The sequence below is a fragment of the Paenibacillus sp. FSL H8-0282 genome (assembly GCF_037963825.1).
Lineage (GTDB): Bacteria > Bacillota > Bacilli > Paenibacillales > Paenibacillaceae > Paenibacillus_AQ > Paenibacillus_AQ odorifer.
Genome location: NZ_CP150146.1, coordinates 5,882,486 through 5,940,156, shown reverse-complemented (window position 1 = coordinate 5,940,156; position 57,671 = coordinate 5,882,486). Strand labels below are relative to the sequence as shown.

The window sequence follows — 57,671 nt, the reverse complement described above, 5'->3', positions numbered from 1 at the left end:
TTGAAAAAAGTAATTTTTCTTATATAATAATAAATATAATGTATAGACTTCGTTGACAATATTGAAAAATCGGTCTTACAATCTTAAGAATTATTTCTTTTATTTTTAAATTCAAAAGGCGGTGACAGTAATGGGGAGTGGAGTACAACATGCACTGGAACAATTAAAGACAACAGGTGTCCGTATAACGCCCCAGCGTCATGCGATTCTTACGTATTTGATGGAAGCAATGAATCATCCTACAGCTGACGATATATACCGGGCGCTAGAGCCGAAATTTCCGAGCATGAGCGTAGCAACTGTATATAATAATCTCAAGATGTTTATGGAAGCCGGCATGGTTCGCGAGTTGACCTACGGGGATAGTTCCAGTCGTTTTGATGCCAATGTATCTGATCATTATCATGTCATCTGTCAGCTATGCGGTAAGATTGAAGATTTTAGTTATCCTTCGCTTCATGATGTAGAGATACATGCAGAGCAGGAAACGGGCTTCAAAATTACGGGTTTGCGTATGGAATTGCATGGAGTTTGCAAATGTTGCAGAGAGAAGCAACAATAAGACAGAATACTACTGTACTTAAGGGCGTATAGCCAAGCTACACAATAAACGTGTGAAATCCGAAAGCGGAGGACTCACGTTTTTATTTTTTTCAAAATAACAAAATATAGTGAAAATGACTAACTTATACTGGTTATCCGGAACCAAGTGGATGTTATAATCGTATTGTTAGACTTAACTTAAAATCATCTAATATTTGGAGGATATATTTTGGACAGAAGATATAGACAGAAACGCGTTAAAAAGCGCGGAGGTCTTTTCCGACGCTTTTTTGGACTTTTGCTCATTGCGGCAGCAGCTTATTGGGTTGTGTTTTTTGTATTGCCAAATCGCCAGCACATCGATCCAGACTGGAAAGGCCTAGAACATCCTATCTTCGTAAAAGGAGAGCTAACAGGATATTCCGCCTCAGGGACCGGTGATAGCATGCTTTTACCTCTACCATTACTGCAGGAACATGTGGACTCATCTATTCGTTATGAAGAAAAGACTAAATCGGTCATCCTATCAACGGAAAGTGAACTTCTATATATGCAAGAGGATAAAACCGATGCTAGTCTGAACAATCGTCCGCTGCAGCTGCGGCTGGCACCTGAAGTTAAGGAAAAGATAACTTATCTTCCTGCGGATGTTTTAGAAGACCTGTATGGGTTTGAGATTCAAGAGGATACGACTACCGGGGCTGTGCTGTTAATGACAGCAGGGGAGACTGTACCGCTGGGGAAAGTGAAAGGTGAAGCAGGTGATAAGACAGTCGCTCTTCGCAGCGAAGCGTCGATTCACGCACCCATCGTGGCCGATATGTCCCCAGGTGCCATCGTGAGTATTTGGAATAAGGAAAATGAGGACTGGCTGTATGTGCAGTTAAGCAGCGGTTATGCGGGTTATACCAAGGCCAGTGATATTATCTCAGACGGTCAAAAGACAGTGGAACCCAAAAGCACCACTCCCTCACGGGCAGAACGAAGCTGGAAAGGGAAGTCAGTGAATTTGTATTGGGAAGCTGTTTATCAACGCAAACCTGACCCAAGTACATTCGGTGAGCTTCCGGGCGTTAACGTGGCTAGCCCGACTTGGTTCAGTATCATAGATGGTGATGGGAATGTGCGCAGTCAGGCTGATAGTGCGTATGTGCAGTGGGCCCATGAGCGCGGTTTGGAAGTATGGGGGCTGCTCAGCAATAGCTTTGAACCAGACATAACCACTGAGGCATTGTCGAGCTATGAGAAGCGGATGAACGCGATCGTACAGATCCTCGAGTATTCAGATTTATACAAGCTGGATGGAATTAATATTGACTTTGAGAATGTATATACGAAAGACGGGGAGAATGTTACACAATTTATGCGAGAGCTAAAACCTATGGCTCAAGCCAAAAACTTAATCGTCTCCATAGACGTAACCCCTAAATCTAACAGTGAGATGTGGTCAGCATTCCTTGATCGTAGAGCTCTTAATTCAGTAGTTGATTATCTTATTGTTATGGCTTATGACGAGCATTGGGCTGCTAGTCCTGTAGCAGGCTCTGTTGCGTCTCTGCCGTGGGTAGAAAGCTCGTTAAGCCGGATCATAGAGGAAGACGATGTGCCGCCTGAGAAGCTGATTCTAGGGATTCCACTGTACACTAGAATCTGGACTGAGGCCCAGGTGGATGGCAAGACCAAAGTAAGCTCTAAATCGGTTAGTATGAATGCCGTTGAAAAAATTATTAAAGAGAAGAAGCTGACCCCAACCTTTGATAAGGCAGCAGGGCAGAATTACGTTGAGTATAAGGAGGATGGCGCTCTTAAAAAAATATGGATCGAAGACAAAGTTTCTTTAGAAGCTAGAGTTGAGCTTGCTAAGTCTTTAGGGCTTGGTGGCATTGGTTCATGGAATCGCAGCTTTAGTAATCCGTCTGCGTGGGAGGCATTACAAGGGATTCATAAGTAATTATTATTTCATTTATAATGAACAAAGGGGCTCCCAATACGGGGGCCCCTTTGTTGTATTAAGCAAATGTTTGATCGCATTATAAATCGCTAGTAATAAGCTTCTGTAAGATGTGTTTTATTGATTAAGCTGCTGACTCTTAAGTTGTTCCGCAGTAATATTGGCCTCAGCTGGATCCATAGTAAGGATGGTATGGCAGAACATACAGCGGTCTGTTTTGCCCAGCATTTTGGTCAGCTTGTGACATTCAGGGCATTCCAGTTGGACTGCGCTAGTTGACAGCATCCCAGCCCAGAAATAGATTGCAAGACTTGCCATCATTGAGATTAAACCGATTACAAGACCGATTCCAGCGAATACTTTTCCAGTTGAGCCCCAAAACACGATGCCCGCTGTACCCAAAACCATAAGTCCCATTCCGAGCATTGTGAGCAGTAATCCCCATGTGCGAAAAGCGTTGATCTTAGCCGTTTTAAACTTCATGAGTGTTTGCTCCTAACTAAATATAGTTGGGTTGTCCAGAAGGAACTGTCTTTCATATGTAGAATAATAATTATAACTGAATTATAACTGACTGGACGCAAAATCGCCAAATTTAATGGAGGGAAGCATGGAACTGTCCAATGTAACTTTGTTGAGTGGAGAAACGTTTGATGAGAATGTTTTAGGAGCGGTCGTTTTGCGGCAGAATGGGGATATTCCGTTTCAAAGCGCACTTCTTCAAGATTTTGATATGGTAGTGTTAGTTTTGCATGAAGAACAGGATAGAGAGCATATTGTTCGCCATACCATTGCCGGTGACCAACGGACCCAGTCAGTCCATATTGGCCTTTTTGCTTTGGAGCAGGCTGTTATGGCAGGGGATAATAACGAACTTCTTATCAGTTTGATGAGGGGGGAAGTGATCTGGGACCCCAAGGGAATACTAGAGGAAATGCGACGTGAGATACTGCAATTTGAAGGACCGATCAAGGAACGGGTCGCATTTATGGAGTTTGCTCGCTTTTTGCATATGTATGTGAAATCCAAGCGCTATATAGAGGCTGGCTTTATTATGGATGCTTACAACTGTGTATTGATAGCCTTATACCATTGGGCAAGAATAGAAGTGAGTGAAGTGGGTGCTTTCCCCGAGCCAGCTATTTGGGAGCAGGTTAAAAGCATGAATACCTCTGTTCATAAACTTTATGAGGAGTTAACGATCAGTACTGAGACCTTAGAGCAACGTGTGGAGCTTGTGCTTCTTGCATGTGAATTTGGGATTATGTCCAAAATGACGGACTGTTGTCTATTGCTCTTTAATATTTTGAATAGCCGTAAGGAAGCATGGAGCATTAAAGAATTACTGCAGCATTCAGGTCTGAGTCAATTAGAGTCTGAACTACCCCTTGTTTTACGAAAGCTGGTTTCTCGTTCGCTAATCCGAGAGATTACATCTTGGGCTGATGTTCACGAGGGAGAAGGGCATGCGATCCGCTATACATTATAGAGATGAATTAGATACAGCAGAAGATGTTTAATTATAGAGAGATGAGCAAGGATAGGGAGAGGCTGAGCACTCTCTTTTTGTTTGTTTACTAATATGAAACGCTCATATTTATTCAGAAAAATTAATGGTTGACTCTTTCCTTGTTCATGTGTTAAATTATAACTCGTCCCTCTGACACAGAGATGTGCTTTCGAAAACATTCGAAAGACAACCAAAAAAAGAAATTAAAAAAAAGGTTGACTAAAACGAGGACGCTGTGATATATTATAAAGGTCGCTGCTGAACAACGCATCGACGAAATAAACAGCTTGATCTTTGAAAACTGAACAACGAGTGAGTAGGAAATCACGCAAGTGAAATCCAAAATTAGAGAATTAATTTTCTCGTCAGATGTTTCAAAATGAGCATATCGCTCTTTTCAATACTAATTGGAGAGTTTGATCCTGGCTCAGGACGAACGCTGGCGGCGTGCCTAATACATGCAAGTCGAGCGGAGTTACTTTGAAAGCTTGCTTTCAAAGTAACTTAGCGGCGGACGGGTGAGTAACACGTAGGCAACCTGCCCTTCAGACTGGGATAACTACCGGAAACGGTAGCTAATACCGGATAATTTCTTTTTTCTCCTGAGAGAAGAATGAAAGACGGAGCAATCTGTCACTGAGGGATGGGCCTGCGGCGCATTAGCTAGTTGGTGGGGTAACGGCCCACCAAGGCGACGATGCGTAGCCGACCTGAGAGGGTGAACGGCCACACTGGGACTGAGACACGGCCCAGACTCCTACGGGAGGCAGCAGTAGGGAATCTTCCGCAATGGGCGAAAGCCTGACGGAGCAACGCCGCGTGAGTGATGAAGGTTTTCGGATCGTAAAGCTCTGTTGCCAGGGAAGAACGTCCGGTAGAGTAACTGCTACCGGAGTGACGGTACCTGAGAAGAAAGCCCCGGCTAACTACGTGCCAGCAGCCGCGGTAATACGTAGGGGGCAAGCGTTGTCCGGAATTATTGGGCGTAAAGCGCGCGCAGGCGGCTATTTAAGTCTGGTGTTTAAACCTTGGGCTCAACCTGAGGTCGCACTGGAAACTGGGTGGCTTGAGTACAGAAGAGGAAAGTGGAATTCCACGTGTAGCGGTGAAATGCGTAGATATGTGGAGGAACACCAGTGGCGAAGGCGACTTTCTGGGCTGTAACTGACGCTGAGGCGCGAAAGCGTGGGGAGCAAACAGGATTAGATACCCTGGTAGTCCACGCCGTAAACGATGAGTGCTAGGTGTTAGGGGTTTCGATACCCTTGGTGCCGAAGTTAACACAGTAAGCACTCCGCCTGGGGAGTACGGTCGCAAGACTGAAACTCAAAGGAATTGACGGGGACCCGCACAAGCAGTGGAGTATGTGGTTTAATTCGAAGCAACGCGAAGAACCTTACCAGGTCTTGACATCCCTCTGAATCTGCTAGAGATAGCAGCGGCCTTCGGGACAGAGGAGACAGGTGGTGCATGGTTGTCGTCAGCTCGTGTCGTGAGATGTTGGGTTAAGTCCCGCAACGAGCGCAACCCTTAACTTTAGTTGCCAGCAAGTAATGTTGGGCACTCTAGAGTGACTGCCGGTGACAAACCGGAGGAAGGTGGGGATGACGTCAAATCATCATGCCCCTTATGACCTGGGCTACACACGTACTACAATGGCCGGTACAACGGGAAGCGAAGCCGCGAGGTGGAGCCAATCCCATCAAAGCCGGTCTCAGTTCGGATTGCAGGCTGCAACTCGCCTGCATGAAGTCGGAATTGCTAGTAATCGCGGATCAGCATGCCGCGGTGAATACGTTCCCGGGTCTTGTACACACCGCCCGTCACACCACGAGAGTTTACAACACCCGAAGTCGGTGGGGTAACCCGCAAGGGAGCCAGCCGCCGAAGGTGGGGTAGATGATTGGGGTGAAGTCGTAACAAGGTAGCCGTATCGGAAGGTGCGGCTGGATCACCTCCTTTCTATGGAGAATCGTTCTCTGCAATGAGGACATTCAAATCGGAAGCTAAGCTTCCAAACTCAGGTTTAGGCCTGTTACTCACTCGTTGCTCAGTTTTGAGAGTTTAAGCTCTCAAGTAAGACTTGATCCTTGAAAACTGGATACCGAAACGAATTTGCGTTTTAGAACATCTTTTAGCAACTTGTGCAAACAAGTAAATGTTATTAGTGAGATGATTCCAAAGAGAATGTCATCGTATGATATTTTCCTGCGGAAGAATCAAGGTTAAGCTAATAAGAGCACACGGAGGATGCCTAGGCGCCAGGAGCCGACGAAGGACGTGGCGAACAACGAAACTGCCTCGGGGAGCTGTAAGCAAGCTTTGATCCGGGGGTGTCCGAATGGGGAAACCCAGCTGTGGTAATTCGCAGTTACTCATACCTGAATACATAGGGTGTGTAGAGGCAGACCAGGGGAACTGAAACATCTAAGTACCCTGAGGAAGAGAAAACAATAGTGATTCCGTCAGTAGCGGCGAGCGAACGCGGAACAGCCTAAACCTAAGAGCTTGCTCTTAGGGGTTGTGGGACGTCTCACATGGAGTTACAAAGGAATATGGTAGGTGAAGAGGTCTGGAAAGGCCCGCGATAGAGGTAAAAGCCCTGTAGCCTAAACTGTGTTCTCTCCGAGACGGATCCCGAGTAGTGCGGGGCACGTGAAACCCCGTATGAATCCAGCAGGACCATCTGCTAAGGCTAAATACTACCTGGCGACCGATAGTGAAACAGTACCGTGAGGGAAAGGTGAAAAGCACCCCGGAAGGGGAGTGAAATAGAACCTGAAACCGTGTGCTTACAAAAAGTCAGAGCCCGATCTATGGGTGATGGCGTGCCTTTTGTAGAATGAACCGGCGAGTTACGTTTAACATGCAAGGTTAAGCCGAGAAGGTGGAGCCGCAGCGAAAGCGAGTCTGAATAGGGCGACTTAGTATGTGGACGTAGACCCGAAACCGTGTGATCTACCCCTGTCCAGGGTGAAGGTGCGGTAACACGCACTGGAGGCCCGAACCCACGTACGTTGAAAAGTGCGGGGATGAGGTGGGGGTAGCGGAGAAATTCCAATCGAACTCGGAGATAGCTGGTTCTCCCCGAAATAGCTTTAGGGCTAGCCTCGGTATAAGAGTAGTGGAGGTAGAGCACTGATTGGGTGCGGGGTCCGCAAGGATTACCAAGCTCAGTCAAACTCCGAATGCCATATACTTATTGCCGGGAGTCAGACAGTGAGTGCTAAGATCCATTGTCAAAAGGGAAACAGCCCAGACCATCAGCTAAGGTCCCCAAGTGTGTGTTAAGTGGGAAAGGATGTGGAGTTGCACAGACAACCAGGATGTTGGCTTAGAAGCAGCCACCATTGAAAGAGTGCGTAATAGCTCACTGGTCGAGTGACTCTGCGCCGAAAATGTAACGGGGCTAAACACACCACCGAAGCTATGGCTAGATGCTTTGCATCTGGGGTAGGGGAGCGTTGTGTAGGGGTTGAAGGTGTACTGAAAAGAGCGCTGGACACTACACAAGTGAGAATGCCGGTATGAGTAACGAAAAGATCAGTGAGAATCTGATCCGCCGAAAGCCCAAGGTTTCCTGAGGAAGGCTCGTCCGCTCAGGGTAAGTCGGGACCTAAGGCGAGGCCGAAAGGCGTAGTCGAAGGACAACAGTTTGAAATTACTGTACCACCGTAATCCGCTATGAGCGATGGGGTGACGCAGGAGGGTAGTGACGCGGACTGATGGATGTCCGTCTAAGCAGTGAGGCTGATGTGTAGGCAAATCCGCACATCGATAAGGCTGGGCTGTGATGGGGAGCGAAAATTGTAGTAGCGAAGGTCATGATCTCACACTGCCAAGAAAAGCCTCTAGCCAGGAGAAGGTGCCCGTACCGCAAACCGACACAGGTAGGCGAGAAGAGAATTCTAAGGCGCGCGGAAGAACTCTCGTTAAGGAACTCGGCAAAATGACCCCGTAACTTCGGGAGAAGGGGTGCCCCGGTAGTGTGAATAGCACGAGGGGGCCGCAGTGAAAAGGCCCAAGCGACTGTTTAGCAAAAACACAGGTCTGTGCGAAGCCGCAAGGCGAAGTATACGGGCTGACGCCTGCCCGGTGCTGGAAGGTTAAGGGGAGTGGTTAGGGGTAACCCGAAGCTATGAACCGAAGCCCCAGTAAACGGCGGCCGTAACTATAACGGTCCTAAGGTAGCGAAATTCCTTGTCAGGTAAATTCTGACCCGCACGAATGGCGTAACGACTTGGGCGCTGTCTCAACGAGAGATCCGGTGAAATTTTAATACCTGTGAAGATGCAGGTTACCCGCGACAAGACGGAAAGACCCCATGGAGCTTTACTGCAGCTTGATATTGAATTTGGGTACGATCTGTACAGGATAGGTGGGAGCCGTAGAAATCGGAGCGCAAGCTTCGGTGGAGGCGCCGTTGGGATACCACCCTGATCGTATCTAGGTTCTAACCTAGTACCCTTACCGGGTACGGGGACCGTGTCAGGCGGGCAGTTTGACTGGGGCGGTCGCCTCCTAAAGAGTAACGGAGGCGTTCCAAGGTTCCCTCAGAATGGTTGGAAATCATTCGCAGAGTGCAAAGGCATAAGGGAGCTTGACTGCGAGACCTACAAGTCGAGCAGGGACGAAAGTCGGACTTAGTGATCCGGTGGTACCGCATGGAAGGGCCATCGCTCAACGGATAAAAGCTACCCTGGGGATAACAGGCTTATCTCCCCCAAGAGTCCACATCGACGGGGAGGTTTGGCACCTCGATGTCGGCTCATCGCATCCTGGGGCTGAAGTAGGTCCCAAGGGTTGGGCTGTTCGCCCATTAAAGCGGTACGCGAGCTGGGTTCAGAACGTCGTGAGACAGTTCGGTCCCTATCTGTCGTGGGCGCAGGAAATTTGAGAGGAGCTGTCCTTAGTACGAGAGGACCGGGATGGACGTACCGCTGGTGCACCAGTTGTTCCGCCAGGAGCATGGCTGGGTAGCTACGTACGGACGGGATAAGCGCTGAAAGCATCTAAGCGTGAAGCCCCCCTCAAGATGAGATTTCCCAATTAGTAAGACCCCTTGAAGACGACGAGGTAGATAGGTTGGAGGTGGAAGTGCAGCAATGCATGGAGCTGACCAATACTAATCGGTCGAGGGCTTATCCTATACGTAGAATGCAGATTCGTTTCGGATTCAGTTTTCAGGCATCAAGCCTGGTATGAATATTCCCTGATAGCTCAGTTGGTAGAGCACTCGACTGTTAATCGAGTTGTCACAGGTTCGAGTCCTGTTCGGGGAGCCATATGGAGAGGTGTCCGAGTTTGGCCGAAGGAGCACGATTGGAAATCGTGTAGGCGCCACAAGCGTCTCGAGGGTTCGAATCCCTCTCTCTCCGCCACAAATTTTTAATTAGTATGGCCCGTTGGTCAAGGGGTTAAGACACCTCCCTTTCACGGAGGTAACATGGGTTCGAATCCCATACGGGTCACCAAATTTTCACTTGATTTATCCTAGTGGACTTTGGTACAATAACAATTGTTGTTTATGGAGGCTTAGCTCAGCTGGGAGAGCATCTGCCTTACAAGCAGAGGGTCGGGGGTTCGATCCCCTCAGCCTCCACCATAACACTTTCTTACTGACGCGGGGTGGAGCAGCCCGGTAGCTCGTCGGGCTCATAACCCGAAGGCCGCAGGTTCAAATCCTGCCCCCGCAACCAATTAACTTAAGCAATTATATCTTTTGGAACCGTGGTGTAGTTGGCCTAACATGCCTGCCTGTCACGCAGGAGATCGCGGGTTCGAATCCCGTCGGTTCCGCCATTTTCATCATGGCTCGGTAGCTCAGTCGGTAGAGCAGAGGACTGAAAATCCTCGTGTCGGCGGTTCGATTCCGTCCCGAGCCACCATTTATCATCACAAAAGAATGAGTGCCATGCCGGTGTAGCTCAATTGGTAGAGCAACTGACTTGTAATCAGTAGGTTGGGGGTTCAAGTCCTCTCGCCGGCACCATCCTTGGAGGATTAGCGAAGTGGCCAAACGCATCAGACTGTAAATCTGCTCACGTGAGTGTTCGGTGGTTCGAATCCATCATCCTCCACCAGTTTTTAGGGGCATAGTTTAAAGGTAGAACAACGGTCTCCAAAACCGTTGGTGTGGGTTCAATTCCTGCTGCCCCTGCCAAGTTCTTTCTAAAGTTTAATATGGCGGCCGTGGCGAAGGGGTTAACGCACCGGATTGTGGTTCCGGCATTCGTGGGTTCGAGACCCATCGGCCGCCCCATTTACTTTAAAATGAATGATGGCAACAATATTAACTTAATATGGCGACTGTGGCGAAGGGGTTAACGCACCGGATTGTGGTTCCGGCATTCGTGGGTTCGAGACCCATCAGTCGCCCCATTTTACTTTAAAATGTTATTGGGGATTAGCCAAGCGGTAAGGCAACGGACTTTGACTCCGTCACTCATAGGTTCGAATCCTATATCCCCAGCCATTTTATGCGGACGTGGCTCAGCGGTAGAGCATCGCCTTGCCAAGGCGAGGGTCGCGGGTTCGATTCCCGTCGTCCGCTCCAAGTTTTCATGGCGCCATAGCCAAGTGGTAAGGCAAAGCTCTGCAAAAGCTTTATCCCCAGTTCAAATCTGGGTGGCGCCTCCATTTAGTTCATATGTGCCGGCGTGGCGGAATGGCAGACGCGCTCGACTCAAAATCGAGTGGGAAACCGTGGAGGTTCGAGTCCTCTCGCCGGTATCTTAAAAAGGTTTGTAAGAATGCTTTTATAAGCATTCTTACAAACCTTTTTTCTTTATGTTCTTGGGTTTACAGCATTAAGCCGTTGAAATAGAGAAACTCTCTATTCAACGGCTTTTTTAATCTGATTAGTGATTAACCTGATTGATTATTAATGCGGAATGCTCGCGGAGTAAGACCTATTTCTCGTTTAAACATATTGCAGAATTGGGCATCGTTCACAAAACCTGCAGCAGCGGATACTTCAGAGATTTGCATCTGAGTATGACGTAATAGAGATTTTGCATAATCCAGGCGTTTTAACAGCAAATACCGCAGGGGTGAAGACCCGAAACGTTCTTTAAATAGATGGCGAAAACGATCGTAACTATATCCGGACATTTCTGATAGTGTTTCGACGGACAATTTATGGCGATAATGCTCATTCATATAATTAAGGACATATTGTACTCGATCTTCTGTTGGGGATTGATAGCCAGAGGCACTAAGAAGCCTCATAAGATGGACGGTAATCTCGCTCATTTGTAGGTTTAGAAGCTCAGAGAATCCGTCTTGCTTGCGTGAAAACTCTGCTTTCATTCGCAGTAGGATCTGAAGAACGGTCTGATCTTTATCATCTTCATATACGCCGTGCAGATTACTCATATTAGGGTGTTCCGAGTGGAAGCCTACAAATAATACATTTGCATCCTCACGGTGGTGCTCGTCATGTTTATGATTAGGTGGCACAAGCGCGAAAGAAGAAGAGCGAAAATGGTAACTTCGTGGGCCAACATTGGTTGTCCCTACCCCCTGTAAATAATAGACTAGTTCGTAGCATTCATGCTGGTGTGGAGGGATATAAGTATTTAGCTCATGTGTGGCACTTACAATATATAGAACACGATCCATGATGATCCTCCAATACTTATGTTTTAGCCGAATCGTACAAAACTATGACCGAAATCATATAATTATTTTTAATAATATTTGTTATGATCGTATCAATAAATCCGAAAGTTCGCAACCTGACTGGCCATCTCGTTCGGAAATAAAGCGGATTATTAATAATAATGGTATTTTTATTGCTATTTTTGAGCCTAAACGTTAAATTTATTACTTTCAATGATACTTTATTTGGAAAAAAGAGAATTTCCATTTGAACCGTGAATTATACAATGGGTGAAGATGGGATTCTGCGGATTACTAACCAACTAAAATTAGGGGTGGAATAGAGTAATGAATAAAAAAGTTCTTTCTTTGTTGTTATTAATGGTGATGGTTCTGGTCACAGCATGTGGAAATAACACGTCCAATAACGGTTCTTCTGCGAATACTGGATCAAACGCTGCTGAGGGTGGAGAAACAGGTGCAGGGGATAAACTCAAGGTTGTATTGCTGATTCCGGGGACACTTGGGGATAAATCATTTTTTGATTCCGCTAATAACGGCTTGCAAAAGGTTAAGGATGAACTTGGTGCAGAAACAAAGGTTGTTGAAATGGGCGTTGATAAAACGAAATGGGAGCCTACATTTAACGATATCGCTTCCGAGGATTGGGATGTAATTATTTCTGGCGGTTCTGAAATTACAGAGATGTTTAATGCAACGGCAGAATTGTATCCAGACAAAAAATTCATTAATTATGATACCGACATCGATGAAGCACCAGATAACATGTACAACATGTCTTATGCGACAAATGAAGTATCTTTCTTGGCAGGTGCCGTAGCAGCATTAGCTACACAATCGGATATGCCGAATGCTACCCCTGAGAATGTGATTGGGTTTGTCGGCGGTATGGATATTCCGGGGATTAATGCTTTCTTGGTCGGTTACATTCAAGGTGCTCAGTACGTTGATCCTGATGTAAAAGTGGCTGTGTCGTACGCTGGTGATTTTGTTAACCCGGCAAAAGGTAAGGAGCTGTCTTTAATTCAATATAACTCCGGTGTGGATGTTATTTTTAACGTGGCTGGGGGTACAGGTCTTGGGATCTTTGACGCAGCTAAAGAGAAGAAAAAATATGCAATCGGTGTAGACTCCGATCAGGCAATGTTGATTAACGATACGGATAGTGAAAAAGCAAATCTAATCGTTACTTCATCTATTAAAAAGATTGATACGGCTATTCTAGGTGCAGTGAAGAGATTGCAAGAGGGTACGCTAGACATGGGCAAACGTGATGTATTGAGCTTTGTAGATGATGGTGTAGGTATTGCTGAGAATGATATTTATAAAAATGTATTCCCGGCTGATCTTCAGGCCAAGGTTGAAGAAGTGAAGCAAAAGCTGATCAATAAAGAAGTTAAAGTGGATAATGCGATGGGGATGGAAACCGCAGAGGTAGAAGCTATTCGTAACGCAGTTAAGCCTTAAGCTTTAAATCTTAAGATCAGTTCTATAGAGATAAACCTACAGTTGGAGATTCTTCTAGTCAGGGGAATTCCAGCTGTATATTTTTGCAGACCTCCAAGTTGAAAGGCGTTGAGACCTATGTACACAGCTCTGCTGGAAATGCGGGGAATTACCAAGGTATATCCCAATGGCGTCGTTGCAAATAAAGACGTGCATTTTTCTTTACGTGAGGGAGAAATACATGCGATTGCAGGTGAGAACGGTGCAGGTAAATCGACTTTAATGAAGATTATGTTCGGCATGGAAGAGCCAAGTGAAGGCGAGATCTATATCAAGGGTGAAAAAGTAAAGCTGCAATCCGCTCAGGACGCCATTGATAGAGGCATCGGCATGGTCCACCAGCATTTCATGTTGGTACCTTCTTTTACGGTGGCAGAGAATATGGTGCTGGGTATGGAGCCGCGCAGAGGAGTTGGCATTAATTATGCCGAGGCTGTGCGCATGACGGAAGAGACCGCAAGGAAATACAATCTGGCCGTGGATCCAAAGGCAAAAGTAGAGGATCTTACAGTTGGGATGAAGCAAAAGGTTGAGATTCTTAAGGCGCTGCTGCGTGGTGCGAAGATTCTGGTGCTTGATGAGCCAACTGCGGTGTTGACTCCACAGGAAACAGAGGAATTGTTCCGCGAGCTTAAGCAATTAAGGGAACAGGGGCATACGATAGTTTTTATTTCGCACAAATTAAAGGAAGTCAAAGCGATTTGCGACAGAATTACGATTATGCGCAGCGGCCGTAGTGAAGGTGTTTTTCAAACACAGGATGTGACAGAACAGGAAATCTCGCGATTAATGGTCGGCAGAGATGTCGTGCTGAAATATGACAAAGAGATTCTGGCTGTTAGTGAGCCAGTACTAACGGTGCAGGGACTCGGTGTGAATGATGCAGATGGCAAAGCATTATTGTCGGATATCAATTTTGCGGTACGTGGTGGGCAGATCGTTGGGATTGCTGGTGTAGAAGGCAACGGGCAGACACAGCTCATTGAAGCTCTTACAGGTAGCTTGAGAGGTGTCTCAAGTCAGGGTTCTGTACTAGTGAAGGGAAAGGATATCCGTGAATCGGATATTTTGGATATTCGTAAGCTAGGCGTTTCCTATATACCGGAGGATCGGATGCGGCAAGGGATCGCTAGTGAGGCAAGCATAGCTGATAATCTGCTATCTACTCAGTATCGTACAAAAGCAATGAATAAAGGTCTTTTTTTGAATGGCTCACGAATTGCCAAGCTAGCAGTATCCCTTGTAGAGGAATTTAAAGTCCGCTGTTCAGGACCTTCTCAGCCCATAGGAATGTTGTCAGGTGGTAACATGCAGAAGGTAGTCGTAGCTAGAGAGTATTCGACTGAACCGCAGCTGCTTATTGCAGAACAGCCGACACGGGGTGTGGATATAGGCGCAGCCCAGTTCATACATCAAAAGTTGTTGGAATTACGTTCAGACGATTGCGCGATTTTGCTAGTGTCGGCAGATTTGAATGAGATCTTGGAGATCAGCGATAGTCTGTTAGTAATGTACGAGGGTAAGATTGTTGCCTTTTTCGAGGAGCCCTCTAAGGTTAGTGAGGAAGAATTAGGTCTTTATATGCTGGGGATTCATCGACAGGACGAGGAGCACATCGGGAGGGCCGTAAATCATGTTTAAAGTTAAATATTTTGAGTACATTCGGACATCGGCGGTAATCGTTATTGCACTCGCTATTGCCTTTCTGATCATCTCTTTGGTCAGTAATCAGCCTGTGAAGACGATTGGTATATTCCTATTAGAGCCGTTATCCAGTAAAGGTCATATTGGTAATGTGATTGAGATGGCGATTCCGCTCATGTTCACTGGGTTGGCAGTATCCTTGTTGTTTCGAGCCAATATGTTCAACCTGGGAGCTGAAGGGATTTTCTATTTCTCCGGTGTTGTAACTTCCGTATTGGCTATTCATTTAACGCTGGACGGCTGGCTGCATCCGATGGTAGCTATTGCTGCAGGTTCAATTGTAGGAGCGTTGCTCTCGGCAATACCTGGTATTCTGAAGGCAAAATGGAATGCTAATGAGTTGGTTACATCCTTAATGTTCAATAATATTTTGTTCGGAGTAGGGCTATACCTACTGAACTATCATCTGCGTGATGCTAAAGCTTTTGCCAATGTATCCTACAAATTCGAGAAAACGGCACTGCTGAGTAAAATGGTCTCGGGCACCCGTATTCATACCGGTCTTATTATCGTTATCGTGCTTATTATTGCAGCTCATCTATTCCTATACAAAACGAAATGGGGATATGAGCTGCGCATGACAGGCATCAACCGGGACTTTGCCCGTTATTCCGGTATGAAGACAGCCAAGGTTATTATTCTCGTCCACTTGATTGCAGGTTTTATCGCAGGTATGGGGGGCTCCGTAGAAGTGCTGGGGATGTATAACCGTTTCCAATGGACGTCCCTGCCTGGTTATGGTTTGGATGGTGCCCTTGTAGCGATGTTAGCCAAAAATAATCCGCTGTCCGTAATCGGCTCTGCATTATTCCTAGCGTACATTCGAATTGGGGCTGACATGATGGCGCGTTTGTCTGATGTACCTTCAGAGATGATCTCAATTATACAGGCAATTATCATTCTTCTGATTTCGGCTGAGCAATTTCTGAAGTTCTGGAAAAATCGGATGCTCTTGAAGGAGGCGAAGGAAGCGTGAACAGTTTGTTTGATGTGATTTTTACAACTGACTTTGCGTTCTCTGTCCTTCGCGTGACGACTCCGATTCTGTTCGCTGCGCTCGGCGCACTTATCTCCAATCGTGCAGGGATCATTAACATTGGGATGGAGGGCATCATGCTTGTTGCCGCTTTAGCGGGTGTCATCATAAGCAGCTATACGCATAGCGCGTGGGTAGGTCTGCTTGGGGCGGTGTTGTCTGGAACATTGATCGCTGGAATATTAGCTTTTTTCACCCTGAAATTCAAAACACATATCATTCTCGGGGGTGTGGCCATTAATATGTTCGCTTCGGGAGGCACTGTGTTTATCCTCTATCTGCTTAGTGGCGACAAGGGTTCTTCCACTTCTCTGGCGAGTAAAGTTCTGCCTAGTGTCCAGATTCCTTTGTTGAAGGATATCCCGGTGCTTGGACCTATTTTATCGGGGCATCACATTCTGACGTATGTTTCTATATTGGCTGTGTTTGTTGTCTACTATCTATTAAACCGTACACCGCTTGGACTGCGCATTCGTTCAGTGGGTGAAAATCCACATGCGGCTCAATCCGTGGGTGTAAGTGTTGTAAAAATACAGTATATGGCTTTGCTGCTTAGCGGATTTTTTGCCGGTTTAGGCGGTGCTTATATGTCGATGGGGTATTTGTCACTGTTTACCCGCGATATGATCGCTGGCCGGGGCTGGATTGCCATTGCCGCTGAGTCGATGGGAAGAAGTACGACCGTAGGCACGGCGCTGACCTCTTTATTATTTGGTACTGCAGATGCATTGTCGAATGCGCTACAGGTGTTAAAGATTCCTGCGGAGCTAATCGCCACTCTTCCTTATGTAGCCACAGTAATTGGACTTGTGATCTACGCAGTATCTGAGACACGAAAAAAGAATAAAAAACTTAAAAGCCCGCTAGTTAAATAGCGATTGAAATGATTGATACACAGACAAGGAGTGAGTAACTATGCCAACACCTATTATTATTGACTGCGATCCAGGGCATGATGACGCAATAGCGATACTGCTTGCCATAGCAAATTCGGAGAAGTTAGATCTGCGCGGGATTACAACGGTTGGTGGAAACCAAATTTTAGATAAAATCACGGAAAACGCCCTGAAGGTGATCAGCTTCGTGAATGCTGACATTCCTGTAGCTAAAGGGGCTGCTGGCCCACTGTTCGGCAAGCTTGTTACAGGTGAGGAAGCGCATGGTGAATCGGGCATGGATGGCCCGCTTTTGCCCCCAAGTAAATTCCGCCCTGTAGAGCAGGGTGCTGTGGAGTTTATGCTGAATATCATCCGTTCTTCAGAGGAGAAGATTACGCTCGTGCCGATGGCTCCTTTAACAAATATCGCACTGCTAATCACGGCTTATCCAGAGATTAAAGACAGAATTGAAAAAATCTCACTGATGGGGGGAGGTATCTCTTATGGGAATGTCACCTCTACTGCGGAGTTTAATATCTATGTAGATCCTGAAGCAGCCCGTATTGTGTTTGAGTCGGGGATTCCGATCACAATGAGTGGTCTGGATGTGACCGATAAGGCTGCTATTTTTGAAGATGAGATCCTAGCATTGAAAGAGCGGGGACCAGTGTCTACAATGGTCGGAGAATTGCTGGATTTCTATTCGATTTACGGTAAAAAAATGGGCTATGTCGGCAGTGCGCTGCATGATCCATGTGCTGTTGCCTGGCTGCTGCATCCGGAACTATTTGAATCTGAGCATCTATATGTAACGGTGGAGACAGAAGGCAAGCTGACGCGGGGAATGACAGTTGCAGACAGACGGAAGAAGACGGATCGTCCAGCGAATGTGCAAGTATTGGTGGGCGTTGACCGGGAAGCATTTATGAAGCTGATCTTTGATTCACTGGAAAAGCTTGATCAAGAGCTGCTGCTAGCGGCTGAAGGGAAGTAGCCTATGGCAGGATGGGAGAGACTTCAAGAGACCGTGCAGTTTGAAATTGCTCAGCGTGGAGAAGAAGGTTGCGAGATTGATGGGTTCGCGGATAAGCTAGCGGCTGCTGGTGCCGATGAGCTCAAGCTGATGCAGGTATACAATGAGCTAATGGAGCTTACGATTAGTGAGGATTTTCCGTATCAAGAGCCATCCTCTCTGGAGGAGATTCGTCAACTACGTCCAGAAGGTCCACGTAAGCTTGAGGCGGACTGGAGCGAGGCAGAATGGAGAGATAAGTTCTATGGAGCCTGGCTCGGTAGAAGTGTCGGCTGCGCACTCGGGAAACCGCTGGAGTATTGGGACTATCTCTATGGGAAAGATGGCCGTTCGGGCTGGGAGAATATTGAGCTATGGTTTCAGGGTGCGGACGCCTGGCCAATTACTGGCTATACGCCTGGGCATTCACGGGCAGAGGCTGAATATGGTCTTGGCTTAAGTGAATGGACATATGCGAGTACCCGCGAGACGATCAAGTATATGGAAAGCGATGACGATATTCGCTACACTGTCCTGGGTCTTATGCTGCTGGAGCAGAAGGGTCTGAACTGGGATTCTTGGGATATCGGAAAGCTGTGGCATACACATTTAACATATAGTCAGGTGTGCACGGCGGAGACACAGTCATATATGAATTTTGCGCAGGAGACCTCTCATCTGCATGGCGAGAAGCCTGCGGATTGGCTGGTGCGGCAGGAAAGAGTGCGGATGCACTTAAACCCTTACCGCGAGTGGATTGGTGCCGCTATACGCGCAGATGGACTGGCTTATGGCGCAGCAGGTTATCCTGAGCTTGCGGCAGAACTAGGCTGGCGCGACGCTTCATTTTCACATGTGAAAAATGGTATCTACGGTGAGATGTTGAATGCGGCGATGATATCGGCAGCTTTTGCAGAGAAGGATAATGAACGGATCCTAGAGATAGGCCTTAGTGAGATTCCGCGTACCAGTCGTTTGGCCAGTGATGTTTTGCGGGGGATAGATATTGCGCAGAAGGCCAAAAGTGAGCGGGAGTTGGTTCGTAACATTTGGGATACTTTTAGCCACTATGATGCAGTCCATACAAATAATAATGCTGCTCTTGTAGCTGCGTCGCTTGTTTATGGCGGGAATGACTTTGAAAAAACAGTTGTCACTTCCGTATATGGTGGAATGGATACAGACTGTAACGGGGCTACTGTGGGCTCAATTATGGGAGCGAAGCTTGGAGCAAGTAAGTTGCCGGCTTCATGGATCGAACCGCTTCACGATACGTTATATGCCGATCTGCCCGGATTTCATCCGATAGCGATTTCGGAATGTGCGGAACGCAGCTACCAAGTGTTCTTGAAGATTCGCAGAGAGCTTGGCGAAAAGGCATAAAAGATTTAGCGAGTATGGGACTCGATAGATCAGGGATTCAGGGATTACTATATGAATTATGGGATGTCTTAAGCTATTGGCTTAGACATCTTTTTTTGTGTAACAGCAGGTCTTTAATCACACTCCAACGAACCAAATGTAGCTTTAACTGCATTTCATACACTTAAAAAAACCAAATATGGCTATATTAACAGTGGAGCGTTTAGTGGTGGGGCAATAGGAGAATCATGATTTCAAGAGGGAAGGATTATCTTTGCTAACCCTTTTTATTTTATTAATAAATGTGTAAAAAGAGCCCGGTATAAAGGGGTTTTAGGTTTTCATCAACCTTCCTGGTATATCATTTAAAGAAAAATGATGACACAGCAGAAGAAATGTCTTATTATTTAAGGAGATTTTTAATAAAACAGATTTTAGAAAATTGTAATACAATGTCTCACTTGATGGAGGTTCATTATATAAGGGAAAGGAAGGGGGAGCTTCTAATACTGTCGCTGAGTCGGGTAAGTAAAGGGTACAAGCTGAAGGAAGGCATCTATCAGGCTGTAGATGAGGTATCGCTGGAGGTAAAGCAGGGATCCATTCATGGGATCATTGGTGAGAGTGGTGCGGGGAAATCTACGCTGCTGCGACTGATGAATCTTCTGGAACAGCCGGATGAGGGAACGGTTACCGTAGATGGCCACAACCTGACCGAAATGCCTAGTAAAGCACTGCGTAAAGCAAGGCAAAAGATTGGAATGATCTTTCAACAATTTAATCTTGTTTATAACGTCACTGTAGAGCGGAATGTTTCGATCCCGCTGGAGCTGGCAGATGTCCCAAAGCATGAACGAATGAAGCGTGTGAAGGAGTGTCTGGATTTTGTTGGACTGGCAGATAAGGCAAAACAATATCCGGCACAGCTCAGCGGAGGACAACGTCAGCGTGTTGCGATTGCCCGCGCGCTAGCGAACAGTCCGGGAATATTACTGTGTGACGAGCCAACGTCCTCCCTGGACCCTGGAACCACTACAGATATCTTGAACGTGCTGAAGCATGTGAATTCAAGTCTTGGAGTAACGGTTGTCATTGTTACGCATGAGATGGATGTTGTTAAAAGCATATGTACTCATGTATCGGTGATGGAAAAAGGGCGCATTGTAGATTCGTTCTCTCGTGAAGACGGTGAATTCCGTCCAGCGGCAGCCAGTACCGGGACATACCGCGATCAGATTCTTGGTAAAGCGGGGGAAGATCATGTTTGATAGTGTACTTCAATATCAGGCACAGATGTGGGATTCGATTGGTGAAACCTTTGTGATGGTTGGTATTTCTGTTGGAGCGGCCGTGCTGCTGGGGCTTCCACTGGGTACCTTGTTGTTTTTTTTCCGAAAAGGGCAGCTTTATGAGAATACAACGTTGTCTCTGGTGCTCAACAGTATCGTTAATATTATCCGCTCTTTTCCGTTCCTGCTGCTGGTCGTTGCGCTAATTCCAGTCACTCGTTTCCTGGTCGGGACCGCCATTGGTACGATTGCAGCAGCGGTTCCATTATCTATAATCGCTATTGCCTATTATGCTCGGTTAGTGGAGCAGTCGTTGCTGGAGGTTCCTAAAGGGGTCATTGAAGCAGCATTATCGATGGGAGCCTCGAAGCTGGGCTTGATCTTTAAATTTCTGTATGTGGAAGCTCGTTCGGGTCTAGTCCTTGGACTTACTACTTCTACAATTAGCTTTATCTCCTTCTCGACCGTGATGGGAGTTGTTGGTGGGGGAGGGGTTGGTGATTTCGCTATCCGTTATGGTTATCAGCGTTTTGAGACGGAAGTGATGATCTATGCCATTCTAGTGATGATTGTATTAGTCCAATTGGTTCAGTTCACCGGGGGGACTATCGCAAGGCTGTTGGATAAGCGGTAATACAAAATAGTTCAATATATAAACTGGGGGTTAGTAGTACTAATGAAAAAATCAATGATACTTGTGCTTACATTAATGGTATTGGTCGTAGCGGGTTGTGGCTCTAATAAAGCAGCCGAGAACAATACTGCAAAAGGTAGTAATGATGAGTTAACCAAATTAAAGATCGCTACACTGATCCCACCTATGACAGAAATTCTGGATATTGTGAAGCCGCTCCTGAAGGAAGATGGCATTGATCTGGAGATCGTTGTTCTCTCTGATAATGTGCAGCCTAATGAGGCGTTGGCTAATAAAGAAGTAGACGCTAACTTTTTCCAACACGTTCCTTATATGAAGCAATATAATGAAAGCAAAGGCTCTAATCTGGTAGAGGTACAGCCTGTTTATGACGCTATTTATGGCGGATACTCCAAACGTTATAAGACTATAGCTGATCTTCCTGAAGGGGCTACGCTTGTAATGGCTAATGATCCATCTAACATCGGCCGTTCATTGCAAATGTTCGCTGCAGCTGATCTTATTAAGCTAAAAGAAGGCGTAGGCATTCAAGCCACACAAGCAGACATTACTGAAAATCCAAAAAAATTCAAGTTTGAAGAAGTCGATCTCTTAATGCTGGCCCGTATGCTTGATGATGGCGATCTGGTAGCCATGACTCCGGCTTATGCGAGCCCACTAGGATTGACACCGAAGAAAGATGCACTGATTACGGAAGGCGAAGATTCCGAATTCACAATTACTTTGGTGGCACGTGAAGATAACAAGGACTCTGACGCCATTCAAAAGCTGGCTAAACGGATCAGCGGTCCTGAAGTGAAAAAGTTCCTTGAGGATAATTACGCGGATATTGCGTTGCCTGCGTTTAAATAAGCTGAATATGGATCTATAAAAAAGGGCAGCCCGGCGATATTTACCGGGCTGCCCTTTTTGTAATAGGAGTATTTAGGTGTGTCTTACATTACTCGGCTTCTCTCAGCCGTTCCACAATGGATGCTTGGGATAACGTTTTATAGGCTCTCAGTGTCACTGTGTAAGCGAGAATTAACAAAATAGGAACGGTGAGGATAAACGGCAGCCAACTCATCTGAAATACCATAAAGGCCATATTATCCGTGATGTTTTTGGAAAGGTTATAGGTCAGCAATACACCTAATGTTGAGGTTATGAGGACGGTTAGCAAAACGGTGTAGAATCCTTCAAGGATCAGCATACGTTTTAGCTGCTTTTTGGTCATGCCAATACTCTCCAGCATGGCAAGTTCATTCCGGCGGGAGACTACCCCGGTGAGTACAGTGTTGATATAATTCAGCACCCCGATTAGAGCAATGACCAGGCTAAGCCCATACCCGACGGTTTGAAAAATGCGAATGAATCCACCGAGCTCATCCTTGTAATCCTCCCTTGATTTTAAAGTTAATTCATCAGTTGAATCTGTTAAAGCTTTGACCACTTGTTCTACCTGGTCCAGCTTAGTCGGATCGACATGTAGTGTGGCTGAAACGATATTGGCTGGATCTGTACCCTTCGGCATTTCCTTCTGCAGCTCCGAAGCAGGGAGGAAGATGTTGTAACCTAACATAGAGTAAGATTTTGTTGTGGCAGCATATACTGCATCATGTTTTACTACTGCCATCACTTCATAAGATTTATCCGACTTCTCGAAAGTGACTGTATCTCCAGGATGATAATAGGTGCGGTAGCTATCTTCTTCTATAAACATGGCCTCAGATATGACCGCATATTTTCCTGAAGCAAACTTCTGCCTGTTAAACTCCCCTTCAATAATATCCTTGTCCACAAGATCATACCAGCCCGGATCTAATCCATATAAATGATTGTAGACCATCCCCCCCTTATCTAAAGTGGAGAGAAGATAAGGATGTGGGTCAGCAGCTGCCATTGGCTCCAAAATAGCCCGGACAGCATCATCGACAGGAGATGGAACATATCTGTGGTAAACCTTATCAACAGTTTCTACACCGTCAATTTTACTTAGATTGTTGGCGAATTCCTCTGAAAGCTTATATGGATCACCGTCTCGAGGTCCTGTAATACTGACTAGCACTTCATTCTGAACCACAAAATCACCGGAGATAAAGGCACGCAGATATTTATTCACATCCAGTGAGGAAATTACTGTAAAAATGGTACTGAACAAGATGATACTCAAGGAGAGTGAAGAGAGCATCAGGATCAGCTTCTTTTTGCTTCTGAACAGGTTGGAGAACGCCATGTTGTGAAGTTTTGCGCCATGTTTTGATTTTTTGGCATTCCGTTTTCCACCGCTGCTGACTCCGGCAAATTTTACAGCCTCTACCGGCGAGGTTCGCGAAGCCATTCGGCCCGGTTTGCTTGCGGCGATCCATACTGTCATAAACGAGAATGCTGCTGCACCAATAAATATCCACGGGCTAGCAGAATAGACATTATCAGTAGAACCGTTTAAAAATGAGGAGGCCATAGGGAGAATCAGCAGACCTAGCAGATACCCGAACCCCAATCCAAAAGGCAATGCGACGAGATAAAGTGACCGGGCCTGAATGGAGATGATCTTTTTCAGTTGTCGGGGTGTGGTACCGATGGTCTTTAGCAGCCCGTAAAATTTGACATCCCGCACGACGGAAATAAAAAAGATATTGTAGATTAGTAAATAGCCGCTCAGCATGGTGATAAGAATGACAACTGCATAAGGAATGATATTCAGTAGATTATCGGAGAGAGAAACACTTGTATAAGCCGGATTGACACCATAAGGTACATCCAGGCCGGTGTCCGTCAAAATCTTTTGTACCTTCTGTTCAATATTATAAGAATTATTAAACATCACCCCTAGACCTGCGGTGTTCACATAAGAACCCGTTGCCTCAGAGATGTCCGGGTCAATATGGGAAATGTTCTTCTGTGTAAATGCTTCGGATACAAAAGCCAATCCTGACATCGCCAAATTTTGATCGGTTTCGTAATATCCGGAGAGCTTAAAGTCTTGGCTTATGACTTTTTCACCAATGTCTATATCCAGCTTCACAGTCTGGCCTAACTCATGTTTTGCTCCTAGCAAGTCAAGCGACCAAGTATTTAGGACGATTTCATTCTCTTGGGAGGGCAGTCCGCCGGCTATAAAGTTGATAAAACCGTGTTTGGCATAATTCTCGTCAATTCGAAGGACCTCTACCCGGTGATTCTTGAACAGACTGGTGCTTATATCGCCAACCTTAAGGAAGACGCCATACTCTTTGATGGATGGTTGATTCTTCAGCTTCTCCAACTCGGCAGGATTCAGATATTTGAAGCTTCCATGATAATCGCTGCCGGTAGTCTGCATTTGTGCGCGTTGCATCGATTTGTTAATACTGAGCGCCAAGGTAAACACGCTGGTGATCAAAAGCGTAGTCAGTACGATGGCACAGATGATAGTGAAATTGCGAGCACGGTTGGCTTTGAGGCTTTTTTTGGCTAAAGTAGCAATGGTCTTATGGTTATTCGTGCTGATCATGGCTGGCTCACTCCGGAGCTACGGAGTGAGCCAGTGAAAATGACGCCATCTTCAATACGGATAATACGGTCAGCAGTTTGAGCAATTTGTTCATTGTGTGTGATCATCACAATGGTTTGGTTGAATTTTTCACTCATCTGTTTAAGTAAAATCAGCACTTCTTGGCTTGTTTTGCTGTCCAGATTACCTGTAGGTTCATCTGCTAAGATGATTGAAGGTTTGGTCGCCAATGCTCTGGCTATTGCCACCCGTTGCTGCTGTCCGCCAGACAGATTAGAAGGTAGAGTATTCATCTTTTCCTGCAAGCCTAAAGTGCGGATGATTAGATCAAGATAAGTTTCGTCAATTTTGCCACCGTCCAGTTCAATGGGCAGCACAATATTCTCCCGCACATTTAGTATGGGTACCAAATTGTAATTCTGAAAAACAAACCCCACCGATCTGCGCCGAAAAATGGTCAGCTTCTCATCACTCATCGCAAAAATATCGTTCCCGTCCACGTAAACCTTGCCCTCTGTTGCCCGATCTAATCCGCCAAGCATATGAAGAAGAGTGCTTTTGCCGCTGCCGCTAGTGCCGACAATGGCGACAAACTCCCCTTTATCCACTGACAGTGATATACCGTCCAAAGCCTTAACGCTTGCGCCAACCTTTCCATAGTGTTTTTTTAAATTTTCAGTCTGTAGAATCGGCATAACTCTTCCCCTCCAATGAGATCTGTTTGTCCATGATTTAAGGGTAGCAAATCAATCTGACAGGAGAGTGTCTGAATTCTGACCATAATGACACATTCTATTTCAGCGCTGGGGCAGGTAAACAGAGAAAGTTGTACCTTTTCCAGTTTCAGAAATGACGTTGATATGGCCGCCTTGCGCCGTGATAATCTCTCTGGACAAAAACAACCCGATGCCGACCCCCTCGAATTCACGCGCTTGCTTTCCTCGGTAAAACCGCTTAAAGATGTGAGGGATTTCTTCGCTGGGGATTCCAAGTCCAGTATCGGTAAGGTGGAGACAGGTGAACATCTCGTTGCTTTCAGCAAGAACGGAAATTTGTCCGTTATGCGGTGTGTACTTCACAGCATTCTCGAGCAGGTTGAATAGTGCTTCACTTGTCCATTTGACATCGTGGCAGGCTAAGATGTGTGTCCCGCAGTCAATATTGATCGTAATTTGTTTGTTTTCCGCTTGTGCATAAATCTGGGATAAAGCCTGCGTCAGAGTTTGTATGAGCGGTTTCGCCTCAATCTGCTGTAGGGAGATCATTCCTGTTTCCAAACGTGATAATTTGATTAGAGACTGAATCAGCCAATCCAACTTATCTGACTGCGCTTTAATATGCTGTATGTAGTGCCGGACATTCTCATTTAGTCCGGGCATCTCTTCGAGCAACTGACTGAATACCATGATATTAGAGAGGGGGGTCTTGGTTTGATGGGAGATATCCGAGATCAGCTCTTTTATTTTGTTTTTCTCTGTTTGGATATTTCGTTCATTCGCCTTAGCCATCCCTATATACCGCTTTAGTTTATGTTCCATCGAAGACAGAGCGGTTTCTTCATAGTTAGTGAGTGGCGGCAGGTCATGTATAGCCCGTTCAATCGCAGTGTCCAAGGTCTGTATATAGATTGCGATCTGGCGGTTCCATAACCAGACCCATACGGCTCCTGTCGCTAATATACAGATGATAAATAGAGAAGTCAGTTGGAGCAGAGTGGGGTCGAACCCGTACAGAAACATTATACTGCCGATAAAACAGGCTACTAGTATAAGGATGATCAGTAAAAAGAGCCTATGAATTTGCTTGAAATTAGCAGGTGGGCTATTGGTTTTCATGGTTTTTGCCCTTCAGTCCACATGTATCCAAGTCCGTAAATGGTCTTGATATATTTGGGTGCTGCCGGGTCATCCTCAAGTTTAGCACGCAGCCGTTTGATGGCTACTGTCAATGCGTTTTCATCCACAAATTCGGCATCCTTGCTCCAGATCTTGTCTATCAGCTGTTCTCGGGTCAAAATATTGCCCGTATTCGTCACCAGCAGCCGCAGCAGTTTTTGCTCAGTTTTGCTCAGCTGGAGCGATTGTTTATTTTTGCTGTACTCCAGTTTCTCAAAATCGAGTTCTAAGGGACCCAATGTTATTTTTCCAGTCCCTAGTGATTCCGTTCTTCTGAGCACTGCCATTACTCTGGCGCGAAGCACCATTAGGCTGAATGGTTTAGTGATATAGTCATCGCCCCCCAATGCAAAACCGGTGATAATGTCGGACTCCATATCATTGGCGGTTAGGAAAATAATGGGTACGCGTGAGGTCTTGCGAAGTTGCTCGCAATAATCCAGTCCACTGCCGTCTGGCAGATTGATGTCCAGAATGATGAGATCAATAGGGTTAACTGCGAAAATATGCTCCGCCGCGGCAATATCGTAGGCTTGATGGATCATGACATTGTTTTGAGAAAGAGTGAGAGCGATCCCTTTATTTAAACTACGGTCGTCCTCAACGATCAGTATGTTCATAGTAATTCTCCTTTGTTTCTTATTTGATCATTATACATTCTCGGGATTTATTCGAAAGCGAGATTTTTATTTAGTAGACAGTTGAAAGTGGACTTTTCTTTATAATCTTTAAAAATGTTTTATTGTATATTAAATGTAATTTTCTAGAACAAATAGTTAGTATAGTCCTCAAAAAAAACATTGTAAACGAATTTTTTTATATAAAATAGTAAATTTTTGGAATAACATGGAATATAGAAGGGGCACCAAAAAATCTCTATTTTAATAATGCAATTAAAATTTACAACGAAACTGAAGAAAAAAATGAATATTTCAAGAGATCTATGTAGAGGAGAGAAGGACTTTGGAACAAAAAGATGTAATAAGCTTTTCCCCCAATACAAAGTTTTTATTTAATAATGATCTAGCTATTGTTTTTAATAGACTTAATCGGAAGTGGGTTAAGATTCCAAGAGTCTGTCAAGAAACTCTGAATGAGTGTGATCAACGCAAATATAGTTTTGGGGAATTAATGGACGCAATGGCGGATGATGAGGATCGTGAGTATATGTCCGAAGTAGTTCAGTCTCTAAGCAGAATAGAAGTGTTTGACTCTCAAACGCCAAAGACAAGACTGCATGATGTCAGCTTTGCTATTTCAAATCGATGTAATCTCCACTGCAAGCATTGTATGGTCAATGTTGATAGCTGTGCTACAAATGAGAAATTTACAACGAAAGAGATAATCTCTGCTCTGGACAAAATAATTGCTGCTAACCCTGAGGCGATAACGATAACAGGTGGAGAAGCGCTGGTTCGAACAGATTTTAAAGAAATCATTACTTACTTAAGAGTTAACTTTGATGGTCATATTTCTCTAATGACTAATGGGACATTAATAAACGAAAATAACGTCAAATATATTATAAATTCGATTAATAGTATAGATATTAGTTTGGATGGAGTGGACGAAGAAACCTGTTCAGTGGTCAGAGGTAAAGGGGTTTTTAAAAGAGCAGTGTCAGCCATTCATTTATTACAAGAAAATGGATTTCATAAAATAACAACTTCTATGATATTAAGCGCTACCAACCAAAATTATGTTGATGAATTTTTTGAGCTTAATAAAAGGTTGGGGTGTAAAGGGATCCTACGAGCGTTAAGTTTTGTTGGACAAGCAGAGCAGAATAAAGAGTTGCTTACAACCACAGTCTCTAAAAAGACCAGTGTGGATATATCGTTGAAAGATAAATGGGAAAAAGAAGATCAGAAATTCTATACATGTTCCTGTGCAGCAGGGTGTAAAACACTCACGATTGAGAGTGATGGCGGAATATATCCATGCAATTTGTTCATAGAACCCGAACATAAACTTGGGGATATCATGGACATAGCATCGTTGGAAGAGTGTTTAGTCTTAAGTGACAAACAGTTTTTAAGTGACAGCTTGCAACAATATGAACCGGAACAAATGGAAAAATGTAAAACTTGTAACGTTAACTACTTCTGTTGGAGTTGTATACACGAGATTGTAGATTTGAAGTCTCCAGATGATTTTGAACAACGTTGTATGGGAATGAAGAGTTTTTTAGAGTCAGTATGGGCGTAAAGATGAAATTATGAGGAGCTGATCCCAATCAATGTAACTATTTTTTTTACAAGAGACTGTAATCTGCAATGTAGTTATTGTTATGAAGGAGAAAAATTTTCAAAAGAAATTACTGGAGAAATAATTAATGAGATACCAGGCTTTTTACTAGAACACATGAGGAAGATAAATGATCAGAAAATAAATATTGTGACACACGGAGGAGAACCCTTGTTGGTTTTTCCAAAAATAAAATCATTTATAAATAAAACCAAAAAAACAATACCAAAAGCAAAGTTTTCGATTACAACCAATGGAACAATTATAAATGATGAAATTTTAGAACTTTTATCTAATGAATACGAAAATGTCTCAATCAGTATTGATGGTACCAAGGAGGCACACGACCAAAATCGAGTTTATAAAAATTACTCCGGTTCATTTGATTTAGTTAAAAAGAATGCATCGCGTTTGCTAGAACGAAGACCAGATGCAGTAGCCAGAATGACTGTGACCAGCTCAAATGTATCACAGCTAAATCAGGGTGTTATTGAGTTAATTCGGTTGGGATTTCAAAATATAATGCCAGTACCGGATGAAAATGATAGGGAATGGGATGAACAATCACTTGAAGTACTTTTGGAACAGTGCAAGCTTATTACATCTTATTTGCACAATAACCAAGAAATAAGCACAACACTTGATGTTGGATTTATAAATGATGCGCCTAACAAAACCAAAAATTCAGTTTGTGATGGTGGAATTGGCTCATTGACTATAGATACAGATGGGAAACTTTATCCTTGTATTATTGCAAACGGGGTAGAAGAGTTTTGTATTGGAAACATTTTTGAAGGAATAGATGAAGAAAAATTAGTAGAAATTCATTCCGAGGATAATCGAGTCATAGCAGAGTGTGATGGTTGTGAACGATATCACTATTGTACAACCACCAGATGCAAAATTATTAATCGGATAAAAACAGGTGATTTTAATAAAGCATCTGGAACAAGGTGTTGTCTAGAGCACATTTTTATTGAATCGGCAATTTATACTGAAGAACTAGTCAAAATTATTTAATTGCGTTAGTAGAATAAATCCCACCCCATTAAAAAATAAATTAGAAAGGAGGACTGAGCGTATGAAGGTCACTAAAATCACAAGAAAAACCACCCTTTCTTCCAATGTAGAAGCTCAAGGATGTAAAGATGACTGCAAAGTTAAAGTATGGGCTGGAAAAAAAGAAGCCGATGGTAGCGCAGCGGGTTGTTGGTCCACTTATCAATATACTCCACGTTGGAATCCACTTGGCTAAGCTTAAATAAAATTTTAAAAAAACGAGAGGAGAAATAATCGAATGTTAAATGTGCAAAAAATTAAAAATCCAATAACAATCAACCAATCTAATGTTCAGGGACAAGGATGTGATGATGATTGTACTGAACATAATAAATTCGTTGGTAAATCTAATGGGAACACAAAGGGTTGTGTAAAATATGACACGATATATACACCTAAAAATAATTGGTTTGCATAATATATAACTTTCTGTAAACTGTGGGATTTATTTTATTATATAAAACCACTGCCGGGTTTCGTTACTTGGAACTCAGTAGTGGTTTAAAAATATTGTTTTAACAGGAGCACATTATGGAGCCCATAGTAGTGATTATTGATTCTGGTATAAGGGCCACGCTCATTGGTGAGCGATTAATAGACTCAATTTCATTTCAAAAAGAAGAGCAGGAAGTGGATCGTTCAGGGCATGGGACTGCATGCGCTATAGTAATCAAGTCTATATGTCCAGACTCAAAATTCATTTCAATCTCTATTTTGGATGCCGAAGGCTTTACTAGTTCACAAATATTAAGAGAAGCACTGGAATATTGCCTTACTATAGACTGCCATATCATAAACTTAAGTCTATCTTTACTGGATGAGGATAACTATGAAATAAAAGAAATATGCGATGAATTGCTAAAACAAAATAAAGTTGTAGTTTCCGCTGTAAGAAATCGATATAAGTTAAGCGAACCAGCCATTTTCGATTCAGTTTTAGGGGTAAGAGGAAGTCTTTTTCCTTCACCAAATGAATTTTGGTTCAATTCACATAAAACAATACAACTAATAACAGATATGACCCCTGTTTTTACTAACCCGGAACTCGGAAAGTATTTTGTGTTCTCAGGCAATAGCAAGGCAACAGCTGTGGGGTCCGGTTTAGTTGCTAGAACAATCATGTTAGAAAATTATACAGATATAAAAGATATTTATCGAAATTTATCTAATAAATGTATAAAGAGTCAGTGGATAGAACGTGAATTGCAAGCAGCGATATCTTCACATCGTTATAAAAGAAGAAATGCTAAATTTGCAGAAAGCAACGTCGTTTATGCAAAAATCGAACAATTGATTAGACAAGTCTCTACAACTGCGGGTGAGAACATAATAGATGAAACTCTGAAAGCTAATGACAGTCTTTTTGAAATGGGGATTATGGTACCTGAAACTGTCGTCCCGTTAATACAGGCATTGGAAGAGGAATTTAGGGTAAAACTTGATTTGAAAAATATAACCCCTTTTATGCTGGAGACAATCAGTTGTATTAGTGACACACTGAGAGGTGTTAAAAATAAGACAGACAAAAATGATATTACAAATATGGAAATACACAAAGGGATCACGTAAATTTTATTTTCCAATCGGGCTATGTCTTTTATTTAGCACCATAGAATCTCTTCTAACACCGTATCTTATTTCACAAATTATTGATCAATCTATATCCAACAAAGATCTGTCGTCTTTATTGGAGTATATATCTATTATTCTAGTTGTCAGTATTATTGGGTATATTAGCATGATTGTTTCGCAGAATTTAACTGTAAAGCTAGAAAGGGAAATCACCTTAAAAATAAGAGAAGAATGCCTGGATTGTATTTGTAAGCAGTCTGGAGAATTTTATACCTATGCAGATAGTAGCGATTTGCTTACTCTAGTTCTTCAGGATGTCGAGAGTATAGCAGATATTTTAGCGAGACAGTTACTAACAATGGCATATAACTTCATAAAGATCATCGGTGTGTTATTTCTCATCTTCAAATTACAAAATAACATGTCGATCGTCATGATTGGCCTTATTCTGCTGATGATTTTTCTACAAATATCGTCAAACAAAAAAATAGAAAAAACTACCTTAGATAGTAGGCATTCGATTATAAAGTTGCAAAGTTCCTTGCAGGAATTAATTATGAATTTGATGAATTTTGTCCAAAACGGACTGATAATATTTCAAAATAAAAAGATTAAAAGAAATGAAGATGATTTCACAAGAGCTAAAATCAATACAACTTTAGCAATGGCTAAATATAATTCACTTATGAATTTTATTAGCTCGATTATTACAGTCACAATCGTTGGATGGGGAGGATTTAATGTCATCACACAACTGATGACGATTGGGGATCTTTTTAGTTTTCAGGTATATACTCAAAGATTGATTTCTCCGGTCATGAGTATGTTAAATATTAGTGCTGATCTGGCATCAAGTTATGTATCGTGGGATAGACTGAACACTCTTCTAACTCGAGAATCGACCATTAAAGATAGCGGGAAATTAAGTTGTGAAATTAATGGACAAATACAGTTCTCAGATGTGAGCTTTGGCTACAATCAAACAGAAATATTATCCAAGGCTTCATTCACCGTTAACGAGGGAACCATTCACGCTATCGTTGGGCCAAGCGGAGCAGGAAAAACTACTATTATCCAACTCATATTTCGTCTTTGGGAGCCCCTTGCCGGAACAATAACATTAGATGGGCGAAGGATTTCTGAATATACATTAGATTGTCTAAGAAGACAGATTAGTATTGTCAGTCAGAATATTTTTCTTCTTAACGATACTATCTATAATAATATCGTTTTAAACAAAGAGAGTGTCACTGATCAAGAAGTCGAAAGAGCATTAAAAGGAGCGAACATATACGATCTGGTGCATGGCTTAAAGGATGGATGGCATACAGTTATAGGAGAGAATGGAATCCGTTTATCCGGTGGGGAAAAGCAACGTTTAGCTATCGCGCGAGCCATTTTTAAAGATGCACCTATTATGGTTTTCGATGAAGCTACTTCAATGCTGGATAACAATACAGAGCATGAAATAACAGACCAGATTCTATCACTATTTAAGGGAAAGACAATTATTATCATAGCTCACCGCTTATCTACAATTCGAGGTGCAGATATAATTTCTGTTTTGAAAGAAGGTCAAATTATAGAGAGAGGAACACATCATCAATTAATGCAGGAAGAGGAATTTTACTATCGTTTGTATACCACATCATAAAAGACAGTAGGGCATATGGGGAATAATCACATTTATTATCATCAGATATTCTAAAGAAATAGAGGGGTTGTGCATGAGTATATTAAAAGCTAACGACTTGAGAAAGTATTACGGTAGTGAACCAAACCCTGTCAAAGCGTTGGATGGCATAACAATGAGTGTGGAGCAAGGTGAATTTGTGGCTATCGTTGGGACTTCCGGCAGCGGTAAGTCTACGCTACTGCATATGCTCGGGGGCCTTGATAATCCTACCTCTGGCACCGTAGAAGTGAATGGGAAAGAACTGTCAAAGATGAACAGTGATCAGCTTACGATTTTTAGACGTAAAAATATCGGGTTCATTTTTCAAAATTATAATCTAATGCCGATACTTAATGTCTACGAGAATATCGTTCTGCCGATTGAACTTGATGGAAACAAGGTGGATAAGGAGTATGTGAACATCATTGTAAGGATGTTAGGACTGAAGGAGAAGCTGAATAATTTACCCAACAATTTGTCTGGGGGCCAACAACAGCGTGTAGCAATTGCAAGGGCTTTAGCGATGAAGCCCGCTATTATCCTTGCCGATGAGCCCACTGGAAATTTGGATAGTCAAACAAGTGAAGAGGTAATCAAGCTGCTGGAAATGACTAGTCACCAACTAAATCAAACAATCATTATGATTACACATAACAACGAAATTTCCTTGCGTGCTGATCGGATTCTCCGTATGGAGGATGGGAAAATCGTGGATTAGAGAGGGAAAAAATGTATAGAAATCATTCTTCATCCGTCATCCGAAAATTATTTCAGAGATACTATAAGGCAAACAAAACCAGAAATATTATATTGGCATGCGCCATCATTCTTACGACCATTCTGATTACAGCAGCTTGCAGCACATTTTACAGTTACTTGAAATTATCTAAACATCAAGAAATGAAAGAAACCGGGACAAGTGCTAATGTTATTTTGAGTCGTCCAACACAGAATCAATTAGATTTATTAAGTAAATTTGATATTTTAAAGCCTGAAATGAATATTCAAACCAAAATGGGATCACTTGTCAATAATAAGGGACAGGCTGGGATTGATATACAGATGATCAGTTCTACAAATTGGGAGGAATATAGCGGATCACTTGTAGATAATATGCAGGGTACCTATCCTGCTAAAGGCAATGAAATCATGATGTCAACATGGCTGTTGAATAGGTTGGGATACTCAAAGCCGCAGACTGGAATGGAGGTTTCATTGTCTGTTGCTATCAGTGATATTTCAAAAAACGGCGACGCAGAGGTTCAGAGCCTTCCCTTTACTCTGTCTGGATTCTATGAGGACACGGCAAATATCAATTCTGAAAACAATCGAATTGTCTTTTTTTCAGAAACATTTTTAAGAGAACATCCGCAGGAAGTGCCGAATCTTGTAGGGTTATTATTTAAAGATACCAGACATTATCACGATAAAATCGAGCAGATTCGAGCCTCCATTGATTTGGATGGAAATCAGCAGTTGATTCCTTCATATGACGGTAAATTGAATATGAATGTCAAGGATTCACTGGTTGCAGTAATAATGGTTTTGTTTTTTATGTTTGATGGATACCTTATTATTTTCAACGTTGCGTATATCTCTATTACTCGAGACGTACGATTTTATGGGCTGCTGAAAATGCTGGGAATGACTAGTGCGCAAATCAAGCAAATTGTCTATTACAGTGTTGCTAAAGTAGCCTTTTTTGCCCTGCCTGTGGGGATGCTGTTGGGATGGGGGCTTTCATTTTACGTAGTGCCACTTGCCTTATCTTCGTATGAGGGTTTCTCATCCATAGATAGGCAAGTCAACTTATGGGTGTTGCTCTTGGCCCTATTTTTCTCAGCGTTAACTCTATTTTTAAGCTATAGAGCACCTGCAAAGAAGGCAGGGAGAATTTCTCCGATTGAAGCGTCGAAACATACTGATACACAATCCGGAAAACAAAAATCAAGAGGTAGACATGGTGCGAAAATACCGTATATGTCGTTAAAAAATATACTCCGTAGTAAAAAAAGATTGCTTTTTGTTGTGTTAACGCTCTTCTTAGGCAGCACTGCACTTGTGGTGCTTTCCACATTTCTAAAATCCTTCAGTGCGGAGGAATACATCAATGCAGAGGTTAAATACGACATTGCTATGTATAACCAAATGACCAGAGCCAGTTTTAATCCAACAGAGGAGCAGCACTTTACTCCTGAGTTGCTGTCGCAAATTTCCGCAGTAAACGGGATCCGTGAACTCGAACGAACGACGGTAGTATCTATTTTCCAGCATTATTCAGATAGTACTCATGGTGAGTGGCTGCGAAATTACAATGAATTTCGTGCAGGTGTGAATGAGGAACTCAGAGATAAAAAACATTATGAAGAAGATCCTAAAACTAACTTTTGGGGTTTATTGATCGGCATTGATGATAAAAAACTGGAGGAGTATAACCGTACTGCTAAGAACCCGATTAATTTAAGCGACTTTTCCAAAGGGAAGATAGCATTGGTAACTGATATTAATGGGAATGGCATTCCAATAGGTGTACAGATACCCTTCACGGTAATTGACAACAACAAGAGCTATAAGGTGAAAATTGGCGGTCAAATGACGTTTGAACGTGATGCTATGAATAGTGGTGCTGCTCCATGGCTAATTGTGTCAAATAATGTTATCAACAAATATCATTCTGATGCTGTGATTTACTCTATTAAGATTAATGCGCAAAAAGGAAAAGAACAGGATGTGTTGAATGAGGTTAAACTACTTACAAGCGGAGACAGCAGCATTTCAGGCACCTCAAAAATTGAACAGGCAAAAGCGTTTGCTGACTTAAAGCAGTCTTTTTCCAATCTTTCTATTGTTATCATTATCATTTTAAGCAGCATCGGTGTTTTGAATTTTATTAACACTATATTAGTAAGCATTGTATCCAGAAAACAGGAGTTTGCTGTTCTAGCATCTATTGGCGCGACGAAGAAGCAGATTAAATGGCTGATCACCTTTGAAGGAATCTGGTTTGCTCTAATTGCTTTTGTTCTTACATTAATAGTGGGTAGTGGCATTAGTTATCTGGTCTTTAATATATTGCATGAATATATAGGCTATGGAGTGTTTAGATATCCGGTCACCTCTTTAATCATATATTCGGGGGTTGTTTTGTTGATCTGTTCAATAATTCCTGGTTTGTTGTACAAATCTATTTCCCGTTCAAGTGTTATTGAACAGCTAAGACAAGCAGAATAATAATGCAAGGGAGGTGGGAACTTTGAAACACAATAGTGGAAAAACTATGAAAAAGTTGGCAAAGCGCTCTCTTAAATCTAGCAAAAATTATTTTGCTATTCTGGCAATAGCCTTGGCTGCGATTATGTTCACCAGTGTATTTACTATTGCAGGGAGTTTGTTAGAGTCAATGAAAGACAACAAGATGAGAATCGCGGGGAGCAATGCTCATGGTGGATTTCATCAAATGTCTATGCCTGAGTATAAAAGAGTCTCTTCAGATTTAATGATTAAGGACATCTCCTATTCGGTTCTTATCGGTGATGCACAGGGGGTTGCCTTTTCTAAGTTACCTACAGAAGTGAGGTATGGTGAGGAAAAGTATGCAAAATGGGCGTATAGCTTACCACAGCTTGGAAACATGCCACAGCAAAAGAAAGACATAAGTGTAAGCACCTTGGTATTGGATGCGCTGGGTCTTCCCCATACATTAGGTCAATCTATTTCGTTAACCTTCAAAACAGATGAAAAAACAATAACAGATACCTTTACCGTTTGTGGAATTTGGGATGGAAATCCGCTCTCTTGGCGTCAAAATATTTGGCTTTCTCGTGAATATGCAGATTTAATAGCTCCTGTGGCAACTGAACCATGGAACAACCGTCCCAATGTGTACTCAGGCTATATCAACAGTCAATTTTGGTTTTCGAATACGTGGGATATTGAAACGAAATCTGAACAACTTGCCAGCAGAAGTGATTTTGATGGTCAAATAACTGTTAACGCTTCTTATGATATTCTAGGATCTGAACCTCAAAATATACTTCTAGGTTTCCTTGTAATCATAGTGATTTCCTTAGCTGGATATTTGTTAATCTACAATATATTCTATATTTCAATTGCACAAGAAATTAAATCTTATGGTTTATTAAAAGTCATTGGGACAACTTCAAAACAAATCAAAAGAATGGTTCGTTATAAGGCAATATATCTTGCTTGTATCGGTATTCCTTTTGGACTAGTGATAGGTTGGACGATCGGTCGTTTTCTTGTTCCGGCTATTATCGATATTTTTGGTGAAGATATGCGCGTCGTAACAAGTGTACACCCGCTTATTTTTGCTATTGCCGCTATATTCAGCCTCTGCACAGTGTTATTAAGTTGCTTAGGGCCAGCAAAGGTTGCATCAAGGGTTTCTCCAATAGAAGCTCTAAGTTATGTTGAAGGAAAACAGGCGGGAGAACTAAGAAGAAAAAAGAAAAAAGCTCAACCAATAACATCCGTTCGTCTAGCAATGGCTAATTTAAAGAGGAACCCCCGAAAAGTGATCATCGTCACGCTTTCTTTTACACTTAGTTTGGTTATTCTTAATAGTACTTATGGTCTTGTGCATTCTTTTGATTTTAATAAGTTCATTGAGTTTCAGTCTGTTTCGGACTTTACGGTTGCTGATACTTCGATCATAAATAATTCGCCTCCATTTGATACTTCCGGTGTAAGCAATGAGTTCATAAAACAAGTAGAGTCATTGGACGGGCTTGAAAATAGCGGTAATGTTTATGTACTCCCTTTAACACAAAATTTAAGTGATCAGGCAATGTCTGCGCTGAAAAGAGAAGTCGGCTTGATGAATGAAAAGGACCAAGAGGAATTTCTGAGTTCTCAGGAAATGGTGAAACGGAGATCAATAGTGAATACATTTGGTTTCAGTGAGTGGCCGGCACAGATGATTCAAGTAAAGGAAGGAGCTTTGGATCAAAAACGCTGGGAGAAAGGAGAGGGAATCTATGTTACTAACTGTAAGAAATTCCTAGATGGTACAAGCAGCATTTATCATCCGGGAGATAAAGTTAAAGTGAGTTTTGGAAACGGAAAGGAAAAGGAATATGAAGTGCTTGCCATTGTTGATTTTCCGGGAGCTATTCACTCAGTGGCATATTATGATATAGGATTAGAGTATTTGTTGCCTTCGGATGAACTGCTTGCCCATGCAGATTCTATGCTGCCAATGTATACAATCTTTAATGTAGATGATGAACATTTAACTCAGACAGAAAAATGGCTGGAGGACTATTGCTTACATACGGATACCGGATTGGATTTCTATTCGAAGAATACTTCTAGAGAAACCTTTCGTAGTTTAATCTTTATGTATGAGGTGGTAGGAGGTGCATTTTGTATTCTGCTAGGTGTTATTGGGATTCTGAATTTCATAAATTCCATGCAAACTTCTATTTTAACCAGAAAACGAGAAATTGCCATGCTGCAATCAATAGCCATGACGGATAAGCAGGTAAAAGAAATGCTTATCTTTGAGGGGGTCGGGTATGCCTTCCTAGGGCTGATGTTTTCGATTGTGCTAGGAAGCTTGGCAAATACTACCCTAGTACCCGCAATGGGAGCAGAACTTGATTATTTTACTTGGACTTTTACATTAACCCCTATTTTACTTAGTATAATCCCCTTTATGCTGATCTCTATTGTAGTACCCGTTTTGTGTTACCACAGCATATCTAAGAAGACTATTATTGAAAGATTACGGAGCGAGGTTTTTTGATAAAGAGCCGCATAGTTAACCCTAAAGGAAAGTTCAAAAGGGCATCACCTATATAGGGTGGTGTCCTTTTAATTTTTGATGGGTGCATTCCCATTTATATGTGCAAAGGTTGGTTATGAGCTACAACTAGCCCAACAGTGGTCTGTAGTCGTACAGCTACCTCGACTAAGGTCCAGTACGAAAAACCGTCGTTGGTCTGTTTTGAAAGTCTGCGATTTACCCTAGAATAAGGCTATAAGGTTAAGGACAACGAAAGGCGGTGAGAAAAAATGCAAAGAAGACAAGGAAACGGATTAGCGGTTGTACTGATTGTGATTGGTGCGGTTATGCTGCTCGGCATTGCGCTTCCTCTGATCCACGGAATGTTCAGATTACTTTTCCCGGTATTGCTGGTTGTTCTCGGGTACTACGGGATTAAGAGCGGACGCAAGATTATTGGTTGGGTACTGATGTTCATTGGTGTGATGTCCCTGATCGCGAAGCTTTCCTGGATCATTGGACCACTTCTAGGAGTGGCGTTGATCGTCTGGGGCGTATCAGCATTAAAGGGCAGAAGTAACAAGGGTACTTATTAAGAAGCAATGTACTTAAACAAGAAGCAGGGAGGGAGCAGGAGATCATGAGTGTTTTTCGTCGCATGAGGGATATTACTGTAGCTAATCTAAACGAACGTCTGGAGCAAAGCCAAGATCCCGTGAAACTAATTGATCAATTTCTACATTCAACCCGTGAGGAAATCAGTGAAGCTGAAAGGCTGTACCAGCAATATGCTTCCCACACGAAGCAATTGCAGCAGCAAGTGAACCAAGCAACTGCCATGAGAAACAAACGTGAAGAGCAGGCGTTGTTGGCACTTAAAGCAGGCGAGGATCATCTCGCGAAGCTGGCTTTACAAGAAAAGATCATTCACGAGGAAAAACTGGAGCAATATAGCGGGCTGCTAGAACAGAGCAAGCAATCCTTGTTTGAACTTGAAGCTCAGCTGAATGAGCTGAAAATAGAGTATCAAACGGTGTACAGCAAACGTCAGTATTATTCGGCACGAATGGAGTCGCTGCGATTGCAGCAACGGATGAATCAAAGAGCCAGTGCTTATGGCAATGGTGGTGATGTTCCCAAAATGTTCGGACGTCTGGAAGATCAGATGTCGGATTGGGAATTAGAAGCAAAGAGCTTGCGTGATTTGCGGCGCATGGGACAGGAATATGCGGTGCAAGCGGGTGAGACCGTAGCGACCGTACTCGAAAGAGAAATGGCTCGCCTAAAGGAGAAACTGAACAATGGTGGAAAGGAGTAGCGCTATGAGTCGATTGTATCGTTCAACAAGAGATAAAGTGATGACGGGTCTTGCAGGTGGATTATCTGAGACACTCGGTATTGATTCCACGTTATTCCGGATTCTATTACTGGTCAGCATTCCGTTTACAGGTGGTGCGGTGATTCCGGTATACTTCATTGCAGCAATGGTCATTCCTAAGGAACCGACGCATTATAATCCATTTGGACCAGGGCCTGGGGCACCGGGTGGCCCATTCGGCGGACCCTACTCAGGCAGACCGGAACATGGACACGGACCACAAGCTACTGGCGGATATGGACCTTATGGACGCCAGCCAAATTACAATCCTAATTTTGAGAAGAACAACGCTTATTCCGCACCGGACTCCGGTTTGGATGCGATGATGAAGGATATTGAGAAGAAGGCTTTGCAAAAAGAAGTAGAAGAACTCAAACAAAAACTGTCTAAATATGAGAAAGGGGAATTGTAAATCATGGGAGTATTTCAAAGAATTAAAGATATGACAAAAGCGTCGGTAAATGACTTGTTGGATAAGGTAGAGGACCCAATCGTAATGCTTAACCAATATCTGCGCGATATGGAGGCTGAAATTCACGAAGCAGAAGTAACAGTTGCTAAACAAATGGCTAACGAACGCCGTATGAAGCAACGTGTGGAAGAAGCAGCAAAAATGTCTGCACAACGTGGATCACAAGCTGAACTGGCACTGAAAAATGGCCAAGAAGAAGTAACTCGCAAGCTGTTGGAAGAAAAAATCTACTTTGACCAAAAGCAAGTGGAGTACAGTGATCTTCACGCACAAGCTGAAGTACACGCTAAGGAATTAGTGCAACAACTGCATGACATGAAGGATGAGTTCTACAAGCTGCGCAACAAACGTAACGAGCTTGTATCCCGTGCTCAAATGGCTAAAGCTAAAAAACAAATGTCGCAAATCAGCAGCGTACATTCCATTGAAAGTGGCAGTGCATCACTCGGATTCCACCGGATGGAAGAGAAAATTATGCAGCTTGAGGCTGAAGCAGATGTAATGCGTGCACCTTACAGCCCATCCGCTGCTTATAGCAAACCCGTTGATGTTGAGAAGCAACTGAAAGTGGATGAGCAATTGGCACTACTGAAAAACAAGCTGAATGATACACCCGCGGCTCCTTCTCTAAACAAAAAAGAACAATAAATCCTGTTCCTAAAACTTGGACGGATATGATATGCTGGACAAGAAGAAGCCATACGGTATGGATCTCCATACCGATATGGCTTTTATAGCGGCTAGCTATAATATTTAACGGTGATAATATTCCTCATCATAGTGACGGATATCTAACCGATAGTATAAAATGAGTTTTGCTTCGCAAAACTTTTAGGAGGTGCGAAATGGATAAACGAAACCGTTTGATTGCCATCGGACTGATTGCTGTTGGCTGCATGATGATTTTTGGTAGATGGCTCGGCTTTTTCTCCATTGTCGCGCTTCTGTTCCTGCTGCTGGGAGTCTACCGTACGACATCAGGCAAAGTAAAGCAGGGCTATAAACTGCTCGGGATAGGTGCTGTATTGCTTTTGCTGGACCATTTGGTGCTCGTGCTGGGGATTTGTTTAATCTCACTTGGGATGTTTTTTACCAAATCCAAAAGAGTACAGCGTAAGGAAGGGTTTATGCAGAAGCAGAACTTTTCATCCAGATTTGACTGGGACCGCTCACCTTGGGTGATGCACAGCCTTAGCTCTTGGCATGTACTGGGTGAGGCCGATGTGGATCTTTCATTAGCTATGGCGGATCATAAGGAAACGGTCATGCTGTTTCAAGGGATTTTTGGCGATATGGACATTAACCTGTCCGATGATTACGGCGTGGAAATTGAAGCTTTTGTGCTCTTTGGGTCCATTGAATTCGGCAACCAGCGAGATACAGGGATGTTGAACCGTCTGAATTGGAAATCAGCTAATTATGACAGCAGTGAATACAAAGTGAAATTTAGTGTTTCTTATTTAATGGGAGATCTAGATGTACGATTATCCTGAAAAGCTTGATAGAGAAGGGAGAGTCCCCCGCATGGAAAAAAAGAACAAAAACATGATATCACGTAGCATGGGTGAGGGGGCTCTGTTCTCTTTGGTCATGCTGCTTGTGATAATGTATGTCATGTATACATATGGCTATTTGAAGCCTTTTGAAAGCTGGAAGTTTGGCGTGCGGACAGCCGTCACCCTAATTCTTCTGCCAATGGGCTTTGGGATTGGTTATGGCTTTTATCAGAGCTTTCGTGTGAAGCGGCAGTTGGAACGTCTTAGGCAGACCCTCGTATTATGGGAAAAGGGAAATTTGACGCTGTCCATGCCGGATCTAGGTGATGATGAGCTGGGAAGGCTCGGAGAACAGCTTGGCCGGATTAGCGGCAAATGGGAGAATCAAGTGACGACGCTGCAGCGGTTATCCACGAATAACGCGAAGCTTGCGGAGCAGGCGCGGGTATCTGCTATTATGGAGGAACGGCAGCGGCTTGCGCGTGAACTGCACGACGCTGTTTCCCAGCAGCTATTTGCAATCTCCATGACTGCCACGGCGGTAGGCCGGACATTGGAGAAGGATTTCGATAAAGCCCAGCGGCAAATTGCGCTTATAGAAGAAATGTCTGCCGTAGCCCAATCGGAGATGAGGGCATTGCTGCTGCATTTGAGACCTGTTTATTTGGAAGGAAAGGGCCTCGAACAAGGTCTGCAGGAATTGATCAAGGAGCTTAAGATCAAGGTTCCAATCGAAATTGTATTTGAAATGGACCCTGATGTGCAGCTGTTAAAAGGGGTAGAGAATCACTTGTTCCGTATCGTCCAAGAGGCGATTTCTAATACACTTCGTCATGCGAAAGCAGAAAAAATGGAAATCCGGCTGCATAGACGGGGAGATACAGTTCGCTTGACGTTGCGTGATGATGGGATCGGCTTTGAGATGGACGACACCAAACAAGCTTCCTATGGTTTGTCGAACATGCAGGAGCGGATTAATGAAATCGGAGGCTCCATTCAGTTCATTACCGCTCCGGGTAAAGGGATGCGTATTGAGATTACCGTTCCGTTAGTCAATGAATAATAGGAGGAAAGAGTAACCATGGAGATGGAGGAAGCAATTAAAGTACTACTCGTAGATGATCATGAAATGGTACGGATCGGACTAGCAGCTGTTTTAGGTACCGAGGATGGAATTGAGGTCGTAGGTGAAGCTGGAAGTGGAGAAGAAGGCATTCGGCTGGCTCAGGAGTACAATCCCGATGTGGTCTTAATGGATCTCGTAATGGATGGGATGGATGGCATAGAAACGACTAAACAGCTGATGAAGCAGTACCCAGAGATCAAAGTTATTGTTCTTACAAGCTATTTGGACGATGAAAAGATGTATCCTGTTATTGAAGCGGGCGCCTTTAGTTACCTGCTGAAGACTTCGCGGGCTAGTGAAGTGGCGGATGCGATCCGCGCTGCGGCAAGAGGACAGTCCGTGCTTGAGTCACAGGTGGCCTCTAAAATGATGAACCGTTTTAGAAACAATGCAAAAGGAGAATCACCTGCTTATAAAGAGCTTACGGAGCGCGAGATGGAAGTATTACGTCTGTTGGCGCAAGGTAAATCCAATCAGGATATTGCCGATCAACTAATTATTGGAATCAAAACTGTGAAATTTCATGTGACGAATATTCTCGCGAAGCTGGGCGTGGAAGACCGGACCCAAGCAGCAATTTATGCATATAAAAATGGACTAGCTGAATAACAATAAAGGACTGAAGCCTCTGCTTCAGTCCTTTTTATTGTACAAGAAAGTGTGTTTTGGGGCTCCCGCAAAGTACTTGAGTACGCATCGAAGTATAAACCCTCACTTGGTGGGGATATTTCAGGTATAGAATCTCCTAATTCGAACATACTGTCTAGTAGATTGCTAGAGAGGTTCGAAGGGAGAATGACATATGCGGAAGATGAAGCTGAACAACGGAACAAAAAAAGGGACTTTTTTTATAATGATAATCGTGTGCTGTGCTGCGGCTCTGCAAGTTAATCTGCAAAGTGTTAAAGCGAATTCAACCGTTCTTGATGAGGGCGTTAACCAAGCTTCAACAGGAGCCGAACTGAATCATGCTCTTGTGAGTTTAATAGATCTCGGAAAAGAAACAACCGTTTCTGATTCACCGCTGCGTTTAGTGTTAAAGTGGCAGGGAGAAAGCAGCAATTACGCGGATCTGTCTGCCGAAGTTGCTAAGTTAAGCACAAGTCTCGGATTGAATGTACCGTCAGGTACTGAGGAAGATGGACATATGACGTATCGTACAGAAGCTGTAAAACCATATGAATCGCGGCTCTCCTTATTTTGGAGTGAGCTTAGCGAAGGTAACAGTTATGTGATTGTAACGTTAGAAGCGGCTGATCTGCAAAATGAAGCCAGCTTTCAAGCGGCTGCTCGTGAAGTAAGTATGATTCTTGAACAGAATAAAATTAAGGTGGAATGGAATGTATCCCTTCAAGGAAGCGCGCAAGAACAGGGAGCACCTGAAAAAGTTCTAGCACAGACGGAGTCATTGATGCATGACCGGTTTGAAGCTGTGACCGGAGGAGAAAGCTACAAGGATATCTCAACGGTTAGCCGTACGTATTCGATTCCTAATTTGAATCGTTCTGTGATGAGTGGAAATCAGTCAGTTTCTGCCCAAATCGCAGTGCATCATGAAGATCAGAAGGGGACAAACCGCGTAACTATAGGCTTTCCTTTAATAACCATCGAATATTGACAATTTTCTCTTATATAAGCGCAGATATAGTTAATAATAAGAAATATTAATTGAAATTTGCGAAATCCCGAGAGTATTTGTCAGGAATGTGATAGCATCCTTTTTAGGAATATGCTAAAATGACATAACGTCGTTATTCACCTTATGTTAGTACCGACGCTGAGCATGTCAATAAACTATATTACATACAGAAAGATGAGGAGCCATGGCTGAAAATCAAACCCTTGATGCACTGCACACACCCGGTGCTGTCTTTTTTATCTTTGGGGCAACCGGAGACTTAGCCCGGCGTAAGCTTTTCCCGGCGATTTACAGCTTGTACCGTGAAGGTAAGCTGGCACAAGATTTTGCGGTAATTGGCGTGGCGCGGCGCCCGCGTACTCAGGAAGAATTTAGAAGTGATGTGAAGGAATCCATCCTTGAATTCTGCCGTTACAAAGCGGGAGAAGAAAGCGAATGGAATGAGTTTGTTCAGCATTTCGAATACAAATCTCTGGACATTAACAATATTGATGGTTTCCGCGAGTTAAGAGCACAAACTGAAGTTCTTGAAGAGAAATTCAGTATTCCGGGCAATCGGATGTTCTATCTTGCGCTGGCGCCTGAATTGTTCGGCAGTGTCTCCTTCAATCTTAAAGCTGGCGGGATGCTGGATAGTACGGGTTGGAATCGCCTCGTAATTGAGAAGCCTTTTGGTTATAATCTGGAGTCGGCTGAACAGCTGAACGAACAGATTCGTCAGGTCTTCAAAGAAGAGGAAATTTACCGGATTGACCACTATCTTGGTAAAGAAATGGTACAGAATATCGAAGTGATTCGTTTTGCTAATGCTTTTTTCGAACCGCTCTGGAATAATAAACATATTGCCAATATTCAAATTACACTTGGCGAAACCGTAGGTGTAGAAGAACGCGGTGGTTACTATGACCATGCGGGAGCCTTACGGGACATGGGCCAGAATCATATACTGCAACTGCTGACTATGATTGCTATGGAACCACCAAGCCGTCTGCTCGCAGAAGATATTCGTGATGAGAAAGTGAAGGTACTTCGTTCCCTTCGTCCTTATGCGACATCTGATGAGGTGCGTGAGAATGTCGTAAGAGCACAATATATTCAAGGCTTACACCAAGGCAAAACCCTTCCTGCTTACCGTCAGGAAGATAAGGTTGACCCTGAGTCGAATACAGAGACGTATTTTGCTGCCCGTGTATTTGTAGATAACTTCCGCTGGGCTGGAGTTCCTTTCTACATCCGTACAGGTAAACGTCTCCCAGTGAAGACGACGGAAGTGGTAGTTGAGTTCAAAGGTATGCCAACCAACGTTTATTTGGGACAAAAGCATAAACTTGAGCCTAACCTCCTTGTAATCCGTGTGAACCCAATGGAAGGCATTTATGTAAAGATTAATGCCAAGAAACCGGGTTCAGAGTCTGAGATTCAACCGCTGGCTATGGACTTCTGTCAGAGCTGCCTGGTTGGAATCAATTCTCCTGAAGCATATGAGCGCTTGCTACATGATGCCGCACGCGGCGATTCCACTTATTTCACTCGTTGGGATGAGGTATCCTCGGCATGGTCATTCGTGGATCGTATTGCGAAAGCATGGAGCGAAGAGTCTAGCGACTTATCTTCTTATCCTGCCGGCTCTTGGGGTCCAGTGGAAGCAGATGAACTGCTTGCTAAAGAAGGTTTCCATTGGTGGCCTGTAAACGGCCAAGATGAAGATAATGTGGTTTGGCTGAAGAATAACTAAACCTTGAGTTAATGCTATCTCCCTGCAGAGGATGCAGGGAGATTTTTTGTAATGCTAAGATCTAAAAGATTGGACTTCAGACGGTGTTCGGGGGATCTGGGCACTGTTCTAATAACTGCACTTTGTACAATTAAAATCGCTTATCTCGTTGTGATTAGTCTTTTAGATGTATTTTCTGCAACTATAATCACCGGATAAGGCGGAAAAGCGTGCACAACTTATTTTTAATTGCATCAAATGCAACTAAAGGCTAATGAAAATGCTAATACTTCAAGTAAGTGTAGGAAATACATCTATTTTCTTGAGCGATGATATGTGGGGATCATAATCCAGACCATTTGGGAGATATTTTGCGGCACGCGCTTTTTAGTAGATAATGTCTGCCGGATTTTGATATACTTTAGAGGATGCTTTCACTTGAAGCGGACTGGAGCTAGACCTAAGAGCTATTCATTCAGAAATGAAGGGGTATGAACAATGAGCAGAGCACCGATTTGATGAACCCCAGTGTAATTGAAGCAGAAGCAGGAATTTTATATATGAAGGGATATGTGTAATGAACAAAGCAATAGATCAGAAGCTGCAAAAGGAAGTGGATAGACGCAGAACCTTTGCGATCATTTCCCACCCGGATGCGGGTAAAACAACTTTAACGGAGAAACTGCTGTTATTCGGTGGCGCGATCCGTCTGGCGGGAACGGTTAAGGCCCGTAAAGCGAATAAGCATGCGACGAGTGACTGGATGGAAATTGAGAAGCAGCGGGGGATTTCTGTAACGTCTTCCGTGATGCAGTTTGATTATTTGAATCATCGCGTGAACATTTTGGATACACCGGGTCACCAAGACTTCAGTGAGGACACCTACCGTACCCTAACTGCAGCGGATAGTGCGGTCATGCTTATTGACGTGGCAAAAGGTGTGGAAGCCCAAACCACCAAACTGTTTCAGGTATGTGCTAAACGGGGTATTCCGATCTTTACCTTTATTAACAAGCTGGACCGTGAAGGACGTAGCCCGTTTGATCTGATGGAAGAGCTGGAGCAGGTTCTTGGTATTCGTTCTGTGCCAATGAACTGGCCGATCGGTAGTGGACGTGAGCTATGCGGCGTATATGACCGGATGAAAAATCAGGTAGAGCTATTCCAAGGTGACGATCACTCCGTAATCAAGGTTCAAAAGGTTGACGGATACCGTGATCCAATCATTCGTGAAATGGCTGGAGAGTATCTGCATGATCAACTGTGTCAGGATCTGGAGCTGCTGGATGTAGCAGGCGATGCTTTTGACTATGAAAAAGTATTAAGTGGTGAACTAACACCTGTGTTCTTTGGCAGTGCGATCAACAATTTTGGCGTACAGACTTTCCTCGATAATTTCTTGGATCTGGCACCGAAGCCTGAACCACGCCGCAGTACTATAGGGGTAGTAGAACCAACGAATGAGAAATTCACTGGTTATGTGTTCAAAATTCAAGCGAACATGAACCCGGCTCACCGTGACCGGATTGCTTTCCTGCGTATTGTGTCCGGGAAATTCGAACGGGGTATGAGCGTGAAGCATGTACGTGCCGGTAAAGATATCAAGCTGGCGCAACCACAGCAATTTTTGGCGCAGGACCGCGATATCGTAGAGGAAGCTTATCCGGGAGATATCATCGGTCTGTTTGATCCAGGTATTTTTAGAATTGGTGATACCTTGAGCCAAGCAGGAGATATGGAATTCGATGAGCTGCCAACGTTCTCACCAGAGATTTTTGCTAAAGTGAGTATTAAAAATGCATTGAAATCGAAGCAGTTCCAGAAGGGTGTCGATCAGCTGACTGAAGAGGGCATGATCCAGGTGTTCCGCACGGTCAACTTTGACGATATTTTGCTTGGCGTAGTTGGACAACTGCAGTTTGAAGTGTTTGAGTACCGCATGAAGGGTGAATATGGTGTGGATGTTCAGTTGCAGAGAATGCCGTACCAGTTTGCACGTTGGATCGTAGATGAAACTAAGCCGGATGCGAGCAAATTCAGAATCAACTCAACGTTGGTGACGGATAAGAAGGGCAATTTTGTCGTGTTGTTCGAGAACGAATATGCTATGCGGACAGCGATGGATAAGAACCCGACAGCTAAATTCCTGGAAATGGCTCCAAAAGCATTACTATAATTAGGACGCTATAACTTTCTGAATGTAATAATAAAACCTCCGCCTCCATAGGTGAAGTTACACCATGGTGAGCGGAGGTTTTTGACTAGTTGCGGTCAGTTTACGATGTGATATCCCCAGGGGTAATAGTCTCCAGGTGATCATGTAGCATGGTAACCAACCTATCTTGCTTAGCGGGATCTAAATCCTTCCAGATCATTTCGAACACGGCGCCAAGTCCCGGGAGTGCTGCCTCCGGACCGTCCACAGAGCCTTCAATCATATGACGTAAATCCTCTTCAGATTGACCGTGCACTTTATGAATAATCGCCTGGCGCAAGTCAATGGTAACGGGCATAATGTACCTCCTTTTTTGAAAATATAGTGATATTGACCTCGTTATAATGTGCCCTGCAAAGGTGCTGGAAATTCAAGTTTTTGTCCAAATATAAGATAGTATAAGTTTGACACATATATATCATCCTTATATTCCTACGAGAAACGGTTGTCATCCATAAGGACGGCAATGACGTTTCTTCTTGGCTTATGCTATACTGTTTGAGATATAGAATGCTACGGGAGGTACATAGACATGGCCAAAAAACAATATGCCGTCATCGGTATGGGGCGTTTCGGATCTAGTGTTGCTAAGGCGCTCAGCGGCATGGGGTTTGATGTACTTGCGATTGATGCTGACGAGCAGCGAACACAGGAAATTTCAAGTATTGTAACTCATGCCGTATCTGCAGATTCCACGGATGAGGAGGCGCTGCGTGCCCTTGGTATTCGCAATTTTGATGTGGTGGTTGTAGCCATTGGCGAGGACATACAAGCTAGCATCCTGACAACACTTATCCTAAAAGACCTGGGTGTGCCTGCAATTCTGGCAAAAGCCAAAGGTGAACTGCACGGCAAAGTATTAAGCAAAATTGGTGCGGACAAGGTGATTTATCCTGAACGGGATATGGGAATGCGGGTTGCGCATCATCTTGCTTCGCCTAATATATTGGATTATATTGAGCTGTCGCCGGACTACAGTATTCTGGATATGAAGGTATCCGGACCGATGCTCGGAAAAAATCTACAGGAGCTCGACATCCGCGCAAGATTTGGCTGCAACGTAATGGCCATCCGCCAAGGTGAAGAAATGAACATCTCTCCCCGTGCAGAGGATCGCCTGATCGATGGCGATATCCTTGTTATTGTTGGGCATAAGGATAATTTGACGAAGCTGGAGATGGCGTATCAGTAGGAACAAAGAATAAATGGCAAGGCAGAAGAAAGGAAGACTTTATGGAAATCATGTCTCCGCAAAATACGCGGGTTAAAGAGTGGGCCGGGTTACAGGAGAAAAAGCATCGTGACAAGGCTCGTAAATATATCGTAGAGGGCGTTCATCTGGTTCAAGAAGCACTGCTGGCTGAAGCAGATGTGGAATGCCTTGCTTATGACCTCGACAAAGGAATGCCTGCTGAACTTAAGGGGCTGCTTCAGGCCGTTCAGGGAATGGAAGTGATTGGCGTTTCGGCGGCGATCATCTCAAAATGCAGCAGCACCAATACGCCGCAGCCGGTGTTCGCCATCGTGCGGAAGGAACAGCAGGCAGTAGAAGCTATCCTAGCGAAGAAGGATAGCCTTGTGGTTGTGCTGGACGGCGTGCAGGATCCGGGCAATGTCGGCACCATCATCCGCAGTGCGGATGCAGCGGGAGCAGACGGAGTGATCCTCGGACAAGGCTGTGCCGACCTCTATAATCCGAAGACCATCCGTTCCACGATGGGCTCGATGTTCCATCTTCCGGTGGTGGAGGGAGAGTTAAGTGAGATTTTGCCACAGGCCCGGGAAAATGGGGCGCTGCTGGTGAGCACTTCGCTGCAGGGCGAAGAATCGTGCTATGAGCACAATTTCCACGGCAGCCAGTGGCTGCTGATTGGCAGCGAAGGAAAAGGCATCTCGCCGGAAACGGCGCGACTCGTGGACAAGAGTATCATCATCCCGATGGCAGGCCGCGCGGAATCGCTGAACGCCGCAATGGCGGCGACGATTTTGCTGTTTGAGGGCATGAGACAGCGGGGATAAATTGTCACCGTTTGTAACGTGGTGTGAGTTGTAAGTCATCTTGTCACCGTTTGTAACGTAGTTTTCTCACACTAAATCCAGTCCTGATGATCAAGATAATCTTGATCATCAGGACTTTTTTATAATCCTGCAACAGTATTGGCTGCACATAAGCCTGGCCATTTCCATTCTCAATACTTATACATTCTTTAGAAATTACTGTTTTCCGAATATTCATGTGTCATTCTTTTTTACGACAAATATATACGAATGTTGGAGGGAAAGTGTAAGGCACAAATTCAATTTTCTCAATAAGTAGTTGTTTAGCCCATCTTTTTTTCATGTGCAGCGAGTGCTGATATGCAACTAAAATTCCGCCTGGTTTAAGTGACTTAACAATCTGATGTAGGATTTTGTCACGCATTTCAATTGAAAAATTAAAAAATGGTAATCCGCAAATTATGCAATCTAACTCACGGATGCCTTCCTGATTCAATTTCTTGAGTAAGTAGCTGGCGTTGGAATGGAAAATGCATTCCGGATAAATTGCTTTTAAGTGTTCTCTCATTTTTTTATTCCGCTCAAACAAAAGCACTTTTGTAGAATTCGTTAATTGTGATGTCATGAGATGTGTAATAGCACCTGTACCAGCTCCAAGCTCTGCAACGGCATTTACATTATGCCATTGTACAGACTGGACTATTTTATTGGCTAATAATTGCGAACTGGGTAGAATATTTCCTACCCGCTTTGGATCTTTGAGGAAGCCTTGTAAGAAAAGTAAGTATTCAGACATAATCAATTAGCAATCCTCTCCGAAAGGCAATCTCAGTTGGAATGTGAAGACGTCATGAGTGTGTTTAAGCGTTAAAGTACCCTTGTGCAACTCAGCAATATTCCTAGCTATCGAAAGACCAAGTCCTGCCCCGGTTTGAATTCCCTGGCTTTTTCTTGAGTGGTCAACCTTATAAAATCGGTCAAATAGACGGTTTTCTTGATCCTGTGAGAGGGGAGTTCCTTTATTTTCAATCTCAATGGTACAGTGTTCAGAATCAGTTGTAATTCGTATGCTAATGCTTCCCGGGCTGATGGAATATTTTAAGGCGTTCATAAGTAGATTATCTATGGCTCTGGCTATTTTCTCACTGTCGATTAAGGTGAGGATTGGGCTCTTATCTATATCTTTTATAAGATGCACATTGTTTTCTTGAGCGATTGGTTCGAATTCGAACAACAATTGATTCAAAAGCTGCGACAAATCGATTCTCTCCAGATTTAAACGGGAATCCACCGAATTAAGTCGGGTATATTCAAACAAATCATCAAGGAGTTTCTTCAAATGAAGCGCCTTGTTATAGGTGTTTTGAATAAAACGTGTGTATTCTTTTTTATCTTGGTACGATTCTGTACGTAAAAGCTCAATATACCCGATAATACTTGTAAGAGGGGTGCGTAAGTCGTGTGAAATCCCCGTGATCATCTCCATCTTGGATTTTTCTATTTCGCGTTCCTTGATGATCTGTTGCTCTAAGCGCTCTGCCATCCGGTTGATGTTCAAAGCCACCAGTCCTAGTTCATCTTGGCGCACAACTTTTACCCGATAACTCAAATTACCTTCGGATATAATCTGAAGTCCTTGTTCCAGCGCAATTAAATCTTTGACGATTCGCCGGGTCAATGTAAAAAATGTAATAACGAAAATAATGAAAAACATCGGAGTAAGAAGGTAGGCAAGAAAATTGAACACCCAATCCAATTTTGTTGCATTTCCAAAATGAAAGAACAAGATGCTAAGTGAGGTATTTATCGCAATGGTAATTATGAAACTCAACACCATCCTGATTAAGATATTGGATTGAATGCGTTTATTTATTTGTAGATCTTGTATGATTTTAATCAACTTTGTAACCAACTCCCCAGACTGTCTTAATATACAGAGGTTCTCTTGGATTTTCCTCTAATTTTTCTCTTAAGTTACGAATATGAACCATTACGGTATTGTCAGAATATCCGTAAGGCTCTTTCCATACACTCTCGTAAATTTGCTCCGAACTATAAACTTGCCCAGGCCGGCTTGCAAGCAGGGTTAAAATCGCAAACTCTAGTGGAGTTAATGAAACTTCAATTCCATTTAACTTTACGAAATGTTTATTTTTATCTATGATCAGGTTTTTAATTATAAGCAGAGAGTTGAATTCTTCCTTTCCAATTAAGGACTGACGCCGTAACTGAGCTTTTACACGGGCCAGTAGTTCCAGTGGATTAAACGGTTTGATCATGTAATCGTCTGCCCCGGTAGTTAGACCCGTGATTTTATCAATGTCCTCTTGCTTGGCTGAGAGCATAATAATTGGGATATTTGATATTTCCCTAATTTTGAGACAGGCTGTGATACCGTCCATTTGAGGCATCATGACATCCAGGATAACCAGTTGAATGGATGTTGTTTGTATTGTACTCAACGCCTCTTGACCATCTGCAGCTTCAAGCACTTGGTAACCTTCATTTCTTAAGTAAACATGAATCACATCTCGAATTTCAGAATCATCATCTGCAACAAGAATTGTATTCAATGGACGCTGCCCCTCTTCTATATTTATTTTATTATGTTTCCCTTTTACGACAGACGTAGACGAAAGCGGGAGGGAAATTAAATGGCACATATTTTATTGTATCAATATTAAAATATTCGGAGAGTTGCTTCTTCATTTGAAGTGAATACTGAAAGGCAATAAATAATCCCTCAGGTTTAAGGGATTGGTAGATCTGTTCAACCAATGTATTTCTTAATTCGGGCTCAAAATTGAAAAAGGGCAGCCCACTAAAAATACAATCTAACTGATGAATATGTGAACCTTTAATTGTTTCTACTAAACTAGCAGCATTATGATAACAGGAAAAGTCCGGATAGCTTGTCTTCAGGTTATGCCTCATGGTTTTATCCATCTCAAATAGTAACACTTTCGTTGTACTAGTTACCTTAGTATTGATTACACGGGTGATTGCACCTGTACCTGATCCAAGTTCAGCGACTGCTTTAACTTCATGCCAAGGGGCTTGGTTAACCATGCTGTGTGCCAGAAACCGGGAACTCGGGGTAACACTGCCTACCTGTTTTGGATCCTGAATAAAACTTCTTAAAAATAAGAGTTTTTCATTGAAGCTCATTCGGAATTCCTCCATAATTTTAGAATTGATTTAGATGTTTATTAATTTTGATAGGATGTGATCTCCAAAGTACGTTCCTACAAAAAAGAACAGTAAGGTCCAACTTAAAGCACTGGGATATGAAATAAGGGCAAATCGTTTATAGCTTGTACCGCTGAGCCCGATCAACATGGGAATGATGTAACGTACAACTGGAATAAACATGCCGATATACATAGCTGTACGCCCACGTTTTTTTAGAATCTGCTCTGCTTTTTTAAAATGTCTATTAGCTTCAAATTTGCACTTCAGCTTTTGCCCAAAGAATTTACCTGCAAAGTAGGCAACCGTAAAGGCCGTTAATAGCCCTGATAAAATGCAGAAATAAGTCATCCAGGAATTGATAATCCCCATGTGGCTTAGGGTAGCTCCAGTGAGGATTGTAATTTCATTAGGGATTGGAATTCCAAAAGGGCCTAACGTGAAAGCAAGATAAAAAATCAGATATCCATACTGATTGATTAGCTCTAAGACGGTATTACTGGCCAATATGCCACCTCCTTCGCTTACTTCAATACAGAAATCTTAACTAAAAAAACTGAGGAATTAGGTGGGGGAATTCTAAAGAAATCCTGAAGAGACTTAAAATTCGATAGGATTGGCCAAGTCGCTTATTTATAGGGGGCTAAATTATGATAGAAGAAGGGATCCGTTTCTGCCTTGCAATTTGAAATGTCGTTGATATCAAGGAATTAGTCCCACAGTCACAATAAAAAAGTCCTGAGGATCAAGAAACTCTTGATCCATCAGGACTTTTTACATAATGACCTACCCTTTCATCATCAAACGAAGCGAAACGATGATGAGAAAAACGGCTAATAGCTTTAAAAGCAGCTTGGCAGGAAGGCGTTTTGCCAGGCGTGCGCCAATTTGACCGCCGATAATTGCGCCAGGTGCTAGGGCTAACACCATAAACCATTCAACATTCAATAAAAAGGCATGTGTTGTGGTGCTTACGATAGCTGACAGGAAAATTTGAAGCATAGAAGTTGCAACAGCGATATGGGGGGCAAAGCCGAGAAGTAAGGTCATTGTCGGAACCATAAGACTCCCGCCGCCAATCCCAAATAGGCTTGCTACAAAGCCAACAAGAAAACTGATGATTATGCCGGTAGGCATATGATAAGCATATTCGAAATGAGCACCGCTATTATCGGAAAAGCTTCGCTTCACGGTTGGTTTGAAAGGCCAATGGATGGGTTTATTCGGCTTGAACAAGAGCAATAAAGCGACAAGGATTAAGAAAATACCGAAGCTTACGAAAAACATTCTCCCGCCCATTTGCTTGGTAAAGAGTGCACCTATTACTGAACCCGGAATCGAAACGGCGGCAAAGGTGAGCGCTGCTTGATAATCGATTCTCTTCTGCTTTGCGTACACATACGTACTTGAGATGGAGTTGAAAAGCAGCATCGCCATTGATGTTCCAGCCAGATGTGAAGGCTCCATATCAGGAAAAAGGAAAGCCAACGCAGGCACAACGATGAACCCGCCGCCAAGTCCGACCAATGAACCGGAAATGCCAGCTGCTAGCCCGATGACTAAGAGCAGTAAGTAAGTTAGCACAACAGCATGTTCCTTCCTTTACATGAATTCTACAATCATTTATCTTACCAGAAAAAACGTCCCGCAAATAAATTGTTTTTTAGCCAATTGCGCTGTTCTGCTGCTAAACGGGGATCATTGTCCATTTGGGACAGGATATCTTTTTTTACAAGTTTGCAGACGGATTGAACAATAGTTTGATCCTGGCTAGCATCTAACCAGAGAATTTCCGCAGACCGGGGATTAGGGGTGTATCGTTGCCAAGCAGGTTGTCCCTCAGCATTAGGATTACCGGTATATAGGAAATGCCGTAAATAGTCCCTCATTAGGGAAGAGAGCATGTTACGCCCAGGCTCGTTATGCTCGGAAATTACATCCGCAGGAAATCTTTCCTGGATACTGGAAAAGTCACCTGTATAGAAGGGGATGTCTGCACCATGCGGGGCACCCATAAGAAAACGGATATAAGGATCGATCACTCCGTCTCTTAACCCCCAGGCGAAGCGGTAAGCATAGATGGGCATCTCCGGAATCGCACTTAATAATATCTCTGTAGTCTGCTCTACATTAAATTCTGCATACAGATCGCTCCCATATTGGACTGCAGCTTCATAGAGCTTCTTTTCTTCCAGATTTCCGGCTAACTCTTCCTTTTGCACTAGGGAGAAGAAATGAGTATCCCATAAAGTGAACTCGGAGAATTCGCTGGCAGTGCTGCCAAGGATGATCGGCAGGGAAGGGTGATCGCGGTTATTTAGATTGTCGAAGCCACCAATAGGAATGACCGTGCCATCTTCGATCAAATGGGGAAAAGCAGCCATCTGAAGCCCCGTCTCACGAATGATTTCGACAAAGTGAAAGGCATTCTGACGATATAGGAAGGCGGAAATCTTATCCGCAGATTGTGTGGAAATCCATTCTCTTGCCTCATCTTGAGTGCTGACCATTCCTGTTTTTATTAATAACTCTGTTAAAATGTCATCTGCTTTTTCTTCGCTTTGCTCCGTAACAGCCGTTGTTAAACCTCCGCTCATAATAAAAAGCTTATGAAAGAGCCCTCTGCCCAGCGGTGAAAGGTAAGCAGCTAATGCATTTCTTGCACCTGCAGACTGGCCCCCTAATGTTATGTTCCCTGGATTTCCCCCAAAGCAAACAATGTTATTGTGCAGCCACTTTAGCGCATGAAGAACATCGAGGAGACCGTAATTTCCTGAGTCATCCAAGGGGTCCCCGGTTCGGAGTGAGGGATGCCGGAAAAATCCCATTGCTCCTAAACGGTAATTCACTGTAACCACTATACTATTTGTCTTACACGCCAATTCTCCACCTTGAAAATCCCGTCCCGAACCCCCAATATTTCCGCCTCCGTGGAGGAAGACGAATACGGGTAAGCCTGCCTCGGCATGATCCGGTCGCCAAATATTCAAAAAGAGGCAATCTTCACTGCCGCCAGGTTCGCCTTGAATGAATTGGACACTGCTATTATTAAAATGGCATGCAGGCAATACACCTGTCCAAGGTTCTATCTCACGTGGTGCTTTCCATCTGAGCTTATCTATGGGAGGTTCCGCATAAGGAATCCCTAACCATGCGATCGCCCCAAGTGCTGGCAGACGTATGCCCTTAAGCTGACCGCTGGAGACTGTAATAATTTCTTCCATGGGTTCTCGTGTGCTCATTTATAGTTCCCCTTTCTCCTGCAGATTCTTATGTATTTTTAATTCTCTTTATTATAGTGTTCTGCTATGATGATGAAAAATATATTATTATATATAAAATACATAACTCTAAGGTTATAGAAGAGGTGGTTTCGTTGGATTTACTTTCGCTTCGGTACTTTCAAACGGTTGCAAAGCTTGAGAATATGACCCTGGCAGCCGAAATACTCCAAATCTCACAGCCTGCTATTAGTAAAATGATCAAAAATCTTGAGGGCGAATTAAACGTCAAATTGTTTGATCGCACAGGAAAATACATTCGATTAAATGAATATGGAAAGCGGTTTCTTGTGAAAGTTGATTTAGCCCTACAAACGTTAGAGGAGGGGAAAACAGAGCTATTGGACTTGTCTGAGCGACCGACAGGAACTGTAGTGATTTTTATCCAAGCGGGTTCCTATTTGCTTCCGGATATGATCACATTA

The 57,671-nt window shown here is 43.4% G+C and carries 49 protein-coding genes, 16 tRNA genes and 2 rRNA genes (2 of these 67 running past the window's edge); 53 read left to right on the top strand and 14 right to left on the bottom strand.

Annotation, left to right across the window (positions count from 1 at the left end; all coding sequences use genetic code 11):
• From NST94_RS25725 to NST94_RS25715, 3 genes are all read left to right on the top strand, one after another.
• Positions 1-4 carry the 3' end of a DUF4097 family beta strand repeat-containing protein gene (locus NST94_RS25725; protein WP_280753541.1) on the top strand. 1,898 nt of this gene lie to the left of the window's left edge, so the window shows 4 of its 1,902 coding nt (coding positions 1,899-1,902); its start codon lies beyond the left edge, outside the window; its stop codon occupies positions 2-4.
• A gap of 126 nt (positions 5-130) precedes the next feature.
• A complete protein-coding gene (gene perR, locus NST94_RS25720; RefSeq protein WP_036680160.1) occupies positions 131-562 on the top strand; it encodes a peroxide-responsive transcriptional repressor PerR in 432 nt (143 codons plus the stop codon).
• Between the two features lie 210 nt (positions 563-772).
• Positions 773-2,494 (top strand): glycosyl hydrolase family 18 protein, encoded by a 1,722-nt coding sequence (locus tag NST94_RS25715; RefSeq protein ID WP_339281421.1) that lies wholly within the window; start codon positions 773-775, stop codon positions 2,492-2,494.
• A 117-nt stretch (positions 2,495-2,611) separates the two neighbouring features.
• On the opposite strand, the gene NST94_RS25710 is transcribed toward NST94_RS25715, so the two are convergent.
• Positions 2,612-2,977: a DUF2614 family zinc ribbon-containing protein gene (locus NST94_RS25710; protein ID WP_036680151.1), complete on the bottom strand. Its 366-nt coding sequence runs from the start codon at positions 2,975-2,977 to the stop codon at positions 2,612-2,614.
• A gap of 127 nt (positions 2,978-3,104) precedes the next feature.
• On the opposite strand from NST94_RS25710, the gene NST94_RS25705 reads away from it, so the two are divergent.
• From NST94_RS25705 to NST94_RS25615, 19 genes are all read left to right on the top strand, one after another.
• Positions 3,105-3,983: a nucleotidyltransferase-like protein gene (locus NST94_RS25705; RefSeq protein ID WP_280753539.1), complete on the top strand. Its 879-nt coding sequence runs from the start codon at positions 3,105-3,107 to the stop codon at positions 3,981-3,983.
• A 425-nt stretch (positions 3,984-4,408) separates the two neighbouring features.
• Positions 4,409-5,966, top strand: a 16S ribosomal RNA gene (locus NST94_RS25700).
• Positions 5,967-6,227: 261 nt separating this feature from the next.
• Positions 6,228-9,153: ribosomal RNA gene (locus tag NST94_RS25695) — 23S ribosomal RNA — on the top strand.
• Together the 16S and 23S rRNA genes with 16 tRNA genes alongside form the textbook arrangement of a ribosomal RNA operon.
• Positions 9,154-9,213: 60 nt before the next feature.
• Positions 9,214-9,289: transfer RNA gene (locus NST94_RS25690), tRNA-Asn, on the top strand.
• Positions 9,290-9,292: 3 nt separating this feature from the next.
• Positions 9,293-9,385, top strand: a tRNA-Ser gene (locus NST94_RS25685).
• Positions 9,386-9,403: 18 nt separating this feature from the next.
• A tRNA-Glu gene (locus NST94_RS25680) sits at positions 9,404-9,478 on the top strand.
• 55 nt (positions 9,479-9,533) lie between these two features.
• Positions 9,534-9,609: transfer RNA gene (locus tag NST94_RS25675), tRNA-Val, on the top strand.
• A 17-nt stretch (positions 9,610-9,626) separates the two neighbouring features.
• A tRNA-Met gene (locus NST94_RS25670) sits at positions 9,627-9,703 on the top strand.
• A gap of 25 nt (positions 9,704-9,728) precedes the next feature.
• A tRNA-Asp gene (locus tag NST94_RS25665) sits at positions 9,729-9,806 on the top strand.
• A 10-nt stretch (positions 9,807-9,816) separates the two neighbouring features.
• Positions 9,817-9,892: transfer RNA gene (locus tag NST94_RS25660), tRNA-Phe, on the top strand.
• Between the two features lie 28 nt (positions 9,893-9,920).
• Positions 9,921-9,996: transfer RNA gene (locus NST94_RS25655), tRNA-Thr, on the top strand.
• Between the two features lie 5 nt (positions 9,997-10,001).
• A tRNA-Tyr gene (locus NST94_RS25650) sits at positions 10,002-10,087 on the top strand.
• 6 nt (positions 10,088-10,093) lie between these two features.
• A tRNA-Trp gene (locus NST94_RS25645) sits at positions 10,094-10,167 on the top strand.
• A 23-nt stretch (positions 10,168-10,190) separates the two neighbouring features.
• A tRNA-His gene (locus NST94_RS25640) sits at positions 10,191-10,266 on the top strand.
• Positions 10,267-10,309: 43 nt separating this feature from the next.
• Positions 10,310-10,385, top strand: a tRNA-His gene (locus NST94_RS25635).
• Between the two features lie 19 nt (positions 10,386-10,404).
• Positions 10,405-10,479 (top strand) — tRNA-Gln (locus tag NST94_RS25630).
• Between the two features lie 6 nt (positions 10,480-10,485).
• Positions 10,486-10,560 (top strand) — tRNA-Gly (locus NST94_RS25625).
• Between the two features lie 9 nt (positions 10,561-10,569).
• Positions 10,570-10,643, top strand: a tRNA-Cys gene (locus NST94_RS25620).
• A gap of 14 nt (positions 10,644-10,657) precedes the next feature.
• Positions 10,658-10,736: transfer RNA gene (locus NST94_RS25615), tRNA-Leu, on the top strand.
• Between the two features lie 135 nt (positions 10,737-10,871).
• Here NST94_RS25615 and NST94_RS25610 read toward each other — a convergent pair.
• Complete coding sequence (locus tag NST94_RS25610; RefSeq protein ID WP_280753763.1) at positions 10,872-11,627, bottom strand: AraC family transcriptional regulator; 756 nt, start codon at positions 11,625-11,627, stop codon at positions 10,872-10,874.
• 327 nt (positions 11,628-11,954) lie between these two features.
• Between NST94_RS25610 and NST94_RS25605 the strand changes: the two genes are divergently transcribed.
• From NST94_RS25605 to NST94_RS25565, 9 genes are all read left to right on the top strand, one after another.
• Complete coding sequence (locus NST94_RS25605) at positions 11,955-13,094, top strand: BMP family ABC transporter substrate-binding protein (protein WP_339281420.1); 1,140 nt, start codon at positions 11,955-11,957, stop codon at positions 13,092-13,094.
• A 117-nt stretch (positions 13,095-13,211) separates the two neighbouring features.
• Positions 13,212-14,774, top strand: a complete 1,563-nt coding sequence (locus NST94_RS25600) for an ABC transporter ATP-binding protein (protein WP_339281419.1) — start codon at positions 13,212-13,214, stop codon at positions 14,772-14,774.
• Positions 14,767-15,813, top strand: a complete 1,047-nt coding sequence (locus NST94_RS25595) for an ABC transporter permease (RefSeq protein ID WP_036685569.1) — start codon at positions 14,767-14,769, stop codon at positions 15,811-15,813. The genes NST94_RS25600 and NST94_RS25595 overlap by 8 nt, the downstream gene beginning before the upstream one ends.
• Positions 15,810-16,748, top strand: coding sequence for an ABC transporter permease (locus NST94_RS25590; protein ID WP_036685567.1), 939 nt, complete (start codon positions 15,810-15,812; stop codon positions 16,746-16,748). Before NST94_RS25595 ends, NST94_RS25590 begins: the two co-directional genes overlap by 4 nt.
• A 40-nt stretch (positions 16,749-16,788) precedes the next feature.
• Positions 16,789-17,745: a nucleoside hydrolase gene (locus NST94_RS25585; protein WP_076184827.1), complete on the top strand. Its 957-nt coding sequence runs from the start codon at positions 16,789-16,791 to the stop codon at positions 17,743-17,745.
• 3 nt (positions 17,746-17,748) lie between these two features.
• The gene (locus NST94_RS25580) at positions 17,749-19,146 is read left to right on the top strand and encodes an ADP-ribosylglycohydrolase family protein (protein ID WP_076302375.1); all 1,398 of its coding nucleotides are present in this window, start codon (positions 17,749-17,751) and stop codon (positions 19,144-19,146) included.
• 485 nt (positions 19,147-19,631) lie between these two features.
• Positions 19,632-20,393 (top strand): ATP-binding cassette domain-containing protein, encoded by a 762-nt coding sequence (locus NST94_RS25575; RefSeq protein ID WP_081386423.1) that lies wholly within the window; start codon positions 19,632-19,634, stop codon positions 20,391-20,393.
• Positions 20,386-21,048 (top strand): methionine ABC transporter permease, encoded by a 663-nt coding sequence (locus tag NST94_RS25570; RefSeq protein WP_036685560.1) that lies wholly within the window; start codon positions 20,386-20,388, stop codon positions 21,046-21,048. The genes NST94_RS25575 and NST94_RS25570 overlap by 8 nt, the downstream gene beginning before the upstream one ends.
• 42 nt (positions 21,049-21,090) lie before the next feature.
• Complete coding sequence (locus tag NST94_RS25565; protein WP_076308850.1) at positions 21,091-21,921, top strand: MetQ/NlpA family ABC transporter substrate-binding protein; 831 nt, start codon at positions 21,091-21,093, stop codon at positions 21,919-21,921.
• Between the two features lie 88 nt (positions 21,922-22,009).
• Here NST94_RS25565 and NST94_RS25560 read toward each other — a convergent pair whose 3' ends face one another.
• From NST94_RS25560 to NST94_RS25545, 4 genes are all read right to left on the bottom strand, one after another.
• A complete protein-coding gene (locus NST94_RS25560) occupies positions 22,010-24,544 on the bottom strand; it encodes an FtsX-like permease family protein (RefSeq protein WP_339281418.1) in 2,535 nt (844 codons plus the stop codon).
• A complete protein-coding gene (locus NST94_RS25555; protein WP_248549724.1) occupies positions 24,541-25,239 on the bottom strand; it encodes an ABC transporter ATP-binding protein in 699 nt (232 codons plus the stop codon). Before NST94_RS25555 ends, NST94_RS25560 begins: the two co-directional genes overlap by 4 nt.
• 102 nt (positions 25,240-25,341) lie before the next feature.
• Positions 25,342-26,379 carry a HAMP domain-containing sensor histidine kinase gene (locus tag NST94_RS25550; protein WP_076130303.1) on the bottom strand — a complete coding sequence of 346 codons (1,038 nt, stop codon included), beginning with the start codon at positions 26,377-26,379 and terminating at the stop codon, positions 25,342-25,344.
• A complete protein-coding gene (locus NST94_RS25545; protein ID WP_076130304.1) occupies positions 26,376-27,059 on the bottom strand; it encodes a response regulator transcription factor in 684 nt (227 codons plus the stop codon). Before NST94_RS25545 ends, NST94_RS25550 begins: the two co-directional genes overlap by 4 nt.
• 343 nt (positions 27,060-27,402) lie before the next feature.
• On the opposite strand from NST94_RS25545, the gene NST94_RS25540 reads away from it, so the two are divergent.
• The 19 genes from NST94_RS25540 (at position 27,403) to NST94_RS25450 (ending at position 48,739) form a co-directional block, all read left to right on the top strand.
• Positions 27,403-28,647 (top strand): radical SAM/SPASM domain-containing protein, encoded by a 1,245-nt coding sequence (locus NST94_RS25540; protein ID WP_076220400.1) that lies wholly within the window; start codon positions 27,403-27,405, stop codon positions 28,645-28,647.
• 18 nt (positions 28,648-28,665) lie between these two features.
• Entirely contained in the window at positions 28,666-29,706 is a 1,041-nt protein-coding gene (locus NST94_RS25535) for a radical SAM protein (protein ID WP_339248807.1), read from the top strand.
• 61 nt (positions 29,707-29,767) lie between these two features.
• The gene (locus tag NST94_RS25530) at positions 29,768-29,941 is read left to right on the top strand and encodes a hypothetical protein (protein WP_175620029.1); all 174 of its coding nucleotides are present in this window, start codon (positions 29,768-29,770) and stop codon (positions 29,939-29,941) included.
• A gap of 42 nt (positions 29,942-29,983) precedes the next feature.
• Entirely contained in the window at positions 29,984-30,163 is a 180-nt protein-coding gene (locus NST94_RS25525) for a hypothetical protein (protein ID WP_076220402.1), read from the top strand.
• A gap of 113 nt (positions 30,164-30,276) precedes the next feature.
• Positions 30,277-31,314 (top strand): S8 family serine peptidase, encoded by a 1,038-nt coding sequence (locus NST94_RS25520; protein WP_339244961.1) that lies wholly within the window; start codon positions 30,277-30,279, stop codon positions 31,312-31,314.
• Entirely contained in the window at positions 31,274-32,971 is a 1,698-nt protein-coding gene (locus tag NST94_RS25515) for an ABC transporter ATP-binding protein (RefSeq protein ID WP_339244959.1), read from the top strand. The genes NST94_RS25520 and NST94_RS25515 overlap by 41 nt, the downstream gene beginning before the upstream one ends.
• 73 nt (positions 32,972-33,044) lie before the next feature.
• On the top strand, positions 33,045-33,710 hold the full coding sequence (locus tag NST94_RS25510; protein ID WP_076130305.1) for an ABC transporter ATP-binding protein: 666 nt from the start codon (positions 33,045-33,047) through the stop codon (positions 33,708-33,710).
• 11 nt (positions 33,711-33,721) lie between these two features.
• Complete coding sequence (locus NST94_RS25505; protein ID WP_076304975.1) at positions 33,722-36,223, top strand: ABC transporter permease; 2,502 nt, start codon at positions 33,722-33,724, stop codon at positions 36,221-36,223.
• Between the two features lie 22 nt (positions 36,224-36,245).
• The gene (locus NST94_RS25500; RefSeq protein WP_339281417.1) at positions 36,246-38,759 is read left to right on the top strand and encodes an ABC transporter permease; all 2,514 of its coding nucleotides are present in this window, start codon (positions 36,246-36,248) and stop codon (positions 38,757-38,759) included.
• Positions 38,760-39,028: 269 nt separating this feature from the next.
• Positions 39,029-39,334 (top strand): hypothetical protein, encoded by a 306-nt coding sequence (locus tag NST94_RS25495; RefSeq protein WP_076130307.1) that lies wholly within the window; start codon positions 39,029-39,031, stop codon positions 39,332-39,334.
• 44 nt (positions 39,335-39,378) lie between these two features.
• Positions 39,379-40,056: a PspA/IM30 family protein gene (locus NST94_RS25490; protein WP_036685541.1), complete on the top strand. Its 678-nt coding sequence runs from the start codon at positions 39,379-39,381 to the stop codon at positions 40,054-40,056.
• A gap of 4 nt (positions 40,057-40,060) precedes the next feature.
• Positions 40,061-40,528 (top strand): PspC domain-containing protein, encoded by a 468-nt coding sequence (locus NST94_RS25485; RefSeq protein ID WP_076184838.1) that lies wholly within the window; start codon positions 40,061-40,063, stop codon positions 40,526-40,528.
• A gap of 3 nt (positions 40,529-40,531) precedes the next feature.
• Positions 40,532-41,236, top strand: coding sequence for a PspA/IM30 family protein (locus tag NST94_RS25480; protein WP_036685540.1), 705 nt, complete (start codon positions 40,532-40,534; stop codon positions 41,234-41,236).
• A 197-nt stretch (positions 41,237-41,433) separates the two neighbouring features.
• A complete protein-coding gene (gene liaF, locus NST94_RS25475) occupies positions 41,434-42,081 on the top strand; it encodes a cell wall-active antibiotics response protein LiaF (protein WP_036685537.1) in 648 nt (215 codons plus the stop codon).
• 31 nt (positions 42,082-42,112) lie between these two features.
• Entirely contained in the window at positions 42,113-43,147 is a 1,035-nt protein-coding gene (locus NST94_RS25470; RefSeq protein WP_076130326.1) for a sensor histidine kinase, read from the top strand.
• Between the two features lie 18 nt (positions 43,148-43,165).
• The gene (locus NST94_RS25465) at positions 43,166-43,819 is read left to right on the top strand and encodes a response regulator transcription factor (protein WP_036685532.1); all 654 of its coding nucleotides are present in this window, start codon (positions 43,166-43,168) and stop codon (positions 43,817-43,819) included.
• 193 nt (positions 43,820-44,012) lie between these two features.
• Positions 44,013-44,828 (top strand): YwmB family TATA-box binding protein, encoded by an 816-nt coding sequence (locus NST94_RS25460; RefSeq protein WP_339281416.1) that lies wholly within the window; start codon positions 44,013-44,015, stop codon positions 44,826-44,828.
• A 205-nt stretch (positions 44,829-45,033) separates the two neighbouring features.
• Positions 45,034-46,584, top strand: a complete 1,551-nt coding sequence (gene zwf / locus NST94_RS25455) for a glucose-6-phosphate dehydrogenase (protein WP_036685526.1) — start codon at positions 45,034-45,036, stop codon at positions 46,582-46,584.
• A 556-nt stretch (positions 46,585-47,140) separates the two neighbouring features.
• A complete protein-coding gene (locus NST94_RS25450) occupies positions 47,141-48,739 on the top strand; it encodes a peptide chain release factor 3 (RefSeq protein WP_076184819.1) in 1,599 nt (532 codons plus the stop codon).
• 100 nt (positions 48,740-48,839) lie between these two features.
• Here the strand turns inward: NST94_RS25450 and NST94_RS25445 are convergent, their stop codons facing one another.
• Positions 48,840-49,076: a small acid-soluble spore protein SspI gene (locus tag NST94_RS25445; RefSeq protein WP_076130310.1), complete on the bottom strand. Its 237-nt coding sequence runs from the start codon at positions 49,074-49,076 to the stop codon at positions 48,840-48,842.
• 234 nt (positions 49,077-49,310) lie between these two features.
• On the opposite strand from NST94_RS25445, the gene NST94_RS25440 reads away from it, so the two are divergent.
• Both NST94_RS25440 and NST94_RS25435 read left to right on the top strand, forming a co-directional pair.
• Complete coding sequence (locus tag NST94_RS25440; protein ID WP_036685517.1) at positions 49,311-49,970, top strand: TrkA family potassium uptake protein; 660 nt, start codon at positions 49,311-49,313, stop codon at positions 49,968-49,970.
• A gap of 41 nt (positions 49,971-50,011) precedes the next feature.
• On the top strand, positions 50,012-50,797 hold the full coding sequence (locus tag NST94_RS25435; RefSeq protein ID WP_076280285.1) for an RNA methyltransferase: 786 nt from the start codon (positions 50,012-50,014) through the stop codon (positions 50,795-50,797).
• Positions 50,798-51,017: 220 nt separating this feature from the next.
• Here NST94_RS25435 and NST94_RS25430 read toward each other — a convergent pair whose 3' ends face one another.
• From NST94_RS25430 to NST94_RS25400, 7 genes are all read right to left on the bottom strand, one after another.
• Positions 51,018-51,572: a methyltransferase domain-containing protein gene (locus tag NST94_RS25430; RefSeq protein ID WP_081383349.1), complete on the bottom strand. Its 555-nt coding sequence runs from the start codon at positions 51,570-51,572 to the stop codon at positions 51,018-51,020.
• A 6-nt stretch (positions 51,573-51,578) separates the two neighbouring features.
• Positions 51,579-52,613: a HAMP domain-containing sensor histidine kinase gene (locus NST94_RS25425; RefSeq protein WP_339282162.1), complete on the bottom strand. Its 1,035-nt coding sequence runs from the start codon at positions 52,611-52,613 to the stop codon at positions 51,579-51,581.
• A 55-nt stretch (positions 52,614-52,668) separates the two neighbouring features.
• On the bottom strand, positions 52,669-53,349 hold the full coding sequence (locus NST94_RS25420) for a response regulator transcription factor (RefSeq protein ID WP_339244948.1): 681 nt from the start codon (positions 53,347-53,349) through the stop codon (positions 52,669-52,671).
• Between the two features lie 31 nt (positions 53,350-53,380).
• On the bottom strand, positions 53,381-53,944 hold the full coding sequence (locus tag NST94_RS25415) for a methyltransferase domain-containing protein (RefSeq protein ID WP_076194087.1): 564 nt from the start codon (positions 53,942-53,944) through the stop codon (positions 53,381-53,383).
• Positions 53,945-53,974: 30 nt separating this feature from the next.
• On the bottom strand, positions 53,975-54,472 hold the full coding sequence (locus NST94_RS25410) for a DedA family protein (protein ID WP_076130315.1): 498 nt from the start codon (positions 54,470-54,472) through the stop codon (positions 53,975-53,977).
• Between the two features lie 279 nt (positions 54,473-54,751).
• The gene (locus tag NST94_RS25405) at positions 54,752-55,549 is read right to left on the bottom strand and encodes a sulfite exporter TauE/SafE family protein (RefSeq protein ID WP_076098819.1); all 798 of its coding nucleotides are present in this window, start codon (positions 55,547-55,549) and stop codon (positions 54,752-54,754) included.
• Between the two features lie 44 nt (positions 55,550-55,593).
• Positions 55,594-57,207 (bottom strand): carboxylesterase family protein, encoded by a 1,614-nt coding sequence (locus NST94_RS25400; protein WP_076184814.1) that lies wholly within the window; start codon positions 57,205-57,207, stop codon positions 55,594-55,596.
• Between the two features lie 134 nt (positions 57,208-57,341).
• Between NST94_RS25400 and NST94_RS25395 the strand changes: the two genes are divergently transcribed.
• On the top strand, positions 57,342-57,671 hold the beginning of the coding sequence (locus NST94_RS25395; RefSeq protein WP_076184813.1) for a LysR family transcriptional regulator. Its footprint extends 582 nt past the window's final position; only the first 330 of its 912 coding nucleotides appear in the window; the start codon lies at positions 57,342-57,344; its stop codon lies off the right edge, out of view.

Bases quoted from the DNA above. Each gene is read 5' to 3' on its own strand.
- NST94_RS25560 (WP_339281418.1), bottom strand. From the start codon at position 24,544: ATGATCAGCACGAATAACCATAAGACCATTGCTACTTTAGCCAAAAAA.
- NST94_RS25600 (WP_339281419.1), top strand. From the start codon at position 13,212: ATGTACACAGCTCTGCTGGAAATGCGGGGAATTACCAAGGTATATCCC.
- NST94_RS25425 (WP_339282162.1), bottom strand. From the start codon at position 52,613: ATGGTGTTGAGTTTCATAATTACCATTGCGATAAATACCTCACTTAGC.
- NST94_RS25520 (WP_339244961.1), top strand. From the start codon at position 30,277: ATGGAGCCCATAGTAGTGATTATTGATTCTGGTATAAGGGCCACGCTC.
- NST94_RS25555 (WP_248549724.1), bottom strand. From the start codon at position 25,239: ATGCCGATTCTACAGACTGAAAATTTAAAAAAACACTATGGAAAGGTT.
- NST94_RS25710 (WP_036680151.1), bottom strand. From the start codon at position 2,977: ATGAAGTTTAAAACGGCTAAGATCAACGCTTTTCGCACATGGGGATTA.
- NST94_RS25550 (WP_076130303.1), bottom strand. From the start codon at position 26,379: ATGAAAACCAATAGCCCACCTGCTAATTTCAAGCAAATTCATAGGCTC.
- NST94_RS25580 (WP_076302375.1), top strand. From the start codon at position 17,749: ATGGCAGGATGGGAGAGACTTCAAGAGACCGTGCAGTTTGAAATTGCT.
- NST94_RS25450 (WP_076184819.1), top strand. From the start codon at position 47,141: ATGAACAAAGCAATAGATCAGAAGCTGCAAAAGGAAGTGGATAGACGC.
- NST94_RS25490 (WP_036685541.1), top strand. From the start codon at position 39,379: ATGAGTGTTTTTCGTCGCATGAGGGATATTACTGTAGCTAATCTAAAC.
- NST94_RS25525 (WP_076220402.1), top strand. From the start codon at position 29,984: ATGTTAAATGTGCAAAAAATTAAAAATCCAATAACAATCAACCAATCT.
- liaF (WP_036685537.1), top strand. From the start codon at position 41,434: ATGGATAAACGAAACCGTTTGATTGCCATCGGACTGATTGCTGTTGGC.
- NST94_RS25705 (WP_280753539.1), top strand. From the start codon at position 3,105: ATGGAACTGTCCAATGTAACTTTGTTGAGTGGAGAAACGTTTGATGAG.
- NST94_RS25495 (WP_076130307.1), top strand. From the start codon at position 39,029: ATGCAAAGAAGACAAGGAAACGGATTAGCGGTTGTACTGATTGTGATT.
- NST94_RS25510 (WP_076130305.1), top strand. From the start codon at position 33,045: ATGAGTATATTAAAAGCTAACGACTTGAGAAAGTATTACGGTAGTGAA.
- zwf (WP_036685526.1), top strand. From the start codon at position 45,034: ATGGCTGAAAATCAAACCCTTGATGCACTGCACACACCCGGTGCTGTC.
- NST94_RS25595 (WP_036685569.1), top strand. From the start codon at position 14,767: ATGTTTAAAGTTAAATATTTTGAGTACATTCGGACATCGGCGGTAATC.
- NST94_RS25605 (WP_339281420.1), top strand. From the start codon at position 11,955: ATGAATAAAAAAGTTCTTTCTTTGTTGTTATTAATGGTGATGGTTCTG.
- NST94_RS25565 (WP_076308850.1), top strand. From the start codon at position 21,091: ATGAAAAAATCAATGATACTTGTGCTTACATTAATGGTATTGGTCGTA.
- NST94_RS25585 (WP_076184827.1), top strand. From the start codon at position 16,789: ATGCCAACACCTATTATTATTGACTGCGATCCAGGGCATGATGACGCA.
- perR (WP_036680160.1), top strand. From the start codon at position 131: ATGGGGAGTGGAGTACAACATGCACTGGAACAATTAAAGACAACAGGT.
- NST94_RS25515 (WP_339244959.1), top strand. From the start codon at position 31,274: ATGATATTACAAATATGGAAATACACAAAGGGATCACGTAAATTTTAT.
- NST94_RS25465 (WP_036685532.1), top strand. From the start codon at position 43,166: ATGGAGATGGAGGAAGCAATTAAAGTACTACTCGTAGATGATCATGAA.
- NST94_RS25415 (WP_076194087.1), bottom strand. From the start codon at position 53,944: ATGAGCTTCAATGAAAAACTCTTATTTTTAAGAAGTTTTATTCAGGAT.
- NST94_RS25460 (WP_339281416.1), top strand. From the start codon at position 44,013: ATGCGGAAGATGAAGCTGAACAACGGAACAAAAAAAGGGACTTTTTTT.
- NST94_RS25505 (WP_076304975.1), top strand. From the start codon at position 33,722: ATGTATAGAAATCATTCTTCATCCGTCATCCGAAAATTATTTCAGAGA.
- NST94_RS25485 (WP_076184838.1), top strand. From the start codon at position 40,061: ATGAGTCGATTGTATCGTTCAACAAGAGATAAAGTGATGACGGGTCTT.
- NST94_RS25530 (WP_175620029.1), top strand. From the start codon at position 29,768: ATGAAGGTCACTAAAATCACAAGAAAAACCACCCTTTCTTCCAATGTA.
- NST94_RS25470 (WP_076130326.1), top strand. From the start codon at position 42,113: ATGGAAAAAAAGAACAAAAACATGATATCACGTAGCATGGGTGAGGGG.
- NST94_RS25435 (WP_076280285.1), top strand. From the start codon at position 50,012: ATGGAAATCATGTCTCCGCAAAATACGCGGGTTAAAGAGTGGGCCGGG.
- NST94_RS25570 (WP_036685560.1), top strand. From the start codon at position 20,386: ATGTTTGATAGTGTACTTCAATATCAGGCACAGATGTGGGATTCGATT.
- NST94_RS25440 (WP_036685517.1), top strand. From the start codon at position 49,311: ATGGCCAAAAAACAATATGCCGTCATCGGTATGGGGCGTTTCGGATCT.
- NST94_RS25610 (WP_280753763.1), bottom strand. From the start codon at position 11,627: ATGGATCGTGTTCTATATATTGTAAGTGCCACACATGAGCTAAATACT.
- NST94_RS25545 (WP_076130304.1), bottom strand. From the start codon at position 27,059: ATGAACATACTGATCGTTGAGGACGACCGTAGTTTAAATAAAGGGATC.
- NST94_RS25400 (WP_076184814.1), bottom strand. From the start codon at position 57,207: ATGAGCACACGAGAACCCATGGAAGAAATTATTACAGTCTCCAGCGGT.
- NST94_RS25430 (WP_081383349.1), bottom strand. From the start codon at position 51,572: ATGTCTGAATACTTACTTTTCTTACAAGGCTTCCTCAAAGATCCAAAG.
- NST94_RS25445 (WP_076130310.1), bottom strand. From the start codon at position 49,076: ATGCCCGTTACCATTGACTTGCGCCAGGCGATTATTCATAAAGTGCAC.
- NST94_RS25480 (WP_036685540.1), top strand. From the start codon at position 40,532: ATGGGAGTATTTCAAAGAATTAAAGATATGACAAAAGCGTCGGTAAAT.